Source organism: Xanthomonas sp. LF07-6 (assembly GCF_034105445.1).
GTDB classification, from domain to species: domain Bacteria; phylum Pseudomonadota; class Gammaproteobacteria; order Xanthomonadales; family Xanthomonadaceae; genus Xanthomonas_A; species Xanthomonas_A sontii.
Window position 1 is genome coordinate 229,597 of sequence record NZ_JAXGGI010000004.1, and the last position, 56,295, is coordinate 285,891.

54 protein-coding genes (1 of these 54 only partly in view) are annotated in these 56,295 nt (G+C 69.3%); 21 read left to right on the plus strand and 33 right to left on the minus strand.

Annotated features, from left to right (window positions below; genetic code table 11):
• The 15 genes from SLW56_RS09940 to SLW56_RS10010 all read left to right on the plus strand — a co-directional run.
• Positions 1-425: the end of an efflux RND transporter periplasmic adaptor subunit gene (locus tag SLW56_RS09940; protein ID WP_152240309.1), read on the plus strand. Its footprint begins 844 nt before the window's first position; 425 of the gene's 1,269 nt are visible here — the last part of the coding sequence; its start codon lies off the left edge, out of view; the stop codon is at positions 423-425.
• Between the two features lie 135 nt (positions 426-560).
• A complete protein-coding gene (locus SLW56_RS09945; protein WP_017910317.1) occupies positions 561-1,286 on the plus strand; it encodes an ABC transporter ATP-binding protein in 726 nt (241 codons plus the stop codon).
• A 13-nt stretch (positions 1,287-1,299) separates the two neighbouring features.
• Positions 1,300-2,628 (plus strand): ABC transporter permease, encoded by a 1,329-nt coding sequence (locus tag SLW56_RS09950; protein ID WP_267102679.1) that lies wholly within the window; start codon positions 1,300-1,302, stop codon positions 2,626-2,628.
• A 10-nt stretch (positions 2,629-2,638) separates the two neighbouring features.
• Complete coding sequence (locus SLW56_RS09955) at positions 2,639-3,874, plus strand: FtsX-like permease family protein (protein ID WP_267092926.1); 1,236 nt, start codon at positions 2,639-2,641, stop codon at positions 3,872-3,874.
• Between the two features lie 12 nt (positions 3,875-3,886).
• Positions 3,887-5,209 carry an ABC transporter permease gene (locus tag SLW56_RS09960; RefSeq protein ID WP_320694784.1) on the plus strand — a complete coding sequence of 441 codons (1,323 nt, stop codon included), beginning with the start codon at positions 3,887-3,889 and terminating at the stop codon, positions 5,207-5,209.
• 15 nt (positions 5,210-5,224) lie between these two features.
• The gene (locus SLW56_RS09965) at positions 5,225-6,439 is read left to right on the plus strand and encodes an FtsX-like permease family protein (protein ID WP_320694785.1); all 1,215 of its coding nucleotides are present in this window, start codon (positions 5,225-5,227) and stop codon (positions 6,437-6,439) included.
• A gap of 12 nt (positions 6,440-6,451) precedes the next feature.
• Positions 6,452-7,762 carry an ABC transporter permease gene (locus SLW56_RS09970; protein WP_320694786.1) on the plus strand — a complete coding sequence of 437 codons (1,311 nt, stop codon included), beginning with the start codon at positions 6,452-6,454 and terminating at the stop codon, positions 7,760-7,762.
• Positions 7,759-9,000 carry an FtsX-like permease family protein gene (locus SLW56_RS09975; protein ID WP_320694787.1) on the plus strand — a complete coding sequence of 414 codons (1,242 nt, stop codon included), beginning with the start codon at positions 7,759-7,761 and terminating at the stop codon, positions 8,998-9,000. The genes SLW56_RS09970 and SLW56_RS09975 overlap by 4 nt, the downstream gene beginning before the upstream one ends.
• 13 nt (positions 9,001-9,013) lie before the next feature.
• Positions 9,014-10,309: an ABC transporter permease gene (locus SLW56_RS09980; protein ID WP_320694788.1), complete on the plus strand. Its 1,296-nt coding sequence runs from the start codon at positions 9,014-9,016 to the stop codon at positions 10,307-10,309.
• Positions 10,310-10,355: 46 nt separating this feature from the next.
• Entirely contained in the window at positions 10,356-11,582 is a 1,227-nt protein-coding gene (locus SLW56_RS09985) for an FtsX-like permease family protein (RefSeq protein ID WP_148829598.1), read from the plus strand.
• A 171-nt stretch (positions 11,583-11,753) separates the two neighbouring features.
• A complete protein-coding gene (locus tag SLW56_RS09990) occupies positions 11,754-12,983 on the plus strand; it encodes an FtsX-like permease family protein (RefSeq protein ID WP_152245267.1) in 1,230 nt (409 codons plus the stop codon).
• Positions 12,984-13,031: 48 nt separating this feature from the next.
• Positions 13,032-14,333, plus strand: a complete 1,302-nt coding sequence (locus tag SLW56_RS09995) for an ABC transporter permease (RefSeq protein WP_267121418.1) — start codon at positions 13,032-13,034, stop codon at positions 14,331-14,333.
• Positions 14,334-14,370: 37 nt separating this feature from the next.
• A complete protein-coding gene (locus SLW56_RS10000) occupies positions 14,371-15,591 on the plus strand; it encodes an FtsX-like permease family protein (RefSeq protein ID WP_267121419.1) in 1,221 nt (406 codons plus the stop codon).
• 102 nt (positions 15,592-15,693) lie between these two features.
• The gene (locus SLW56_RS10005; protein ID WP_017910303.1) at positions 15,694-17,031 is read left to right on the plus strand and encodes a sigma-54 dependent transcriptional regulator; all 1,338 of its coding nucleotides are present in this window, start codon (positions 15,694-15,696) and stop codon (positions 17,029-17,031) included.
• Entirely contained in the window at positions 17,028-18,383 is a 1,356-nt protein-coding gene (locus tag SLW56_RS10010) for a HAMP domain-containing sensor histidine kinase (RefSeq protein ID WP_320694789.1), read from the plus strand. The genes SLW56_RS10005 and SLW56_RS10010 overlap by 4 nt, the downstream gene beginning before the upstream one ends.
• Positions 18,384-18,555: 172 nt before the next feature.
• Here the strand turns inward: SLW56_RS10010 and SLW56_RS10015 are convergent, their stop codons facing one another.
• From SLW56_RS10015 to glmU, 3 genes are all read right to left on the minus strand, one after another.
• Complete coding sequence (locus SLW56_RS10015; RefSeq protein WP_153752204.1) at positions 18,556-18,870, minus strand: hypothetical protein; 315 nt, start codon at positions 18,868-18,870, stop codon at positions 18,556-18,558.
• Positions 18,871-18,970: 100 nt separating this feature from the next.
• A complete protein-coding gene (locus SLW56_RS10020; protein WP_267085206.1) occupies positions 18,971-19,492 on the minus strand; it encodes a GNAT family N-acetyltransferase in 522 nt (173 codons plus the stop codon).
• Positions 19,493-19,495: 3 nt separating this feature from the next.
• A complete protein-coding gene (glmU, locus tag SLW56_RS10025; RefSeq protein ID WP_267085207.1) occupies positions 19,496-20,863 on the minus strand; it encodes a bifunctional UDP-N-acetylglucosamine diphosphorylase/glucosamine-1-phosphate N-acetyltransferase GlmU in 1,368 nt (455 codons plus the stop codon).
• Positions 20,864-21,003: 140 nt separating this feature from the next.
• Between glmU and SLW56_RS10030 the strand changes: the two genes are divergently transcribed.
• Positions 21,004-21,387: a GtrA family protein gene (locus SLW56_RS10030; protein WP_026144629.1), complete on the plus strand. Its 384-nt coding sequence runs from the start codon at positions 21,004-21,006 to the stop codon at positions 21,385-21,387.
• 347 nt (positions 21,388-21,734) lie between these two features.
• On the opposite strand, the gene SLW56_RS10035 is transcribed toward SLW56_RS10030, so the two are convergent.
• The 10 genes from SLW56_RS10035 to SLW56_RS10080 form a co-directional block, all read right to left on the minus strand.
• The gene (locus tag SLW56_RS10035; RefSeq protein WP_267085214.1) at positions 21,735-22,280 is read right to left on the minus strand and encodes a chorismate mutase; all 546 of its coding nucleotides are present in this window, start codon (positions 22,278-22,280) and stop codon (positions 21,735-21,737) included.
• Positions 22,281-22,694: 414 nt separating this feature from the next.
• Complete coding sequence (locus SLW56_RS10040; protein WP_017910296.1) at positions 22,695-23,117, minus strand: F0F1 ATP synthase subunit epsilon; 423 nt, start codon at positions 23,115-23,117, stop codon at positions 22,695-22,697.
• 174 nt (positions 23,118-23,291) lie between these two features.
• Complete coding sequence (atpD, locus tag SLW56_RS10045) at positions 23,292-24,698, minus strand: F0F1 ATP synthase subunit beta (protein WP_160969252.1); 1,407 nt, start codon at positions 24,696-24,698, stop codon at positions 23,292-23,294.
• A 122-nt stretch (positions 24,699-24,820) separates the two neighbouring features.
• A complete protein-coding gene (gene atpG, locus SLW56_RS10050) occupies positions 24,821-25,684 on the minus strand; it encodes a F0F1 ATP synthase subunit gamma (protein ID WP_048492349.1) in 864 nt (287 codons plus the stop codon).
• Positions 25,685-25,800: 116 nt separating this feature from the next.
• Positions 25,801-27,348: a F0F1 ATP synthase subunit alpha gene (atpA, locus tag SLW56_RS10055; protein WP_026143773.1), complete on the minus strand. Its 1,548-nt coding sequence runs from the start codon at positions 27,346-27,348 to the stop codon at positions 25,801-25,803.
• Positions 27,349-27,495: 147 nt separating this feature from the next.
• Positions 27,496-28,023: a F0F1 ATP synthase subunit delta gene (locus tag SLW56_RS10060; protein WP_320694790.1), complete on the minus strand. Its 528-nt coding sequence runs from the start codon at positions 28,021-28,023 to the stop codon at positions 27,496-27,498.
• A gap of 1 nt (position 28,024) precedes the next feature.
• The gene (locus SLW56_RS10065; RefSeq protein WP_017910291.1) at positions 28,025-28,495 is read right to left on the minus strand and encodes a F0F1 ATP synthase subunit B; all 471 of its coding nucleotides are present in this window, start codon (positions 28,493-28,495) and stop codon (positions 28,025-28,027) included.
• 114 nt (positions 28,496-28,609) lie between these two features.
• Positions 28,610-28,909 (minus strand): F0F1 ATP synthase subunit C, encoded by a 300-nt coding sequence (gene atpE, locus SLW56_RS10070; RefSeq protein ID WP_010340497.1) that lies wholly within the window; start codon positions 28,907-28,909, stop codon positions 28,610-28,612.
• Between the two features lie 77 nt (positions 28,910-28,986).
• Positions 28,987-29,781 (minus strand): F0F1 ATP synthase subunit A, encoded by a 795-nt coding sequence (gene atpB / locus SLW56_RS10075; RefSeq protein WP_150411110.1) that lies wholly within the window; start codon positions 29,779-29,781, stop codon positions 28,987-28,989.
• A 26-nt stretch (positions 29,782-29,807) separates the two neighbouring features.
• Positions 29,808-30,173, minus strand: a complete 366-nt coding sequence (locus SLW56_RS10080; protein WP_026143249.1) for an ATP synthase subunit I — start codon at positions 30,171-30,173, stop codon at positions 29,808-29,810.
• A 448-nt stretch (positions 30,174-30,621) separates the two neighbouring features.
• Here SLW56_RS10080 and SLW56_RS10085 point away from each other — a divergent pair, with 448 nt between their 5' ends.
• Complete coding sequence (locus tag SLW56_RS10085) at positions 30,622-31,434, plus strand: hypothetical protein (protein WP_017911696.1); 813 nt, start codon at positions 30,622-30,624, stop codon at positions 31,432-31,434.
• A 128-nt stretch (positions 31,435-31,562) separates the two neighbouring features.
• On the opposite strand, the gene SLW56_RS10090 is transcribed toward SLW56_RS10085, so the two are convergent.
• From SLW56_RS10090 to aceF, 3 genes are all read right to left on the minus strand, one after another.
• A complete protein-coding gene (locus SLW56_RS10090) occupies positions 31,563-31,850 on the minus strand; it encodes a hypothetical protein (RefSeq protein ID WP_150411109.1) in 288 nt (95 codons plus the stop codon).
• Between the two features lie 61 nt (positions 31,851-31,911).
• On the minus strand, positions 31,912-33,708 hold the full coding sequence (gene lpdA / locus SLW56_RS10095) for a dihydrolipoyl dehydrogenase (RefSeq protein ID WP_295910648.1): 1,797 nt from the start codon (positions 33,706-33,708) through the stop codon (positions 31,912-31,914).
• Between the two features lie 132 nt (positions 33,709-33,840).
• Positions 33,841-35,607, minus strand: a complete 1,767-nt coding sequence (gene aceF, locus SLW56_RS10100; protein WP_295910646.1) for a dihydrolipoyllysine-residue acetyltransferase — start codon at positions 35,605-35,607, stop codon at positions 33,841-33,843.
• 211 nt (positions 35,608-35,818) lie between these two features.
• Between aceF and SLW56_RS10105 the strand changes: the two genes are divergently transcribed.
• Entirely contained in the window at positions 35,819-36,568 is a 750-nt protein-coding gene (locus SLW56_RS10105) for a hypothetical protein (RefSeq protein ID WP_267085758.1), read from the plus strand.
• Positions 36,569-36,726: 158 nt separating this feature from the next.
• On the opposite strand, the gene SLW56_RS10110 is transcribed toward SLW56_RS10105, so the two are convergent.
• Complete coding sequence (locus tag SLW56_RS10110; protein WP_267092940.1) at positions 36,727-37,266, minus strand: DNA-deoxyinosine glycosylase; 540 nt, start codon at positions 37,264-37,266, stop codon at positions 36,727-36,729.
• Positions 37,267-37,448: 182 nt separating this feature from the next.
• On the opposite strand from SLW56_RS10110, the gene SLW56_RS10115 reads away from it, so the two are divergent.
• A complete protein-coding gene (locus SLW56_RS10115; protein WP_017907486.1) occupies positions 37,449-38,078 on the plus strand; it encodes an OmpW family outer membrane protein in 630 nt (209 codons plus the stop codon).
• Between the two features lie 123 nt (positions 38,079-38,201).
• Here SLW56_RS10115 and SLW56_RS10120 read toward each other — a convergent pair whose 3' ends face one another.
• The 5 genes from SLW56_RS10120 to SLW56_RS10140 form a co-directional block, all read right to left on the minus strand.
• Positions 38,202-38,765, minus strand: coding sequence for a DUF1453 domain-containing protein (locus SLW56_RS10120; protein ID WP_295910645.1), 564 nt, complete (start codon positions 38,763-38,765; stop codon positions 38,202-38,204).
• A gap of 13 nt (positions 38,766-38,778) precedes the next feature.
• Complete coding sequence (locus SLW56_RS10125; RefSeq protein WP_017907484.1) at positions 38,779-39,582, minus strand: MetQ/NlpA family ABC transporter substrate-binding protein; 804 nt, start codon at positions 39,580-39,582, stop codon at positions 38,779-38,781.
• 174 nt (positions 39,583-39,756) lie between these two features.
• The gene (locus SLW56_RS10130; protein WP_152236506.1) at positions 39,757-40,452 is read right to left on the minus strand and encodes a methionine ABC transporter permease; all 696 of its coding nucleotides are present in this window, start codon (positions 40,450-40,452) and stop codon (positions 39,757-39,759) included.
• Positions 40,449-41,456, minus strand: a complete 1,008-nt coding sequence (locus SLW56_RS10135; protein ID WP_267100674.1) for a methionine ABC transporter ATP-binding protein — start codon at positions 41,454-41,456, stop codon at positions 40,449-40,451. The genes SLW56_RS10130 and SLW56_RS10135 overlap by 4 nt, the downstream gene beginning before the upstream one ends.
• A gap of 97 nt (positions 41,457-41,553) precedes the next feature.
• On the minus strand, positions 41,554-42,447 hold the full coding sequence (locus tag SLW56_RS10140) for a DMT family transporter (protein ID WP_152236508.1): 894 nt from the start codon (positions 42,445-42,447) through the stop codon (positions 41,554-41,556).
• Between SLW56_RS10140 and SLW56_RS10145 the strand changes: the two genes are divergently transcribed.
• Both SLW56_RS10145 and SLW56_RS10150 read left to right on the plus strand, forming a co-directional pair.
• A complete protein-coding gene (locus SLW56_RS10145; RefSeq protein WP_295965469.1) occupies positions 42,368-42,550 on the plus strand; it encodes a hypothetical protein in 183 nt (60 codons plus the stop codon). The two genes, SLW56_RS10140 and SLW56_RS10145, sit on opposite strands and share 80 nt — an antisense overlap.
• 290 nt (positions 42,551-42,840) lie before the next feature.
• Positions 42,841-43,323, plus strand: a complete 483-nt coding sequence (locus SLW56_RS10150; protein WP_017913076.1) for a YajQ family cyclic di-GMP-binding protein — start codon at positions 42,841-42,843, stop codon at positions 43,321-43,323.
• A gap of 365 nt (positions 43,324-43,688) precedes the next feature.
• Here the strand turns inward: SLW56_RS10150 and salA are convergent, their stop codons facing one another.
• The 11 genes from salA to catA all read right to left on the minus strand — a co-directional run bounded on the left by salA (position 43,689) and on the right by catA (position 56,234).
• Positions 43,689-44,975: a salicylate 1-monooxygenase gene (salA, locus tag SLW56_RS10155; protein ID WP_152236510.1), complete on the minus strand. Its 1,287-nt coding sequence runs from the start codon at positions 44,973-44,975 to the stop codon at positions 43,689-43,691.
• Between the two features lie 22 nt (positions 44,976-44,997).
• The gene (locus tag SLW56_RS10160; protein WP_017915018.1) at positions 44,998-45,717 is read right to left on the minus strand and encodes an alpha/beta hydrolase; all 720 of its coding nucleotides are present in this window, start codon (positions 45,715-45,717) and stop codon (positions 44,998-45,000) included.
• Positions 45,718-45,736: 19 nt separating this feature from the next.
• Positions 45,737-46,930 (minus strand): outer membrane protein transport protein, encoded by a 1,194-nt coding sequence (locus SLW56_RS10165; RefSeq protein ID WP_017913079.1) that lies wholly within the window; start codon positions 46,928-46,930, stop codon positions 45,737-45,739.
• 895 nt (positions 46,931-47,825) lie between these two features.
• The gene (locus SLW56_RS10170; RefSeq protein WP_017913080.1) at positions 47,826-48,953 is read right to left on the minus strand and encodes an NAD(P)-dependent alcohol dehydrogenase; all 1,128 of its coding nucleotides are present in this window, start codon (positions 48,951-48,953) and stop codon (positions 47,826-47,828) included.
• Between the two features lie 18 nt (positions 48,954-48,971).
• Positions 48,972-50,435, minus strand: coding sequence for a benzaldehyde dehydrogenase (locus SLW56_RS10175; RefSeq protein WP_267121429.1), 1,464 nt, complete (start codon positions 50,433-50,435; stop codon positions 48,972-48,974).
• A 32-nt stretch (positions 50,436-50,467) separates the two neighbouring features.
• A complete protein-coding gene (locus SLW56_RS10180) occupies positions 50,468-51,430 on the minus strand; it encodes an alpha/beta hydrolase (protein WP_152236512.1) in 963 nt (320 codons plus the stop codon).
• Between the two features lie 109 nt (positions 51,431-51,539).
• A complete protein-coding gene (locus SLW56_RS10185) occupies positions 51,540-52,313 on the minus strand; it encodes a 1,6-dihydroxycyclohexa-2,4-diene-1-carboxylate dehydrogenase (protein ID WP_017908781.1) in 774 nt (257 codons plus the stop codon).
• The gene (gene benC, locus SLW56_RS10190; RefSeq protein WP_043093402.1) at positions 52,310-53,341 is read right to left on the minus strand and encodes a benzoate 1,2-dioxygenase electron transfer component BenC; all 1,032 of its coding nucleotides are present in this window, start codon (positions 53,339-53,341) and stop codon (positions 52,310-52,312) included. The genes SLW56_RS10185 and benC overlap by 4 nt, the downstream gene beginning before the upstream one ends.
• 26 nt (positions 53,342-53,367) lie before the next feature.
• Complete coding sequence (gene benB / locus SLW56_RS10195; protein WP_017908779.1) at positions 53,368-53,856, minus strand: benzoate 1,2-dioxygenase small subunit; 489 nt, start codon at positions 53,854-53,856, stop codon at positions 53,368-53,370.
• Positions 53,853-55,208, minus strand: a complete 1,356-nt coding sequence (locus SLW56_RS10200) for a Rieske 2Fe-2S domain-containing protein (RefSeq protein ID WP_152236513.1) — start codon at positions 55,206-55,208, stop codon at positions 53,853-53,855. Before SLW56_RS10200 ends, benB begins: the two co-directional genes overlap by 4 nt.
• Positions 55,209-55,295: 87 nt before the next feature.
• Positions 55,296-56,234 carry a catechol 1,2-dioxygenase gene (gene catA, locus SLW56_RS10205; protein WP_148828004.1) on the minus strand — a complete coding sequence of 313 codons (939 nt, stop codon included), beginning with the start codon at positions 56,232-56,234 and terminating at the stop codon, positions 55,296-55,298.
• Between the last annotated feature and the right edge of the window lie 61 nt (positions 56,235-56,295).

Sequence of the window (56,295 nt, forward strand, 5' to 3'; positions counted from 1 at the left end):
CGGAAAGCTTCGCCCGCGACCTGGCGATCGGCATGCCGGCGCAGTTGACCAGCGGTGCCGGCGAACCCTTCGCCGGCGCGATCTCGGCGGTGTCGCCGGAAGTGGTCAACGGCGAGGTCAACGCGCGCATCCGCTTCACCGACAAGCAGCCGCCTGGCCTGCGCCAGAGCCAGCGCATGAGTGCGCGGGTGCTGCTGGATACCCGCAAGAACGTGCTCAAGCTCGAGCGCGGCCCGTTCGTCGAACAGTCCGGCGGCCGCTACGCCTACGTCATGGACGGCGACTCGGCGGTGCGCCGCCCGGTCGAACTGGGCGTCACCAGCCTGGGCGAAGTCGAAGTGCGCTCGGGCCTGCAGCCGGGAGACCGGGTCGTGGTCTCCGGCAGCGACCTGTTCGGCGATGCGCCGCAGGTGACGGTGCATTGAAGGCTGGGATTGGGGAGTCGGGATTGGGGATTCGCAAGCCTCTCTCGTTTTCCTTTCCTGGCCACTGATTCCGAATCCCGACATCCCTAATCCCTAATCCCCAATCCCCGCTCCACCACCACAGGAACTCACGCCATGCTCGAAATGCGCTCCGTCTCCAAGGTCTTCCGCACCGAACAGGTCGAGACGCATGCGTTGCGCTCGCTGGACCTGCATGTCCGCGAGGGCGAGTTCGTCGCCGTCACCGGGCCGTCGGGGTCGGGCAAGACCACCTTCCTCAACATCGCCGGGTTGCTGGAAACCTTCACCAGCGGCCAGTACCTGCTCGACGGCCAGGATGTCAGCAACCTCAACGACGATGCGCGCTCGCGCATGCGCAACCAGAAGATCGGCTTCATCTTCCAGGGCTTCAACCTGATCCCCGACCTCAACCTGTTCGACAACGTCGACGTGCCGCTGCGCTACCGCGGCATGGGCGCGGCCGAGCGCAAGCAGCGCATCGAGGAGGCGCTGAGCCGGGTCGGGCTGGGCTCGCGCATGAAGCACTATCCGTCCGAACTGTCCGGCGGCCAGCAGCAGCGCGCGGCGATCGCCCGCGCCCTGGCCGGCAGCCCGCGCCTGCTGCTGGCCGACGAACCGACCGGCAACCTCGACTCGCAGATGGCGCGCGGGGTGATGGAACTGCTGGAGGAGATCAATGCGCAGGGCTCGACCATCGTCATGGTCACCCACGACCCGGAACTGGCCGCGCGCGCGCAGCGCAACGTGCACATCGTCGACGGCCAGGCCACCGACCTGCAGCGCGAACCGGTGCTGGTGCAGGGCGGCGCGGCGGCGGCGTCCGCCAACGATCACCGCTGAGACAGGCCCTGCCATGTCGCTGCCGTATGCCGTGGAACTGGGATTGCGTGGAATGCGTCGGCATCCGCGCACGGTGTTGCTCGCCGTGCTCACGCTCGCCCTGGGCCTGGCATCGGTGATGACGATGCTGACCTTGCAGGCGATGCTGTCCGCCGATCCACTGCCCGGCCTCAGCCAGCAGCTGTACCTGGGCTGGGTGGACTCGCGGCAGATCGCCCGCCAGGACGACCCCGACGCTGGCGAGCCGCCTCAGGCGCTGTGGAAGCTGGACGATGCCACGGCATTCATGGCTACGCTGCCGCAGGTGCGGCAGGCGGCGCTGACGCTGAGCACGTTCGACGTGAGCGACCAGGCACGCACGCGCCACCAGCAGGCCTACGCGATCAGCGCGCTGGGACCGATGCCGGCGCTGTTCGGCCTGCCGCTGCGGTCCGGCCGCTACTGGACGGACGCAGAAGAACGCAACCGTGCGCCGGTGGCCATCATCAGCCACGCGCTCAGCCTGAAGCTGCTGGGCAGCGAGAACGGCGTCGGCCGGCAGATCCGACTGGGCAAGCAGCTGTTCCAGGTCGTCGGCATCAGCGACGACTGGAGACCGCGCCCGGCCTTCTACTTCCTCAATGGGCCGGAAGCGGCCTGGCAGCAGTATCCGCTGGAGGTGTTCGTTCCGGCACGGGCGGCCCTGGACGCGGACGCCAAGCCGGGATTCGTCCAGGACTGCGACGACACCGGCCACGCCGGCGTGCGCTTCAACGAACTCGACCTCGGTGCCTGCCGCTGGCTGATGCTCTGGGCGCAGTTGTCCACCCCCGTGCAGGTAAACGCCTACCGCGATGCGCTGTCCGCGTTCGCACAAGCGCGCCATGCCGATGGGGTTTTCCAGCGCGCGCCGCAGGTCGCCTTGTACGGCGTGGCCGAGTGGCTTGCGCGCAACCGCGTGGTCCCGGACAGCGTGCGCCTGAACGTCTGGCTGGCGCTCGCGCTGCTCGGGCTGTGCATCGTCAATGTCGCCGGCCTGCTGGCCGCACGTTTCCTGCGCCGCTCCGCCGAAATCGGCGTGCACCGGGTCCTGGGCGCCCCGCGCGCGGCGGTGTTCGTCCGCTGCCTGACCGAAGCCGGCGCGATCGGCCTGTTGGGCGGCGTGCTGGCATTGCCGGCCACGCTGTTCGCCCTGTGGATCGTGCGCATGCAGGCGGAGGCCTACAGCGACCTGGCACGCTTCCAGCCCAGCCTGTTCCTGGCGATGGTGGCGCTGGCGATCGGCACCGGCCTGCTGGTCGGCCTGCTCCCGGCGTGGCGTGCAGCGTTGCTGCAACCGGCGCTGCAAGTGAAAAGCCTCTGAGGGCCCGTCGATGCCACTGCGCCCCTATCTCTCACCCCTGTTGCGGCATCCGCTGATGCCGCTGCTGGTGATCGTGCAGACCGTCCTGGCCTGCGCGATCCTGACCAACGTGCTGTTCCTGCTGTGGCAGAAGCTGGCGCCGATGCTGGTCCCGGACGGCATCGCCCGCGATGAGGTCATTTTGGTCGACCAGGTGATCAATGGCCAAGGCGGCTGGAAAGCGCCGCAGATCCGCGCCGGCACCGACACGCTGCGCCGCATCCCCGGAGTCACCGCGGTCTCGCCGACGATCGGCCTGCCAATGAGTTCCTCCATGGTCATGGTCGGCCGCGTCGCCGGCCCTGCGGCGACCGAGCGCGTGAGCCTGCTGGTCGGCGACGACCTGATCGATGCGTTGGGCCTGGACCTGGTGGCCGGACGCAACTTCAGCGCCGACGAAATGCGGGTCGGCGACCTGCCCGCCGCGACCGCGTCCGACCGCACCACCGCGGTCATCCTCACCCAGGCGCTGGCGCAGCGGCTGTTCGGCTCGCGCCCGGCGCTGGGCGGCGTGCTCACCAACGGACAGGCGAACGCGACCAAGCGTTTCGTCGTGGTCGGCATCGTCCGCCACCTGCTGCGCTACCAGCTCGACGCGCTGGACGACGGCAAGGCCGAGTACACGATGCTGACGGCGGGCACAGTCACCGGGACGCCGATCCTGACCTACGCGGTGAGGACCGCGCCGGAGCGGCGCGCGGCCGTGATGGCCGAGATCCCGCAACGTCTGCAGCAGTTGTTCGGCGACGCGCTGCTGCGCGGGATCACGATCCGTGCGAACGACTACGAATCCCAGCGCAACGAACGGCTCCAGCCGCGCCGCGCCGCAGTGTGGCTGTTCGGCACCGCCAGTGCGGTGGTCACCCTCATCACCCTGATCGGCATCGCCAGTCTCAGCGGTTTCTGGATCCAGCAGCGGACCCGGCAGATCGGCATCCGCCGCGCCCTGGGCGCCAGCCGCGGCCAGATCCTGCGGCATTTCCTGCTGGAAAACCTGGTGGTCATCGGCAGCGGCGTGGTCCTGGGCATGCCATTGGCCTACATCGCCAATCTCTGGTTGATGCAGCACTACGAGCTGCCGCGGCTGCCCGCCGCCTGCCTGCCGATCGGCTTGCTCGCCGTGTTGCTGCTAGGCCAATGCGCGGTGTTGTCGCCGGCGCGGCGCGCCGCCGCGATCCCGCCCGCCACCGCCACCCGCAGCGCCTGAGCCAAGGACCCCATGTTCCGTTACTACATCCAACTGGCAGTACGCAGCCTGCGCCGCAGCCCGGTGCTCACCGCGCTGATGGTGCTGTCCATCGCGGTGGGCATCGGCGCGGCGATGACCACGCTGACGGTGATGCGGTTGCTGTCCGGCGATCCCTTGCCCGGGCGCAGCCAGCAGATCTTCTTCGCGCAACTCGATCCGCGCCCCAGCAACGGCGCCAACCAGAAGCCGTACGACAAGCTCGACTACCCCTCGGCCATGGACCTGTGGACGCGCGGGCGCGCCGATCGCCAGGCCATGGTCGCCGAGAGCGAGATCAAGGTGCACGCGGCAGACGGCGCCACCCCGCCGTTCATGACCCAGTTGTTGATGACCCAGGCCGATTTCTTCCCGATGTTCCAGGTGCCGTTCGCCTACGGCAGCGGCTGGCGCGCGCGCGACGACCAGGACCGGGCGCGGGTGGCGGTGATCTCGTCCGACCTCAACGCCAAGCTGTTCCAGGGCCGCAACAGCGTCGGCCGCAGCCTGCTGGTGCGCGGCACGGCGGTGCGCATCGTCGGCGTGCTGGCGCCGTGGCGGCCGTCGCCGCTGTTCTACACGCTGGCCGGCGGCAGCTTCGCCCATGGCGATACCGCCAGCTTCTACGGACGGCCGCAGGACGTGTTCATGCCGCTGTCCAGCAGCCTGGAGGTCAACGACGGCCACATCCAGCCGTGGACCTGTTTCAGCAAGCCCGAGGCCAACCTGGACCTGCGCAGCGCGCCGTGCGTGTGGCTGCAGTTGTGGGTGCAGCTGGACACGCCAGCGAAGGTCGCCGACTACCGCCGGCTGCTGGCCGACTACGCCGCGCAGCAGCACGCCGCCGGGCGCATCGGCCGCGCCGACACCGCGCGCCTGCTGTCGCTGCCGCAATGGCTGGACCATAACCGCGTGGTGCCGGGCGACGTGCGCCTGCAGAGTTGGCTGGCGCTGGCGTTTCTGGGCCTGTGCCTGTTCAACAGCGTCGGCCTGCTGCTGGCCAAGTTCCTGCGCCGCGGCGGCGAGATCGGCGTGCGTCGCGCGCTGGGGGCCTCGCGTCGCGCGATCTTCGCGCAGTGCCTGACCGAGGCCAGCGTGATCGGCCTGCTCGGCGGCGCCGGCGGCTGGCTGCTGACCCTGCTGGGCCTGTGGAGCGTGCGCCAGCAGCCCACCGCCTACGCCGACCTGGCGCATCTGGATCCGACGACGTTCGCCGGCACCTTCGCACTGGCGCTCGCCTGCAGCCTCGCCGCCGGCCTGTTCCCCGCCCTGCGCGCCAGCCGTATCGCGCCGGCCATGCAACTCAAGAGTCTGTAACCGGGGCGCACGACGATGCACATCACTCCCATCCTCAGCGCGCTGTCGCGCCATCGCATCGCCGCCGCGCTGATCGCGCTGGAAGTGGCGCTGGCCTGCGCCGTGCTGTGCAACGCCTTCTTCCTGATCGGCAATCGTCTGGAGCTGGTGCACCTGCGCAGCGGCATCGACGAGACCGCGCTGGGCCTGGTGTCGCTGTCCGGCTGCGACGGCTGCAACGCCGCCGACGTCAACGCCCGCGCGCTGGATGCGGTGCGCCGCACGCCCGGCGTGCGCGCGGCCGGTGCCATCAACACTGTCCCGTTCGCGCCGCCGGTGTTCAACAACGGGCTGTGCCTGGACCAGGACTGCACCCGGGTCGGCGGCGTGCCGCACTTCTACATGGTCAGCCCGGGGGCCGTCGCGGCACTGGCGCTGCAGCCGGACAGCGGCCGCGCGTTCGCCGACGCGGACTACCAGCCGCTCGACAACGGCATCCCGACCGCGGCCGGCGTGTGGATCACGCGGGCGCTGGCCGCGCACCTGTGGCCGGGCCAGGATCCGCTGGGCAAGGAATTCTGGTCCGGCGGCCATTTCCGCGTGATCGGCACGCTGGAGCACCTGGCGCGCCCCGATCCGGGCCGCAGCGAGGATGGCGTGATCGGCAGCGACTGGTCGGTGGTGATCCCGGTGCGCGAGGCCGCGCAGTCCGGCACCTATGTGCTGCGTGCCGATCCGCGCGAGTTGCCGCGGGTGTTGGCGCAGGCGCGCGCCGCGGTGGCACGGGCGGTGCCCGAGGCGGTGCTGGACAACGCCAACAGCAAGCCGCTGGACGACCTGCGCCAGACGTATTTCCGGAGCGACCGGGCGATGACCGGGCTGCTGGTGGCGATCATCGTCGCGATGCTGCTGGTGACCGCGCTGGGCATCGTCGGCCTGGCCAGTTTCTGGGTGCAGCAGCGCACCAAGCAGATCGGCATCCGCCGCGCGCTCGGCGCCACCCGCCGCGACATCCTGCGTTATTTCCAGACCGAGAATCTGCTGCTGGTCGGCGCCGGCGTGGCCCTGGGCATGTTGCTGGCCTACGGCGGCAACGTGCTGCTGATGCGGGTCTTCGAACTGGAACGGTTGCCAGCCAGCTACCTGCCGGTCGGCGCGCTGCTGCTGTGCGCGCTGGGCCAGCTCGCCGTGCTCGGCCCGGCGCTGCGCGCCGCCGCCGTCGCCCCCGCCATCGCCACCCGCAGCGCCTGACCCGGAGCCCGCATGTTCGCCTACTACCTCCGCCTGGCCCTGCACAGCTTCGGTCGCAACCGCATCCTCACCGGGCTGATGGTGCTGGCCGTGGCGCTCGGCATCGGCGCGTCGATGACCATGCTGACGGTGCTGCACACGCTCTCCGGCGACCCACTGCCCGGGCGCAGCGCCACGCTGTTCCATCCGCAGCTGGATCCGCGTCCGCGCAACCTGCCCAGCGCCGACCCCGAGCCGCCGGACGAACTGACCTGGCAGGACGCGACCGCGCTGTACCGGGCACAGGCGGCGCCAGCGCAGACCATGACCAGCGCGAACTGGCTGCCGGTGCGCCAGACCGTGCCCAACAGCCCCCTGCGCATGCTCACCACGCGCGCCGCCACGGCCGACCTGTTCGGCATGTTCGGCATGCGCTTTCTGTACGGCAGCGGCTGGAGCCATCGCGACGATACCCAGCGCGCGCCGGTGGTGGTGCTGAGCCGCAAGCTCAACGATGCGTTGTTCGGCGGCGCCGACAGCGTCGGCAAGACCCTCACCATCGCCACCCGCCCGTTCCGGGTGATCGGGGTGATCGACGCGTGGGATGCGCAACCGCGCTTCTACGACCTCAACTCCGGTGCGTACACGCCGCCGGAAGCGCTGTACATGCCGTTCGAGACCTGGCTGGACCTGCCGCAGGACTATGGCTACGGGCCGATGCAGTGCTGGGGCAAGGACGGCGAGGCCGGCCTGCACGATCCCAAGGCCGCGCAGTGCACCTGGGTGCAGTACTGGGCACGGCTGGACACGCCGGAGCAGGCGCGGCGCTATCGCGCGGCGCTGGACGCCTACAGCGCGCAGCAGCGCCAGCTCGGCCGCTTCGAACGCGCCCCCAACACCCGCCTGCGCAGCCTGGTCGACTGGCTGGACTACAAGCGGGTGGTGCCGGCCACGGTGCGCATGCAGACCTGGATCGCCTTCGGCGTGCTGCTGGTGTGCCTGCTCAATGCAGTGGGCCTGCTGGTCGCCAAGTTCATGCGCAAGGCCGGCGAGATCGGCGTGCGCCGCGCGCTCGGCGCCAGTCGCCGCGCGGTGTTCGCGCAGTGCCTGGCCGAATCGGCGCTGATCGGCTGCCTGGGCGGCCTGCTCGGCATCCCGCTGACCTGGATCGGCCTGTGGCTGGTGCGCCAGCAACCGGTGGCGTACGCGCAGCAGGCGCATGCCGATCCCGCGATCCTCGGCATCGCCCTGGCCGTGGCCACGCTCTCGGCGCTGGCCGCCGGCCTGTGGCCAGCCTGGCGCGCCTCGCGCATCGCCCCCGCCCTGCAGGTGAAATCGCTATGACCCCGCTGCCTCCCGTGCGTCCCATCCTGTCCGCATTGGGCAGCCATCGCGCCGCGGTGGTGCTGATGGCGCTGCAGATCGCCCTGACCCTGGCGGTGCTGTGCAACCTGGTGTTCATCATCGCCCGCACCTACCAGCGCGTGCAGACCCCGACCGGGGTGATGGAACAGGACATCGGCCTGATCCAGAGCATCAGCGTGGTCGGCGAGCCGGGCAGCGTCAGCAGCGTCGGCCGCAGTCTGGACATCCTGCAGGCGGTGCCCGGCGTCGAAGCGGCGGCGTTCGGCACGCCGCCGCTGTGGGGCCCGACGCAGGCGCAACTGTTCCTGCAGCCGCAGGCCACGCAAGCGGTCGCCCGTGCCCGCCTGTTCCTCGGCAGCCAGGGCCTGAACCGCACGCTGGGCATCCGCATCGTCGCCGGTCGCGACCTGCGCGACGCGGAACTGACCGGCGCCTCGGACCTGTTCGGTGCGCCACCGGAGATCGAGCGGCGCCTGCCGGCGCTGATCACGCCGTCGCTGGCGGCCAAACTGTTCCCCGGCACGTCGCCGCTGGGGCGCACCCTCTACACCAGCACCTTCAACCAGCCGGTGCGCCTGGACATCGTCGGGGTGATGGCGCCGGTGCGCGGCGACATCACCGGCCACGACGACGATGCCGATGCACTGCTCACCGAGATCCGCATCGGCAGCGAAGGCTGGGGCGGCGGCTACCTGATCCGCAGCACGCCCGGGCAACTGGCGCAGGTGCTGCCGCGCGCGGCCGCGGCGATGCAACGCGCCAACCCCACCTACGTGCAGCAGCGCGTGGCCACCATGCAGGAACTGCGGACCGAGTACTTCAAGAGCGACAGCGCGGTGGCGCGGATGCTGCTGGCGATCATCCTGATCCTGCTCACCGTCACCGCGCTGGGTATCGGCGGGCTGGCCAGCTTCTGGGTGCAGCAGCGCACCCGGCAGATCGGCATCCGCCGCGCGCTCGGCGCCACCCGCGGCGACATCCTGCGCTACTTCCAGCTGGAAAACCTGCTGATCGTCGGCGGCGGCGCGCTGCTCGGCGCCGTGCTCGCCTACGTCATGAACCAGTGGCTGATGCAGCGCTTCGAACTGGAGCGGCTGTCTTCGCCGACCGTGCTCACCGGCATCGTCGCGGTGTGGCTGCTCGGCCAGCTCGCCGTCCTCGGCCCGGCCCTGCGCGCCGCCGCCGTCCCGCCCGCCACCGCTACCCGCAGCGCCTGACCCCGGAGCTCCCATGTTCGGCTACTACGTCCGCCTCGCCTTGCGCAGCTTCCGCCGCAACACCGTCCTCACCGCACTGATGGTGCTGGCCATCGCCCTGGGGATCGGCGCCAGCATGACCACGCTGACCGTGTTCTACGTGCTCTCCGGCGACCCGATCCCGCAGAAGAGCGACCGCCTGTTCTACGTGCAGGTGGATGCGCAGCCCAAGTCCGGCTACCAGCCGGGCGAGGAACCGGATTCGCAGAACACCCGTTTCGATGCCGAGGCCCTGCTGCGCGAGAAGCGCGCCAAGCGCCAGGCGCTGATGACCGGTGGCAGCGTCGCGATCGAACCGACCAAGAGCGGCCTGAAACCGTTCAAGTCGGAAGTGCGCTTCACCTCTGCAGACTTCTTCCCGATGTTCGACACGCCGTTCCTGTACGGCCACGGCTGGACCGGCACCGAAGACGAGCGCCACGACCGCGTGGTGGTCATCAGCCGGAAGCTCAACGAGAAGCTGTTCGACGGCGCCGACAGCGTCGGCCGCGAACTGCGCATGGACCAGAACACCTTCCGCATCGTCGGCGTGCTCGACACCTGGGAGGTCAAGCCGCGCTTCTACGACGTCACCAACACCTACGGGTCGGACGAACAGGCCTATCTGCCGTTCTCGGTGGCGATGGACCTGAAGATGGACCGCAACGGCAGCATGAACTGCTTCGGCGACAGCAACGGCGAGCAGACCGCGCTCAATGCGCCCTGCACCTGGGTGCAGTACTGGGTGGAACTGGAAAGCCCGGCGCAGGCCGCCGACTACAAGGCCTACCTGGAGAACTATTCGGCCCAGCAGCGCGCCGCCGGCCGCTTCCAACGCCCCAACAACGTGCGCCTGCGCAACGTCATGCAGTGGCTGGACCACAACGAAGTGGTGCCCGGCGACGTGCGCCTGCAGCTGTGGCTGGCGATGGGCTTCCTGCTGGTGTGCCTGCTCAACACCGTCGGCCTGCTGCTGGCCAAGTTCCTGCGCCGCAGCGGCGAGATCGGCGTGCGTCGCGCGCTCGGCGCCTCGCGCGGGGCGATCTTCGCGCAATGCCTGGTGGAGGCAGGCGCCATCGGCCTGGCCGGCGGCGTGGCCGGCCTGGGACTGGCCACGCTCGGGCTGTGGGCCGTGCGCCAGCAGCCGGCCAGCTACGCCAAGCTGGCGCATCTGGATCCGAGCATGCTGGCGCTGACCTTCGCCATGGCGGTGGGCGCCAGCCTGCTCGCCGGCCTGCTGCCGTCGTGGCGCGCCATCCAGGTGGCCCCCGCTCTGCAGCTCAAGTCCTGATCCTGCGCGCCCTGCGCCTTCCACGCATTCTCACAAGGTCATCGCCATGGATATCCGCCCCATCCTGTCCACCCTGCGCCGGCACAAGACCGCCGCCGCGCTGATCGTGCTGGAGATCGCCCTGGCCTGCGCGATCGTGTGCAACGCGCTGTTCCTGATCGGCAACCGCATCGAGACCCTGCACCGGCCCAGCGGCATCGCCGAGTCGGAACTGGTGACGATCTCGCTGGGCGGCATCGGCCAGCAGGTCAACGCCGCTGCGCGCACCCGCGAGGACCTGGCCGCGTTGCGCGCGGTGCCCGGGGTGCGCAACGCCACCGTGCTCAACCAGGTGCCGTTCGTGCACTACTCCTGGAACACCAGCCTGTCGCTGACCCCGGACCAGGAACGGCCCACGCTGAACGCGGCGCAGTACATGGCCGAGGAGGGCACGCTGAAGACCCTGGGCCTGAAGCTGGTGGCCGGTCGCGATTTCGCGCCCGACGAGTACATGGATCTGGAAGCGGCGCAGACCGACAAGCGGATCCAGGAGAAAGGCACCGCGATCATCCTCAACCGCGCCACCGCGGAAAAGATGTTCCCGGGGCAGAACGCGCTGGGCAAGACCGTGTACACCGGGCCGGTGGGCGCCCGCGTGGTCGGCATCGTCGAGACCCTGGCGCGGCCCACCGCCGCCAGCGGCCTGGCCGAGATCGACTACGCGATGCTGCTGCCGTTTCGCCTGAGCTACACCGACGGCCTGTACGTGCTGCGCGTCACCGACCCGGCGCGGCGCCAGGAAGTGCTGAACGCGGCGACCGCGGCCTTGATGAAGGTCGACAGCAGCCGGCTGGTGCTCAAGCAGCAGACCTACAGCGAGATCCGCGACGCCTACTTCCAGGGCGACCGCGCGATGGTGTGGCTGCTCGGCGCGGTGTGCGTGGCGCTGCTGGTGGTCACCGCGCTGGGCATCGTCGGCCTGGCCAGCTTCTGGGTGCAGCAGCGCACCAAGCAGATCGGCATCCGCCGCGCGCTCGGCGCCACCCGCGGGCAGATCCTGCGCTACTTCCAGACCGAGAACTTCCTGCTGGCCAGCACCGGCATCGTGCTCGGCATGCTGCTGGCCTACGCCATCAACCAGTGGCTGATGGGCAAGTACGAACTGCCGCGGCTGCCGCTGTCCTACCTGCCGATCGGCGCGGTGGCGCTGTGGCTGCTCGGCCAGCTGGCGGTGTTCGCGCCGGCGCGCCGCGCCGCCGACGTGCCGCCGGCCGTCGCCACCCGCAGCACCTGATCCATCCCCTTGGCCGGCTCCGGCCGGCCCTTTTTCCATCGAGCGCGCCATGCCCCGCAACCATCGCCCACTGCCGTCCTCCGGTCTCCTGCGCCACGCGCCTGCGTGGCCGCAGCCGTGCCCGATCGGCCCGGCGGCGCCGGTGCGGCGCGGCCGTTGAACGTCGCCGCCATGGCACTGGGTCCGATGCTCTCGACGCTGTCCCGGCACCGCACCGCGGCGACGCTGATCGTGCTGGAGATCGCGCTGGCCTGCGCGATCGTCTGCAACGCGCTGTTCCTGATCGGCAACCGCATCGCGACCCTGCGCAGCGCCAGCGGCGTCGCCGAAGCGGAACTGGTGACGATCGCCCTCGGCGGCATCGGCCGGCAGGTCGACGCGGCGGCACGCACCCGCGAAGACCTGGCTGCGTTGCGCGCGCTGCCCGGCGTGCGCAACGCCACCGTCGTCAACCAGATGCCGTTCGGGGACGCCGCCTGGAACGTCGGCCTGAATCTGACCCCCGACCAGGAATGGCCCACGCTCAATGCCGCGCAGTACAAGGCCGAGGACGCCACGCTGCGCACGCTGGGCCTGCGCCTGATCGCCGGGCGCGATTTCCGCGCCGACGAATACCTGGACCTGGACGCACTGCGCAACGACGAGCGCCTGCGCAACGCCGGCGGCGCGGTCATCCTCAACCGGGCGGCGGCGGAGAAGATGTTCCCCGGACAGAACGCGCTGGGCAGGACCGTCTACCGCGGCACCGTGCCGGCGCAGGTGGTCGGCATCGTCGACGCCCTGGCCCGCCCCAACCCGGACCTGGTCGGCCCGGCGCAGGCGCCCTACGCATTGCTGATTCCGCTGCGCATGCCCTACACCGACGGGCTGTACGTGCTGCGCGTGCGCGACCCGGCGCAACGCCAGGCCGTGCTCGCCGCGGCGACCGCGGCGCTGATGCAGGTGGACAGCAGCCGGCTGGTGCTCGATCAGCAGACCTACAGCGAGATCCGCGACGCCTATTTCCAGGGCGACCGCATCATGGTGTGGCTGCTCGGCGCGGTGTGCGTGTTGTTGCTGGTGGTCACCGCGCTGGGCATCGTCGGCCTGGCCAGTTTCTGGGTGCAGCAGCGCACCCGGCAGATCGGCATCCGCCGTGCCCTCGGCGCCACCCGCAGCCAGATCCTGCGCGACTTCCAGGCCGAGAATTTCCTGCTGACCAGCGCCGGCATCGCGCTGGGCATGCTGCTGGCGTACGCGATCAACCAGTGGCTGATGGGCCGGTACGAACTGCCGCGGCTGCCGCTGTCCTACCTGCCGCTCGGCGCGGCGACGCTGTGGCTGCTCGGCCAGTGCGCGGTGCTCGCGCCGGCGCGGCGCGCGGCGGCGGTGCCGCCGGCCGTGGCCACCCGCAGCCTCTGATCCCGTCCTTCCATCGCCCGCCACCGCCCCCTTCTCCAGGACACCACGATGTTCGGCTACTACTGCAAACTGGCGCTGCACAGCTTCGGTCGCAACCGCCTGCTGACCGCCCTGATGGTGCTGGCGATCGCGGTCGGCATCGGCGCGTCGATGACCACGCTGACCGTGTTCCACGTGCTGGCGGCCGATCCCATTCCCGGCAAAAGTGCGCAGCTGTTCAATGTCGAACTCAATCTTCAGCCGGACGACCACTACGATCCGAACGACACCGATCCGCAGCAACTGAGCCGGCACGATGCCGAGACGTTGCTGCGCGACCGGCGCGGCGACCGCCAGGCGATGATGTCGGCCGGCGGCGTGACCGTGATCCCTGCGCAAGCGGCGCAGACCCCGTTCGGCGCCGAAGCGCGCTACACCAGCGCCGATTTCTTCCCCATGTTCGCGGTGCCGATGCGCTACGGCCACGCCTGGACCGCGGACGACGATGCCCGGCGCGCGCGCGTGGTGGTCATCTCGCAACGCCTCAACGCGCAACTGTTCGGCGACGTGGACAGCGTCGGCCGCGAACTGCAGCTCGGCGATAGCGTGCTGCGGGTGGTCGGGGTGATGGGCGACTGGAACATGAATCCGCGCTTCTACGACCTGACCAATACCGAGTACGGCAACAGCGAGGACGTTTTCGTGCCGTTCTCCACCGCACGCGACCTGGACCTGGACGTCAGCGGCTCGATGTCCTGCTGGGGCGACACGGCCGATGGCAAGACCAGCGAAAACGCCCCCTGTGCCTGGATCCAGTACTGGGTGGAACTGGACAGCCCCGGCAAACGCGTCGCCTACCTGGACGCCCTGCAAGCGTATGCGCAACAGCAGCGCGACGCCGGCCGCTTCAGCCATCCGCCGGACATCCGCCTCAGCGACGTGATGACCTGGTTGGACCGCAACCACGCGGTGCCCTCCGACGTGCGTCTGCAGGTGGGGCTGGCGCTGGCGTTCCTGGGCATCTGCCTGCTCAACACCGCCGGGCTGATGCTGGCCAAGTTTCTGCGCCACAGCGGCGAGATCGGCGTGCGCCGCGCGCTCGGCGCCTCGCGCCGGGCGATCTTCGCCCAGCACCTGGTCGAGGTGGCGGCGATCGGCGTGGCCGGCGGCAGCGCCGGCCTGCTGCTGGCCTGGATCGGCACCTGGCTGGTGCGGCAGCAGCCGGCCGACTACGCGTCGCTGGCGCACCTGGATGGCCGCATGCTGCTGCTCGCGCTGGGCCTGAGCTTGGGCAGCAGCCTGCTGGCCGGCCTGCTGCCGGCCTGGCAGGCGATGCGCGTGCCCACCGCCCTTCAACTCAAGTCGCAATGACGCGCCGCGTGCGCCCCTCTCAGCCAGGACTCCCACCGTGTCCCTTCATCCCATTCTCTCCAGCCTGCGCAAGCACCGCGTCGCGGCCAGCCTGATCGTGCTGGAAATCGCCTTCAGCTGCGCCGTGGTCTGCAATGCGCTGTTCCTGATCGATCAGCGGCTCGAGCGCATGCACCGGCCCAGCGGCGTCGCCGAGCAGGAGCTGGTGCAGCTGCGCACCCGCAGCGTGGTCAAGGACGGCAACAGCGCCGCATTGACCCAGTCCGATCTGGATGCGCTGCGGCGCATTCCCGGCGTACGCGATGCCAGCAGCATCAACATGGCGCTGTTCGGCGATTCGATTGGCTACAGCGGCGTGTCGCTGCAGCCGGACCAGGAGCGCAGCACCCTGCATGCCGTGCACTACTTCGGCGATGCGCATCTGCTCGACACCTTGGGGCTGCGCCTGATCGCCGGACGCGGTTTCCGCGCCGACGAGTTCGTGGACGAAGCGCAGTTGACCAGCACCGTCGACAAGCGCGCGCCGCCAGCGGTGATTCTCAGCCAGGCGCTGGCGGAGCGCCTGTTCCCCGGCCGGGACGCGGTCGGCCGCAGCCTCTATGTGTTCGGCGAACATCGCGTGGTCGGCGTGGTCGAGCGCCTGGTGCAGCCGCGCGACATGGGCGCCGAGTCCCAGTACGACTTCGCCATGCTGTTCCCGGTGAACGTGGCCTCCTCCAGGAGTACCTACCTGCTGCGCGTGCGCGACCCGGCGCAACGCGAAGCGGTGCTGCGGCAGGCCAAGGCGGTGCTGCAGCACCAGGGTCCACGGCGCATGATCAGGAGCGCCAAGACCCTGGAGCAGGCGCGCGCGGACTACTACCGCAGCGACCAGGCGATGGCCTGGCTGCTGGTCGGCGTGAGCGCGGCGCTGCTGCTGGTCACCGCGCTGGGCATCGTCGGCCTGACCAGTTTCTGGGTGCAGCAGCGCACCAAGCAGATCGGCATCCGCCGTGCGCTCGGCGCCACCTGCGGGCAGATCCTGCGGCATTTCCAGTTGGAGAACTTCCTGCTCGCCAGCACCGGCATCGTGCTCGGCATGTTGCTGGCCTACGCCGCCAACCTGTACCTGATGAGCGCCTACGAGCTGCCGCGGCTGCCGCTGTGGTACCTGCCGGTCGGTGCGCTGGTGCTGTGGCTGCTCGGCCAGCTCGCCGTACTGCCGCCCGCACGCCGCGCCGCCGCGGTGCCACCGGCGGTGGCCACGCGCAGTGTCTGAGATGCCGATGCGGACAGGCACGACAAGCCGCGCGCGGGCTGCGATGATGCCGCCTGGTCCGTTTTTCTCCGCCGGCGTGTCCCGCCGCGCCCAAGGTGCACGATGCCCTGCCTGCTGATCATCGACGACAACCCCGCGGTCGCCACCGCGCTGGAAGTGCTGTTCTCCCTGCACGACATCGACACCGTCCATGCCGACAGCCCGCAGGCGGGCCTGCAGCGCCTGGGCGAGGGCGACATCGACCTGGTCCTGCAGGACATGAACTTCACCGCCGACACCACCTCCGGCGAGGAAGGCGTGGCCCTGTTCGAGGCGATCCGCACGCGCCATCCGGACCTGCCGGTGATCCTGCTGACCGCCTGGACCCAGCTCAGCAGTGCGGTGGAGCTGGTCAAGGCCGGCGCCGCCGACTACCTGGCCAAGCCCTGGGACGACCGCAAGCTGCTGACCACCGTCAACAACCTGCTGGAGCTGTCGGAGACACGACGCGAACTGGAACGCCGCCGCGACGGCGAGCGCCGCCATCGCCAGCAATTGGCGCAGCGCTACGACCTGTGCGGCGCAGTGTTCGCCGATCCCGCCAGCGAGCGCGCGATCGCCCTGGCCTGCCAAGTGGCGCGCTCGGAACTGCCGGTGCTGATCACCGGCCCCAACGGCAGCGGCAAGGAGAAGATCGCGCAGATCATCCAGGCCAACTCCTCGGTGCGGCGCGGCCCGTTCGTGGCGCTGAACTGCGGCGCGATCCCGGCCGAACTGATCGAGGCCGAACTGTTCGGCGCCGAGGCCGGCGCCTACACCGGCGCCAACAAGGTGCGCGAGGGCAAGTTCGAGGCCGCCGACGGCGGCACCCTGTTCCTGGACGAGATTGGCAACCTGTCGCTGGCCGGGCAGATGAAGCTGCTGCGGGTGCTGGAGACCGGCCGATTCGAACGGCTCGGCTCCAACCGCGAGCGGCAGGTCAAGGTGCGGGTGATCAGCGCCACCAATGCCGACCTGACCGCGATGATCCGCGACGGCAGCTTCCGCGAGGACCTGTACTACCGGCTCAACGCGGTGGAACTGTCGCTGCCGGCGCTGGCCGAGCGCCCTGGCGACATCGTGCCGCTGGCCGAACACTTCCTCTCCGGCGACAAGCCGCTGTCGGCCGGCGCCTGCCAGGCGCTGCAGCGCCACGCCTGGCCCGGCAACGTGCGCGAACTGCGCAACGTGGTGCAGCGCGCCGAACTGCTGGCCGGCGGTGCGCAGATCGAGTCCGCCGACCTCAACCTGCCCAAGCCCGCCGCGCCGCGCACGGCCGCCGCTGCCGAACCCGACCGCGAGCGCATCGTGGCCGAGCTGAGCCGTGCGCACGGCGTCATCGCCCAGGCCGCCGCGGAACTGGGCATGAGCCGGCAGGCGCTGTACCGGCGCATGGACCGCTACGGCATCCCGCGCGAATGAAACTGCGCCGCTCCTTCACCGTCATGCTGTTCCTGCGCCTGTTGCCGGTGCTGGCGCTGGCCGCCGCCCTGCCGTGGCTGCTGGCCTACTGGATGGACCGCGGCTGGGAAGTGGTCACGGCCTCGGCGCTGGCCCTGCTGCTGTTGATGTGGTGGACGCTGCGCCGCGCCACCGCGCCGATGCGCTCGCTGTTCCGCGCCCTGGCCGGCACCGTCAGCAGCTACCGCGACGGCGAATACAACTTCGGCGTGCACTGGCGCGGCGACGACGAGCTCGGCGAGATGGTCGCCGCGCACGCGCAACTGGGCGAGATCCTGCGCGAACAGCGCCAGGGCCTGGCGCAGCGCGAGCTGATGCTCGACACCATGGTGCAGAACACCCCGGTGGCGATGCTGCTCACCTCCAAGGGCGGCGACGGCCTGCGCCGCGTGGTGTTCTCCAATCTGGCCGCGCGCAAGCTGCTGCACAGCGGCTGGAAGCTGGAAGGACAGCGCCTGGACGACCTGCTGCTCGGCGTGCCGGCGCCGCTGCGCGAGGCGATCTCGCGCGGTGGCGACAGCCTGTTCGCCATCGAAGGCAGCGACGAGGATCCGGAGGAGGAGCAGATCTACCACCTGTCGCAGCGCCGCTTCCATCTCAACGGCCGCCCGCACGAACTGCTGTTGATCCGCCTGCTCACCGCCGAACTGCGCCGCCAGGAAGTGCACACCTGGAAGAAGGTGATCCGGGTGATCAGCCACGAGCTCAACAACTCGCTGGCGCCGATCGCCTCGCTGGCGCACTCCGGCGCCGAGCTGGTGCGGCGGCAGAAGGTGGAGCGGCTGGAAGAGGTGTTCGGCACCATCGAGGAACGCGCGCGGCACCTGGAAGGCTTCATCCGCGGCTACGCGCGCTTCGCCAAGCTGCCGCAGCCGCAACTGCAGACGGTGCACTGGGCGCAATTCCTGGCCGGGCTGCAGCAGCAGATTCCGTTCGCGCTGGACCTGGAGTCGCCGGACCTGCACAGCCGGGTCGATTCGGCGCAACTGCAGCAGGCCCTGCTCAACCTGGTCAAGAACGCCCACGAATCCCTGCCCGAGGGGCAGACGCCGGCCGATGGCGTGCGCGTGCGCGTGTCCACCCGCCCGGACTGGCTGCGCCTGGAAGTGCTGGACCGCGGCAGCGGCATGAACGAGGCGGTGCTGCACAACGCGTTGATGCCGTTCTACTCGACCAAGCGCAACGGCACCGGCCTGGGCCTGGCCCTGACCCGCGAGATCGTCGAAGCCCACGGCGGCCGCCTGTCGCTGCACAACCGCGACGAAGGCGGGCTGTGCGTGACGGTGCAGTTGCCGCAGGGGGAGCGGGGCTGATTTTTTTCGGGATTGGGGATTGGGGATTGAGCGCCGGGACCCGGGACCCGGGACCCGGGACCCGAAGAGCATGAGCGCACCTAGCCAAGCCGTGACCGTCGCGCTACGTTCCGCTCAAGCAAAAGCGCTGCGGTTCAGCGGCGCGCACACAGGACACGTCGGGCGCAGTGGCTCAGTAGATCGCCATGTGGTCGATCACGGCGCGATCGACGTCGGCGCAGCCCTTGACCACGATCTCGACATTGGCCTTGCTGGTGAACGCAGCCAGGGCGAGCGAATACAGTTCCTTGAAGTGGGGCGTCGCTTCGTCGCGGTAGACCTCATAGAACACACCGCCGCATTGCTGCGGAATGTCGCTATCGGCGACGACGAGGGTGAATCGATTGGATTCCGAATATAACTTGCTGACCTTTGCATGCACGCGCTCAAACGCCGGCGCCTGAAAACTCAGCAGCGTCAGCACTGACGCCACGACAAGTCGCTTCATGATCTCCCCTGGATTGGACCGTCGCGGCATCATTGCCGCGCTTCCATCTGTATACAGTATCAGCGCTACCCCGGCAGCATCGACGACCCGGCCGCGAGGCTCAGCGCGACGGCAGCGGACAACGCATCGCCACCCGCAGGTGCATCGGGAAACCGAGTGCGGCTTCCTGTCGCCAGGTCGCGCGCAACTGTGGTCCCCACTGCGCAGGCGGCAGCGCGACGAAGCCCTCGCTGGCGTAGAACGGGGCATTCCACGGCACGTCGCGCAAGGTGGTCAGCAGCATGCATTGAAAACCAGCAGCTGCCGCGGCGGCGCGCGCATGCCGCAGCAGCGCACGACCGTGGCCGCGGCGCCCGTAGCACGGATCCACGTCCATCTGTTGCACGTGGAAGCCGTCGTCCAGGCACCCGCCGAGCAGATAGCCGACGCAACGTTCGTCCTCGTCCAGCGTCACCCATAACTGCTCGCGTGCCAATCCGGCACGTAGGGCGTGCGTCTCCAACGCGTGCGCCGCGAACACGGCCTGCGCCGGATGCCCTTGCAGCAGGGCGCCGGCACGCTGCTCGATCTCCTGCAACCGCGCCAACTCCTGCGCGCGCGCCAGACGAATGCGGCCGGCCATGCCTCAGTCGCGCTTGTCTGGGCGTTTCCAGCCTTCGACGGTTTCCTGCCGCACCCGTGCCACGCTCAGCTTGCCGGCCGGCGCGCTGCGGGTGATCACCGAGCCGGCGCCGATGGTGGCGCCGTCGCCGATCTCCAGCGGCGCCACCAGCGCGCTGTTGGAGCCGACGAACACGCCATCGCCGATCACCGTCTGCGACTTGTTGACGCCGTCGTAGTTGCAGGTGATCACCCCGGCACCGACGTTGACGCCGCTGCCGATGGTCGCGTCGCCGAGGTAGGTCAGGTGATTGGCTTTGCTGCCGACGCCGAGCACCGCCTTCTTGGTCTCGACGAAGTTGCCGATGTGCACGCCGTCGGCCAGCACCGTGCCCGGGCGCAGCCGCGCGAACGGGCCGATCTGCACCGCACCCTCGGCGACCACGCCTTCCAGGTCGCAATGCGCACGCACCTCGGTACCCGGCCCCAGCACCACGTCCTTCAAGCGCACGAACGGGCCGATGCTGACGCCGTCGCCCAGTTCCACCTCGCCTTCCAGGATCACGTTGGCGTCGATGCGCACATCGTGGCCGGCGCGCACGCGGCCGCGCTGGTCCAGGCGGTTCGGGTCGATCAGTTGCACGCCCTGCTCGCACAGCGCACGCGCCGCGCGCAGTTGCCAGGCGCGTTCCAGTTGCGCCAACTGCCACGGATCGTTGGCGCCCTCGGCCTCGATCGGGTCGGCCACCAGCACCATCTCGGCCGGGGTGAACTCGGCGGCAGCGGCGGCGAACACGTCGGTCAGGTAGTACTCGCCCTGCGCGTTGTCGTTGCGCAACTGCGCCAGCCAGCGCTTCAGCGCGGTGGACTCGGCGGTGACGATGCCGGTGTTGATGGTGCGGATGCGCCGCTGCTCGTCGTCGGCATCCTTCTGCTCGACGATCGCCGCGACCTTGCCGGCGGCATCGCGCACGATGCGGCCGTAGCCCGTGGGATCCTCCGGCTCGGCCACCAGCACCGCGACGCGACCGGGCGCATGCAGCAGGCGGGTCAGAGTCTCGGCGCGGATCAGCGGCACGTCGCCGTACAGCACCAGCACCGTGGCCGCGTCGGGCACGGCCGCCATCGCCTGCTGCACCGCGTGGCCGGTGCCCAGCTGTTGCGCCTGCTCGGCCCACAGCAGGTCCGGCTGGTCGGCGAACGCCGCCAGCACCGCCTCGCCGCCGTGGCCATGGACGATGTGAATCGCGTCCGGCTGCAGTTGGCGCGCGGTCTCGATCACATGCGCCAGCATCGGCCGGCCGGCGATCGGCTGCAGCACCTTGGGCTTGGCCGACTTCATCCGCTTGCCCGCGCCGGCGGCGAGGATCACGACGTGCAGGGGCAGACTCATGGGGCGGTTCCGTTGCGGGTGGACGACGAATTCTAGAGGCTGCCGGCCACGCCTGCCGTCACGACCGCGCCACACGCGGCGGGCTGCACATCGGCGCCGCAGGCGCTAGCATGCGCGATCGTCTTCTCCTGCGGATGTTCATGGGTCTCCTGCGCCAGGGCAGCCAGTTCCTGCTGATCGGCCTGCTGCAATTGCTGGTCGACTGGAGCGTGTTCGTCGCCGCCACCGCGGCCGGCATGCCCACCGTGCCGGGCAACGTGCTGGGCCGCGTCTGCGGCGCCCTGCTCGGGTTCTGGCTCAACGGCCGCATCACCTTCGCCAGCGACGACGCCGCACGCCTGGGCTGGCGCCGCTTCGGCCGCTTCATGGCCATGTGGCTGGTGCTCACCGCACTCAGCACCTGGCTGGTGGCGCTGTGCGCCCACGCCCTGGGCCTGCGCCTGGCCTGGCTGGCCAAGCCGCTGGTCGAAGGCATGCTGGCGGTAGTGTCGTTCTTCCTGGGCCGGCAGTTGGTGTATCGCTAGCGCTGGCACGCGTGGCGGCAATCGGGCATGACCGATCTACGCGATCGGCGTCCATCGCGACGGCGGCTGAAGCGGCTCCCACACGGGTCCGGCGGATGCTGGGGGGTCGGCTGTCATGCGGCGGCGGCGCGCGAAGTGGCTTGCTCTTGATGGCGCAATGCGTCGGGACTGAAGTCCCTCCCACAGTGCATCCGGCGCGTTCGCCGCACGTTCTTGTGGGAGCGACTCTTGTCCTCTTTTGTGGGATGAGTTGCGACGAGCGCAGCCGAGACGGCCAGCATGATCGGGCCTGCAGAGCGCCAGAACGGCTCCAGTGCCGCTTCGGGCGAGCCAGCACACCGCTCGACTCAGTGGCAGAAATCGCCCAGGCTGCGCACCAGCGCGGTGCGGTGCAGTTGGTCGAGCTGCCAGCGCAGCGCATAGGCCTCGGCCGCGCGCGCGGTCGTGGCCGGGCAGTCCGGGGCCTGGCGCACCGCCGCGCTGGCCTGCAACGCGTCCAGCATCTCGCCCTGCAGCTGGTCCAGGCGCGTGCGCAGTCCGGTCAGGTCCGGGCGCGGGCTGTTGGGCGCGCGGCCGCGCAGGTGCCAGCGCGACAGCAATTCGTACTGCACCAGTTTGTTGGATTCGATCTGCATGCCGAAGAAACGCGCCGCATCGTCCGGATCCACGCCGTGGGCCTGCGCCTGATCGCGCACGCTCGCCAGCACCGCGGCCTCGCGCGTGGCATCCAGCACCGGCTTGCCGCTGTCCCACTTGCTCAGCGCCACCTGGTCGCCGATCGCGTTGCGCTCGGCGATGCGATCCAGCAGCGGCTCCAGTGGGGTGGCACTGCGTGCGGGCAATGCGCATCCCATCAACAGGGCGCCGGCCAGCACGGCGGTCAGCGCGTGCATGCAGGGACGAGGAACGGCAGCGGACAGGCTCATCTCGGTTCTCCGGTAACCGTCTGCGGGTGGGGGATGAACCGCAGATCGGGCGGCCATCTTGCCGCAGTCCACCGACCGCACGATGACCGCACCCGCGTCTTGTCGCATGCCAGCGCGGCCGAGTCAGCGACCAGCAAGCCAGCGCCGTGCGCTGCGTCGCAGTCCAGCTCGATCTCGGGCTGCGCCGCAGGAATGCGATCTTCGCGGCGATCCAATGCGCCTGCGCGTCACAGAGTGCGGCAAGCCGGATCCGCGAGGTGATCCCCCACATGCACGCGGAGGCGGCGTGCGAAGGAGACCCCCATCTCCCAGACACGACAACGCCGGCAAACGCCGGCGTCGTCGTCGCGCATGCGGCCATCAGGCCGCGGGGCGGTGAACTCAGTGCTTGAGGTTCTTGCGCAGGCGCTCCAGCGCCTGCAGCTGCGCGGTGACCTCGGCCAGCTTGGCCTGCGCCTCGGCCACGTCCATGCCTTCGCCGCGGTTGGCGAGCAGGCGCTCGGCTTCTTCCTTGGCCTTGCGCACCGACGCCTCGTCGATGTCCTGCGCGCGGATCGCGGTGTCGGCCAGGATCGTCACCACCTGCGGCTGCACCTCGAGGATGCCGCCGGAAATGGCGAAATCCAGCTGCTCGCCGCTCGCGGTGGTCACCACCACCTTGCCGGGCTTGAGCCGGGTGATCAACGGCGCGTGCTTGGGCGCGATGCCCAGCTCGCCCAGCTCGCCGGTCGCGACCACCAGGGTGGCGTCGCCGTGGTAGATCTCATGCTCGGCGCTGACGATGTCGCAACGGATGGTGCTCATGGTGCCTCACTGGGTGAGGCGGGAATCGGGAATCGGGAATCGGGAATGGGGAGAAGCAGTCTGCCTTCTCTCAACCAGTACGCGATGCATCAGATTCCAGTTGTCCCGCCTTGACGATTCTCTATTCCCGATTCCCCATTCCCGGATGCCGGCCGCCTGCGGCCGGCGTCCAGATCAGGCCTTCTCGGCCATCTTCTTGGCCTTCTCGACCGCTTCCTCGATGCCGCCGACCATGTAGAAGGCCTGCTCCGGCAGGTGGTCGTACTCGCCGTCGACGATGGCCTTGAAGCCGCGGATGGTGTCCTTCAGCGACACGTACTTGCCCGGCGAGCCGGTGAACACTTCGGCCACGTGGAACGGCTGGCTGAAGAAGCGCTCGATCTTGCGCGCGCGCGACACGGCCTGCTTGTCCTCTTCGGACAGTTCGTCCATGCCCAGGATCGCGATGATGTCCTTCAGTTCCTTGTACTTCTGCAAGGTGGACTGCACGCGGCGGGCGGTGTCGTAGTGCTCGTGGCCGATCACGTTCGGGTCCAGCTGGCGGCTGGTCGAATCGAGCGGATCCACCGCCGGGTAGATACCCAGCGAAGCGATGTTACGCGACAGCACGACGGTGGCGTCGAGGTGGGCGAAGGTGGTCGCCGGCGACGGGTCGGTCAGGTCGTCCGCGGGCACGTACACGGCCTGGATCGAGGTGATCGAGCCGGACTTGGTCGAGGTGATGCGCTCCTGCAGCACGCCCATTTCCTCGGCCAGGGTCGGCTGGTAGCCCACCGCCGACGGCATGCGGCCCAGCAGCGCCGACACTTCGGTACCGGCCAGGGTGTAGCGGTAGATGTTGTCGACGAACAGCAGCACGTCCTTGCCCTTGCCCGAGGCGTCCTTCTCGTCGCGGAAGTACTCGGCCATGGTCAGGCCGGTCAGCGCGACGCGCAGGCGGTTGCCCGGCGGCTCGTTCATCTGGCCGTACACCATCGCCACCTTGTCCAGGACGTTGGAGTCCTTCATCTCGTGGTAGAAGTCGTTGCCCTCGCGGGTACGCTCGCCCACGCCGGCGAACACGGACAGACCCGAGTGCGCCTTGGCGATGTTGTTGATCAGTTCCATCATGTTGACGGTCTTGCCGACGCCGGCGCCGCCGAACAGGCCGACCTTGCCGCCCTTGGCGAACGGGCACATCAGGTCGATGACCTTGATGCCGGTTTCCAGCAGCTCGGTGGCCGAGGACTGGTCTTCGTAGGTCGGCGCCGCGCGGTGGATTTCCCAGTGATCGCTGGCCTGCACGTCGCCGGCTTCGTCGATCGGACGGCCCAGCACGTCCATGATGCGGCCCAGCGTGCCGGCACCGACCGGCACCGAGATCGCGCGGCCGGTGTTGGTGGCGATCAGGTTGCGCTTGAGGCCGTCGGTGGAACCGAGGGCGATGGTGCGCACGATGCCGTCGCCCAGCTGCTGCTGCACTTCCAGCGTGATGGCGGTGCCTTCGACCTTCAGTGCGTCGTAAATCTTCGGCACATCGGCCCGCGCGAATTCGACGTCGACGACCGCGCCGATGATCTGAACGATCTTGCCCTGACTCATTTGGATAGCTCCACTAATGTCTATGCGAATCTGGTGTCGGGAATGGGGAAAGGGGAATCGGGAGTGGGAAGATCAAGCGCTGCTGCTTCGACCAGTCCCGTTTCTCCACTCCCCATTCCCGGCTACACAGCGGCTGCGCCGCCGACGATTTCGGAAATTTCCTGGGTGATCGCGGCCTGACGCGCCTTGTTGTAGACCAACTGCAAGGTGCTGATCAGCTTGCTGGCGTTGTCGCTGGCCGCCTTCATCGCGACCATGCGCGCCGCATGCTCGGACGCCACGTTCTCCAGCACCGCTTGGTACACCAGCGACTCGATGTAGCGCGTCATCACGTGTTCGAGCACGGTCGCGGCATCGGGTTCGTACAGGTAGTCCCAGTCGTGGTGCGCGACCTGGCTCTCGGCCGCCGGCAGCGGCAGCAGCTGGTCGAAGCTGGCCTTCTGCGTCATCGTGTTGACGAAGCGGTTGTAGACCAGATACACGCGGTCCAGCTTGCCTTCGGTGAACGCATCCAGCATCACCTTGATCACGCCGATCAGCTGCTCCACGCGCGGCAGGTCGCCGAGGTGGCTGACGCTGCCGACCATGTCCACCTTGAGCCGGCGGAAGAACACCGAGGCCTTCTGGCCGATGGTGACCACGTCCACACCCGCGCCCTGGTCCTGCCACTGGCGCACTTCGCCCAGCATCTTGCGGAACAGGTTGTTGTTCAGGCCGCCGGCCAGGCCGCGATCGGAGGAGATCACGATGTAGCCGACGCGCTTGACCGACTCGCGCTGCACCAGGAACGGATGCGTGTAATCGGTGCTGGCCTGCGCCAGATGCCCGATCACCTGCTTCATCGCCTGCGCGTACGGACGCGAGGTCTTCATCCGATCCTGCGCCTTGCGGATCTTGGAGGCCGAGACCATCTCGAGCGCGCGCGTCACCTTGCGGGTGTTCTGCACGCTCTTGATCTTGGATTTGATTTCGCGTCCGCCTGCCATGCTCTCGCTCGCTTTGCTCGCTTCGTGGGAATGGGGAATGGAGAATCGGGAATGGGCAAGCCCGGATCCCGCTCCTACGATTCCCTATTCTCTATTCCCGATTCCCGGCAACTGATTTACCAGCTGCCCGTGGTCTTGAACTCGCCGATGCCCTTCTTGAACGCGGCCTCGATGTCGCCGTTCCAGTCGCCGGTGTCGTTGACCTTGGCGATCAGCTCGCCCTGGGTGTTGGCGAAGTGGGCGTGCAGGCCCTCTTCGAACGCCAGCAGCTTGTTGACCGGCACGTCGTCGAGGTAGCCCTCGTTGACCGCGTAGATCGACAGCGCCTGGTTGGCGATGGACATCGGCATGTACTGCTTCTGCTTCATCAGCTCGGTGACGCGCTGGCCGCGCTCGAGCTGCTTGCGGGTGGCTTCGTCCAGGTCCGAGGCGAACTGCGCGAACGCCGCCAGCTCGCGGTACTGCGCCAGCGAGATGCGGATGCCGCCGGAGAGCTTCTTGATGATCTTGGTCTGCGCGGCGCCGCCGACGCGCGACACCGAGATACCGGCGTTCACCGCCGGGCGGATGCCGGCGTTGAACAGGTCGGTTTCCAGGAAGATCTGGCCGTCGGTGATCGAGATCACGTTGGTCGGCACGAACGCGGACACGTCGCCGGCCTGGGTCTCGATGATCGGCAGCGCGGTCAGCGAACCGGTCTTGCCCTTGACCTCGCCCTTGGTGAACTGCTCCACGTACTCCTCGGACACGCGCGCGGCGCGCTCCAGCAGGCGGCTGTGCAGGTAGAACACGTCGCCCGGGTAGGCTTCGCGGCCCGGCGGGCGCTTCAGCAGCAGCGAGATCTGGCGGTAGGCCACGGCCTGCTTGGACAGATCGTCGTACACGATCAGCGCGTCTTCGCCGCGGTCCATGAAGTACTCGCCCATGGTGCAGCCGGCGTAGGCGCTGATGTACTGCATCGCCGCCGACTCGGAGGCGGTCGCGGCGACCACGATGGTGTGCGCCAGCGCGCCGTTCTCTTCCAGCTTGCGCACGATGTTGGCGACGGTCGAGGCCTTCTGCCCGATCGCCACGTACACGCACTTGATGCCGGTGTTCTTCTGGTTGATCACCGCGTCGATGGCCAGCGCGGTCTTGCCGGTCTGGCGGTCGCCGATGACCAGCTCGCGCTGGCCGCGGCCGATCGGGATCATCGCGTCGACCGACTTGTAGCCGGTCTGCACCGGCTGGTCGACCGACTTGCGCCAGATCACGCCCGGCGCCACGCGCTCCACCGGCGCGGTCTGGCTGGTGCCCAGCGGGCCCTTGCCGTCGATCGGCTCGCCCAGCGCGTTGACCACGCGGCCCAGCAATTCCTTGCCGACCGGCACTTCCAGGATGCGGCCGGTGGTCTTGGCCACGTCGCCTTCGCGCAGGTTCTCGTAGTCGCCGAGCACCACGGCGCCGACCGAGTCGCGCTCCAGGTTCAGCGCCAGGGCGTAGGTGTCGTTCGGCAGTTCGATCATTTCGCCCTGCATCACGTCGGCCAGGCCGAAGATGCGCACGATGCCGTCGGACACGCTGGTGACCGTGCCTTCGTTGCGCGACTCCGCGGCCAGCTTGACCTGCTCGATGCGGTTCTTGATCAGTTCGCTGATTTCGGAGGGGTTGAGCGTGGTTGCCATCTTGGTTTCCTTCGGATCGTCCATCGCGCAGCGGCGGATGGCGACGTGTGGTTAGCTTCTTTGAGAATCGGGAATGGGGAATCGGGAATCGCGGGTGGCGTCGCCGCCGGGCCGGGTTCTCTCCTCTCTATTCGCCATTCCCGTTTCTTAGTGGGCCAGTGCGGATTGCAGACGCGACAGCTTGCCTTTCAACGAACCGTCGATGACCACGTCGCCGGCATCGATCACCGCGCCGCCGATCAGCGAAGCGTCCACCGCCGTGGTGATCTCGACCTCGCGGCCGAAGCGCTGCTTGAGCGCCACCTTCAGCGAGGCCACCTCGGCATCGCTCAGCGCCGTCGCGGAGGTCACGTTGGCCTGCACCACGCGCTCGGCCTCGGCCCGCAGCTGGTCGTACAGCCCGGCGATCTCCGGCAGCAGCGGCAGCCGCTGGCCTTCGGCCAGCAGGCTCAGGAAGCGCTGGTACTGCTCGTCGGCCGCTTCCGGCGCCAGCAGCAACACCGCCTGCTCCCGCTGCAGCAGCGGGTTGTGCAGCAGCGCGGCCACGCGCGGGTCGGCGGCGACCTGGGCGGAGAACGCCAGCGCCTGCGACCAGGGCGCGAGCTTGCCGGCGTCGCTGGCCGCGGCGAACGCGGCGCGAGCGTAGGGACGCGCCAGTGTGAGGGCCTGGCTCATCTCAGATCTCCGCCGCCAGCTCGTCGAGCAGCGCCTTGTGGGCGTTGGCGTCGATTTCGCGCTTGAGCAGCTTCTCGGCGCCGCTCACCGCCAGCAGCGACACCTGGCGACGCAGGTCTTCGCGCGCGCGGTTGGCCGCGGCGTCGATCTCGGCCTGGGCCAGTTCCTTCTGCCGGTTGGCTTCGACGATCGCCTCGTGCTTGGCCGCCTCGACGATCTGGTTGGCGCGCGCATGGGCCTGATCGATGATCTCGTTGGCCTTGATGCGGGCATCCTTCAACGCTTCGTTGACCTTTTCCTGCGCCTGCGCCAGATCCTTCTGACTGCGATCGGCGGCGGCCAGGCCTTCGGCGATCTTCTGTTGGCGCTCTTCGATGGCCTGCATCAGCGGCGGCCAGATCTTGGTCGCGACGATCCAGATCAGACCGGCGAACGCCAGCGCCTGGGCAAAGAGGGTGAGACCGATATTCATGGGGTACGCTCAGCCAATGGTGACGGGGTGGACGCGCCGCCAGCACGGCGACGCGTCCGAACCTTCATCCGTAGCGGCGGCCGCCGATGGCGACCGCACGCCGGTACGACGGGATCAACCGCCCTGCGGCAGACGCGCGACGAACTCGCCGATCATCGGGTTGGCGAACGCGAACAGCAGGCCGACCGCGACGCTGATGATGAACGCGGCGTCGATCAGGCCGGCGGTGATGAACATGCGGACCTGCAGCACCGGGATCAGTTCCGGCTGGCGCGCGGCCGATTCCAGGAACTTGCCGGCCATGATGGCCAGACCGAGGCCGGCGCCCAGCGCGGCCAGGCCGATCATGATGCCGACGGCGAGGACGGTGGAGCTCTGGACTTGGGCGAGGTTGGTCAGGACGGCGAAGTACATGGTTTTCTCCAGGAACAAAGTTGCTTGAGGATGGTGAATCGAACGAAGGGTTGCTTAGAACGCGTGAAACAGAAACGTCAGTGGCTGTCTTCCGCCAGGCTCAGGTACACGATGGACAGCATCATGAAAATGAACGCCTGCAGCGGAATCACCAGCAGGTGGAACAGCATCCAGCCGAAGCCGAACGCGCCGCCGGCCAGCGCACCGAGGATGCCGGCACCGCCCAGCACCCAGATCAGCAGGAACACGATCTCGCCGCCGAACATGTTGCCGAACAGTCGCATCGCCAGCGACACCGGCTTGCTCAGCCATTCGACGATATTGAGGATCAGGTTGAACGGCAGCATCCACTTGCCGAACGGCGCGGTGAGGAATTCCTTGGTCATCCCGCCCACGCCCTTGGAGCGCAGCGAGAAGAACAGCATCAGGAAGAACACGCTGATCGACATGCCCAGGGTGGCATTGACGTCGGCGGTGGGCACCGGCTTCCACGCATGCACACCAAGCAGTTCCAGCGGCTTGGCGATGAAGTCCGCCGGGATCATCTTGATGAGGTTCATCATCAGGATCCAGAAGAACAGGGTGATCGCGATCGGGGTCACCAGCTTGCTGGTGCCGTGGTAGGTGTCCTTGGCCTGGCGGTCGACGAACTCCAGCAGGATCTCCACGAACGCCTGCCACTTGCCGGGCACGCCGGCGGTGGCCTTGCGCGTGGCCAGCCAGAAGCCGAACACCATCAGCAGGCCCATCAGCAGCGACATCACCAGGGTGTCGACGTGCAACTGCCAGAACCCGCCTTCCTGCACCTGGAAAGTGAGGTTCTTGAGGTGGTGCTGGATGTAGGAGGTAGGGGTTAGTGCCTCGCCCGCCATGAGTCCTGAGCCTTTTCTTGATTCGATCAACGCCTGGCCAGAGCCAGAACCTGGAACATCAGCCCGACGGCGATACCCGCCAACAGGGCCAGAGGAGGCAACCGCCACCAGGCAAAGCCCAGCGCCAGCACCGCGAACACCAACACCCACTTCAGCACCATGGCCACGATCAACCGCGCCAGCGCCGAACCCGCCGCCTGCACGCCGCCATTGAGCGCGGTGCGTGCGGCCAGCCATCCCCCTGCCACGGTCGCCAGCCCGGTTGCGGCGGCGCCCATCGCGTATTTCGGTCCCAGCAGCAGGAACAGCAGGGACACCACGGCCACCGCCACCAGCGGGTAAATCGCTGCGCGCAGCATCAGCCGCCGACCCGCATCAACGGAGTTCAGCACAGAAAATCCTGCAATTGGTGGTGGATTGAGGACGTCTTCGCGTCCGTCGAGCCGCGGAATTATAGCAATGGGACAATTTGCGAGACAACCGCCAGGGGTCCTGGCCGCGTCCGAATGCCCATCCGCCCGTAGACGATAACACGGCCACCGCCCGCCGCCGGCGCCGAATGCGGCGTTGCAGCACGCCTTTGCGGAGGAACTTTCTGTCCACTGCGCTGTCTGATCGGACAGGGACTGCGCCCATCCTCGTCGGCCCACAGCGCAGACCCACCGAGCCCCGGTCCTCCCGGGGCTCTTTTCGTTGCGCGTTCTGGGACGGGCGTGGCGGCCCGGGCCACCATACTTTCACGAATGGTGGACGCAAATTTAAGGATAGTGACGGCACGCGGTGGCCCTGCCATCGACGCCCCATCCAAAAAAATCCCAAGACGACGGAGCTTGCCCCCCCATGAAACACTTGCTTGCCCTGGCACTGCCGTGCGCGCTCGCCGCCGCTTATGCGCTGCCCGCCCACGCCGAAGACGGCGACGACCGCTTCACCCTGCGCCTGGGCGCGATGAACGTCGACAACAACAACACCCTGCGCGGCAACACCGTCATCAACGGCAATGCCATCTCCGGGTCGCAGGACTTCAAGCTGGGCGGCAAGGAGTGGGAGCCGCGCGTGGACGGCGTGTTCCGCATCAGCACCCGCCAGCGCCTGATCTTCGACTACTTCAAGTACGACAAGGACCGCCGCGAGGAGCTGGGCCAGGACGTCAGCTATGGCGGCGTCACCGTGCCGTCGGGCAGCTTCGTCAAGGGCCAACTGAAATATCAGGTCGCCAGCCTGGTGTACGACTACTCGGTGATCGATACGCCGCAGTTCAGCATGGGCCTGCAGCTCGGTGCCGAGTGGGCCAAGGTCAACGGCAAGGCCTATGCCGACCTGGGCCCACTGTACACCGGCACCTTTGTCGACGAGAGCGACGACGGCGCCGCGCCGGTGGTCGGCCTGCGCTTCACCGCGCACCCGAACGAACACTGGCTGTTCAATGTGCAGGGGCAGTACGTCAACACCAAGTGGGGCGATTTCAAGAAATACGACGGCGACCTGAGCCGCGCCAACGCCATCGCCGAGTATCGCTTCACCCGCAACTTCGGCATCTTTGCCGGCTACGACTGGTTCAAGCTCGACGTGGACCGCAAAGGCGGCAACGCCGCGATCGGCCTGAAGCAGGAGTTCAAGGGTCCGGTCGCGGGCGTGACCTTCGCGTTCTGATCTTTCGGGACCCGGGACCCGCGAGCAGTTCCATGCAGAACCCCGCAGCGATGCGGGGTTTTGTCGTTTAACGGGGTGCGCGGCAGATCGCAGACGCGGTGGCAGCGACTGCGGCAGCCGACACAGGCTCACGGCGGCTTGGTCGCTCCCGCCACCAGCAGATGCTGGTGCGTCGAGCAGTAGCACTCGTCGTGCCAGCCGTAGTGCGGATCGGTGCAGATCGCATGCTGCACCGTCGCCGGCAGCGCCGCCACGTCGCTGCGCAGGTCGCGCTTCAGCGACACGAAGACCGAGCCCGGATGCGGCCAGTCGGTCCGGCGCGGCGGCTCGGCGATGCGGTTGCCGCTGGCCAGTTCGCGCTGCAGCAGCGCCTGCAGTTCGGGACATAGGGTGCCCTGCCCCACGGCGACCTCCATGCGTGGATTCACCACGGCCGCGACCGCACCGCACGCAGCGGCACGGTCGCGCCAGGCGGCGTCACTTCTTCTTCGGGATGTACAGGTCGGTGATGGTGCCGTCGTAGACCTCGGCGCTCATGCCGACGGATTCGCTCAGGGTCGGATGCGCGTGGATGGTGTGGCCGATGTCCTCGGCCTCCGCGCCCATCTCGATCGCCAGGCCGATCTCGGCCAGCAGGTCGCCGGCGTGCACGCCGACGATCGCGCCGCCGATGATGCGGTGCGTCTCCTCGTCGAAGATCAGCTTGGTGAAGCCCTCGGTGCGGCCGATGCCGATCGCGCGGCCGCTGGCCGCCCACGGGAACTTGGCCACGCCGACCTTCAGCCCCTTGGCCTTGGCCTCGGTCTCGGTGACGCCGACCCAGGCGATTTCCGGGTTGGTGTAGGCCACCGACGGGATCACCCGCGCCACCCACTCCTTCTTCTCGCCGGCGGCCACTTCCGCGGCCAGCTTGCCCTCGTGGGTGGCCTTGTGCGCCAGCATCGGGTTACCGACGATGTCGCCGATGGCGAAGATATGCGGCACGTTGGTGCGCATCTGCCGGTCGACCGGGATGAAACCGCGCTCGGTGACATTGATGCCGGCCTTGTCGGCGCCGATCTTCTTGCCGTTGGGCGCGCGACCTACCGCGACCAGCACGCGGTCGTAGGTGGTGGCGGCCAGCGCCGGCGTCTCGCCCGCGGTGGCGGCTTCGAAGGTCACGGTGATGCCCTTCTTGTCGGCCTTGACCTCGGTCGCCTTGGTCTTGAGATGGACCTCCACGCCCTGCTTCTTCAAGCGGTCGGCCAGCGGCTTGACCAGGTCCTTGTCGGCGCCCGGCATCAGCTGGTCCATGAACTCGACCACGGTGACCTTGCTGCCCAGCGCGCTGTACACGGTGGCCATTTCCAGGCCGATGATGCCGCCGCCGACCACCAGCAGGGTCTTGGGGATCTCCTGCAGTTCCAGCGCGTCGGTGGAGTCCATCACCCGCTTGTCGTCCCACGGGAAATTCGGCAGCTTCACCGCCTGCGAGCCGGCGGCGACGATGCAGTGCTCGAAGCGCAGCAACTGGGTCTTGCCGTCGGCGCCGACGATCTCCAGCTCGTTCGGCGACACGAACGACGCCACGCCGGTGACGGTGCGCACCTTGCGCTGCTTGGCCATGCTGGCGAGGCCGCCGGTGAGCTTGCCGACCACCTTTTCCTTGTACTCGCGCAGCTTGTCCAGGGTGATCTTGGGCTTGCCGAAGTCCACGCCGAAGTCGCCGGCATGTGCGACCTCATCGATCACCGCGGCCGCATGCAGCAGCGCCTTGGAGGGGATGCAGCCGACGTTGAGGCAGACGCCGCCGAGGCTGGCGTAGCGCTCGATCAGCACCGTGTCCAGGCCCAGATCGGCGGCGCGGAACGCGGCGGTGTAGCCGCCGGGGCCGGCGCCGAGCACCACCATCTTGCATTCGATGTCGGCGGGCTTGCCGCTGGCCAGCGCCGGCTTGGGCGCCGGCGGCTCGGCCGGTGCGCGGTGCGACGGCGCCACCGGCGGCTTGCTGGCCGGCACCTCGGCCGGGGCCGCGGCGGGCGCCGCAGCGGCGCCGTCGGCGGTCTCCAGCAGCGCGATCACCGCGCCCTCGGACAGGGTGTCGCCGAGCTTGACCTTCAGTTCCTTGATCACGCCGGCAGCCGCGGACGGCACTTCCAGCGTGGCCTTGTCCGACTCCAGCGTCACCAGGCCCTGGTCCTTCTTCACCGTGTCGCCGACGGCGACCAGCACCTCGATGACCGGAACGTCGCTGTAGTCGCCGATATCCGGGACCTTGACCTCAATGACCGCCATGCAGCTTCTCCTGTGGCCCTTCGCCGCGGCGAGGGGCGTTTGCAGTTCGTCGGCGCGACCGCGCAAACAGGCGGCGCGCGCAGGTGGGGGAAAACCGGCGCCGCGACGGACGCGGCGCCGTGACGACAGGGCTTACAGCAGCACGCGGCGCATGTCCGCCAGCACCTGGCTCAGGTAGGTGGTGAAGCGCGCGGCGGCGGCGCCGTCGATGACCCGGTGGTCGTAGCTCAGCGACAGCGGCAGCATCAGCTTGGGCGCGAATTCCTTGCCGTTCCAGACCGGCTGGATCGACGACTTGGACACGCCCAGGATCGCCACTTCCGGCGCATTGACGATCGGGGTGAAGGCGGTACCGCCGATGCCGCCGAGCGAGCTGATCGAGAAGCAGCCGCCGCTCATGTCGGCCGGGCCGAGCTTGCCGTCGCGCGCCTTCTTGGCCAGCTCGCCGCTCTCGCGCGCCAGCTCGACCACGCCCTTCTTGTCCACGTCGCGGATCACCGGCACCACCAGCCCGTTCGGGGTGTCGGCGGCGAAGCCGATGTGGAAGTACTTCTTCAGAGTCAGGTTCTCGCCGCTGGCATCGAGCGAGGCGTTGAACTCGGGGAACTGCTTCAGCGCCGCGGCGCTGGCCTTGAGCAGGAAGGCGAGCATGGTCAGCTTGATGCCGGCCTTCTCGTTCTCCTTGTTCAACGCCACACGCAGGGCTTCCAGGTCGGTGATGTCGGCCTGCTCGAACTGGGTGACGTGCGGGATCATCGCCCAGTTGCGCGCCAGGTTGGCGCCGGAAATCTTCTTGATCCGCGACAGCGGCTTGACCTCGACCTCGCCGAACTTGGCGAAGTCCACCTTCGGCCACGGCAGCAGGTTCAGGCCATTGCCGCCCGCGGCGGGCGCGGCACCGGCGGCGGCCGGCGCGGCGCCGGACAGCGCCGCCTTGACGTAGCGCTGCACGTCGTCCTTGGTGATGCGGCCACCCTGCTCCGAGCCGGCGACCTGGAACAGGTCCACGCCGAGTTCGCGGGCGAATACGCGCACCGCCGGGCTCGCGTAGGGCACCTTCTGCGGCAGCACGCTGTCGGCGTCGAACGCCACCGGCGGGCTGCTCTGGGTGGCGGACGGCGCGGCGGCCTTGGCCGGCGCCGTGGCCTGGACCTGGGCGATCTCGCGCTGGGCCAGCTTGTCCGGCGCGGACGAGGCCGGCACCGGCTCCACGCCGCCGCCGGTCTCGGCGCTGGGCTGCACCGCGGACGCGGCCGGCGCGTCGGCATCGCTGCCGGCCACTTCGATCAGCGCCACCAGCTTGCCCTCGGACAGGCTGTCGCCGACCTTGACCTTGAGTTCCTTGACCACGCCGGCCACCGACGAGGGCACTTCCATCGTCGCCTTGTCCGACTCCAGGGTGACCAGGCCCTGGTCCTTCTTGACCGTGTCGCCGACCGCGACCAGCACCTCGATCACCGGCACGTCGCTGTAGTCGCCGATGTCCGGCACCCGCGCCTCGACCACGCCGGTCGCCGCGGCCGCGGCCGGGGCCGGGGCCGGGGCCGGCTTGACCGCGTTCTGCGCGGGCGCGGCTGCCGGAGCGGCAGCCTGCTGGGCCGGCGCGGGCGTGGCCTTGGCGGCCGCAGGCGCGGCGGCTGCGGCGCTGGCGCCGCCCTCGGCCACTTCGATCAGCGCCACCACCTTGCCCTCGGACAGGCTGTCGCCGACCTTGACCTTGATCTCCTTGACCACGCCGGCGAACGGCGACGGCACTTCCATCGTCGCCTTGTCCGATTCCAGGGTGACCAGGCTCTGGTCCTTCTTCACCGTGTCGCCGACGGCCACCAGCACTTCGATTACCGGGACGTCGCTGTAGTCACCGATATCGGGGACAAGTGCTTCCTTGATTTCGGCCATGCGGGGAACTCCGGCAACTAATGAGGGGGAAACCCCTATTGTGGCGGCCCGCAGCCGCAGCGCCAACCTTTGGCGGGCAAAAAAGCCCGATCGCCTGCAGGGGGCGCCACTGCCGGCGGACAGTACGCCGGCGCATGTTGCGCAGCCATCGCCGGTGCACCGCCTTCACGGCGCCACGGCTAGGCTCGCCGCAGATTTCCGGAGGGCAGGCATGCGGATCCTGGTGCTGTTGATGGCGTTGGCGATGCCGTTGGTCGCCTGGTTCTCGCAACGTGGCGCGTTCGGCCCGACCAACGGCGCCATCTCCGACCGCTACCCGACCCTGATCGTCGCCGCCGGCTACGCCTTCGCAATCTGGGGTGTGATCTTCCTGCTCGACCTGGCCTTCGGCCTGTGGCAATCCAGCGCGCGGCGCCGTCGCGTCAGCGCGCTGGCGCAGGTGCGGGCGCCGGCGGCGCTGGGCTTCGCGCTGACGGCGGCGTGGATGCCGGTGTTCTCGCAGCAGCACTTCCTGTTGGCGCTGGCGGTGATCTGGACCGCGCTGGCGGCGATGCTGCTGGCCGCCCTGCGGCTGTCGCGCGATCCCGCCCCCGAATCCGGCCAGACCCTGTGGGCCTGGCTGCCGCTGTCGCTGCACGCCGGCTGGCTGTCGCTGGCGGCATTCCTGAACACCGCGCAGGTGATCGTGGCCTACCGCTGGCTCTCGACCGAACGGATGCTGCCGTGGAGCCTGGTGCTGTTCGCGCTGGCGGCGGCGCTGCTGCTGGGCATGAACCGGGCCATGCGCGGCAACCTCGCCTATGCGGCGGCGGCGCTGTGGGCGCTGGCCGCGGTCTATGCCAAACAGGCCGCCAGCACGCTGGCCGGTGCGCAGAGCGCGGCGTGGGTGGCCTTGCTGCTGGCCGCGGTGCTGGCGCTGCAGACGCTGTGGCTGTGGCTGCGCCTGCGCGCGCGGCGCTGATCCATGGACGCAACGCCAGCGCGCCGCCAATCACCTGTTTTTGCCACATCGCGCTGTCTCGTAGGAGTGGCTTCGGCCGCGCCAGCGCTGTCGGGATAGCCGCGTCGCGGCTGAAGCCGCCCCTGCGCGTGTGCCTCGCGCGTGATTGGAGGCACCCGTCAATCGCCAGCCATCGGCACCCGCAGCCATTGCTGCAGCGGCGACCACGCCTGCAGCAGCCGCGGCCAGGCGAAGGCGGCATTGGCCGGGCTGCTGGACGGCAGCGCCAGCAGCACCAGCGGCGGATCGCGCAGCGGCAGGTGCGGCTGCACGAAGCGCGCGAACGCCTGCGCCGCCGCCGCGCCATTGCAGGCGATGGCGCGCAGCTGTTGCAACTGCGCGATGCGATCGGGCAAGGCATTGGGAATTTCGCTGCCGCGCACGATCGCCGCGTCCAGGCTGCCGCGGCGTCGGCACTGGCCGATCACATCCCACAGGCCCACGCCGGCCGCGTGCAGCGCCTGCATCCGCGCTTCGGCGTCCAGTGCCGCATCGAAGCCGCACAGCGCCGCCATCAGCGGCCAGAACCGGTTGCGCGGATGCGCGTAGTAACGCGCCTGCTGCAACGACGCCGCACCGGGCATGGAGCCGAGCACAAGCACGCGGCAATCGTCGCGAATCCGCGCGGGCAGGCCCTGCAACAGCGGCTGCGTCGTCACGTCGCGCGCACCTGGATGAACAGCCAAAAGCCTTAAAACCTCGTTATTTCAAGCATCGGGCGCAAGTGCCTGAACGTCGCCTGCATTCGTCCGACGAGGGTCGGCGCCGATTCATCTTCTCATCGATAGGGTGTGCGCGCCCACTCCCGTGGCCCCACAAGAAAAAGATGAGGAGATACCCCATGCGGTCCATTCAGATCCTGAGCCTGGCTGTCGTGTCCGCCCTTGCGTTTGCGCCCGCCGCATTCGCACAGGATGCCGATACCGCTTCCGGCAAGCACTTCTCCGTCGTCGGCAGCGCGACCCTGCTCGACCCGCATTCCAAGCCGGCGGCCGGCCTCGACGTCGATGGCGGCCCGGCGCCGACCATCAGCGCCAGCTGGCTGATCGACGACAACTGGGCGGTCGAACTGTGGGGCGCTGCCGACAAGTTCAACCACCGCGTCAAGGCCGACGGCATCGGCAAGGTCGGTACCGTCGAGCAGCAGCCGATCGCGCTGAGCGGTCAGTACCACTTCGGCCAGGCGGACAACGTGTTCCGTCCGTTCGTCGGCGTCGGTTACTACGAGTCCAACTTCAGCAACGAGAAGCTCGCTGGCCTGAACCCGGACCAGCACATCAGCCTGGACACCGCCAAGGGCGCCATCGGCACCGTCGGCGTGGACATGAACATCAACTCCACCTGGTTCGCCCGTGCCGATGCGCGCTACATGCACTCGCGTCCGGAGCTGAAGGTGGCCGGCGAAGGCACCGGCGAAGACCTGAAGCTGGATCCGTGGCTGTTCAGCTTCGGCGTCGGCGCGCGCTTCTAAGCGTTCCGTCTCCAGCGTTTGCGCAAACGGGCCCGCAAGGGCCCGTTTGTTTTTGTGCGTGCGCTGGATCGAGCGCGCGACCAGCGAAAACCGCAGTGCGCGTGCACGCGGGCGCGGCCGCCTTCAGCGCGGCGAGCGATCGAAACCGCGGTAGCGGTCGAACCGGCGCAGGCGCCCCCGCAGCAGCCAGGCGTAGGCGCAGGCATAGCCGAGCAGCAAGGCCGCGGCGGCCAGCAGACTGGCATGGCTCATCCAGCCCTCGGTCGGCCACGCCGCACCATCGGCCAGACTGCGCCAGCCCTGCCACAGTCCGGCACCGATGCGTACCGCCACCAGCGCGGTCAGACCCAAGACCAACCACAGGTTCGGCGTGTAGTGCAGCCCGTGCGGCAAGGGCTCGAAGCGGGTGGCGACGCTGCCGAGCGCGCCCAGCGGTACGCCGATGCCCCAGCCGGCCAGCGCATGCGTCGCCGCACCGGGCCACCAGTGCGCGGCGATCAGGGCGAAGACCAGCAACACCACGCTGGACAGCAGCGCCGACCACAGTTGCACCGCGACCAGCCAACCGCGCGCCTGACGCCGCGCCGTGCCCACGCGGAACCGCTGCAGCAGCGACAGCGGCAAGAGCACCGCGGTCACCGCCAGCGCGATCACGATCGCCAGCGGAATGGCCAGCAGCAGCGGCATGCGCGTGGCCCGATCAGAACGCCGGCAGCACCGCGCCCTGGTACTTGCGCTGGATGAAGGCCTTCACTTCCGGGCTGGTCAGCGCCTTGGCCAGCTTCTGCACGCGCGGATCGTCCTTGTTGTCGCGACGCGCGACCAGGAAGTTCACGTACGGCGAATCCTTGCTTTCGATCGCCAGCGCGTCGCGGGTCGGGTTGAGGCCGGCGTCGAGCGCGTAGTTGGTGTTGATCAGCGCCAGGTCGACCTGGTCCAGCACCCGCGGCAGCATCGCCGAATCCAGCTCGCGGAACTTCAGCTGCTTGGGATTGGCGACGATGTCGCGCTGGGTGGACAGCGCATTGCTCGGGTCCTTGAGCTTGATGACCCCGGCCTTGTCCAGCAGGATCAGCGCGCGGCTGTTGTTGCTGGGATCGTTGGGGATCACCACGTCGGCGCCCTGCGGCAGCGCGTCCAGCGACTTGTAGCGGCGCGAGTAGGCGCCGAACGGCTCGATGTGCACGCCGACCACGGTCACCAGGTCGCTCTTGCGGTCGCGGTTGTAGGCCTGCAGGTAGGGCTCGGTCTGGAAGTAGTTCACGTCGATCTGCTTCTGCACCACCTGGTCGTTGGGCTGCACGTAGTCGTTGAACACGCGCACGTCCAGGGTCAGGCCCTGCTGCTCCAGCATCGGCTTGACCACCTCCAGGATCTCGGCGTGCGGCACGGCGGTGGCGGCGACGCTGAGGTGGTCGCCGGCGGCGCCGGCATCGGGCTTGCCGCAGCCGCCGAGCACGAGCACGGCGCTGGCGAGCAGGAGGCGGAACGGGAATCGGGTCATGGCAGGTATCCGGAGAAACGGGGGGGAGTGGAGGAGCGCGACCCGCGGCCGCGCTGCGTGCACGCTAGCAGACGGCCGTGCAGGCGGGGCGATCCATGCGCGCAGGAGCGGCTTCAGCCGCGACCCCTCACCGATCGGAGGCGCGGCTGAAGCCCTACCGCGGCACGCAGGACATCAGCGCCGGCTGTAGTGCGCGACCAGGCGGTCGCCGAGCATCTGCAACGCCTGCACCAGCAGCAGCAGGATCACCACGGTCACCAGGGCCACGTCGGCATGCGAGCGCTGGTAGCCGTCGCGGTAGGCCAGGTCGCCGAGGCCGCCCGACCCGATCGCGCCGCCCATGGCGGTGAAGCCGATCAGGGCGATGGTGGTCACCGTGGCGCCGGCGATCAGGCCCGGCCGCGCTTCCGGCAGCAGCACCCGCGTCACCAGTTGCCAGGTGGTCGCACCCATCGCCAGGCTGGCCTCGACCACGCCGCGGTCCACTTCGCGCAGCGCGGTCTCCACCAGCCGCGCGTAGAACGGCGCCGCGCCGACCACCAGCGGCAGGATCGCGCCGCGCACGCCCAGCGAGGTGCCCATCGCCCACAGCGTCAGCGGGATCATCGCGATCATCAAAATGATGAAGGGCACCGAGCGCAGCACGTTGATGACCAGCGCCAGGCCGCCGTACAGCAGCGGCTTCTGGTGGGTCTGGCGCGGGCCGGTGAGGAACAGCAGCACGCCCAGCGGCAGGCCGATCAGCAGGGTCAGCGGCAGCGAGCCGCCGAGCATCAGCAGCGTATCGACGGTGGCGCGACCGATCTCGCTCCACTTGCCGGCATCGAGATTGCGGAAGAAGCCGGTGGCGGCGGTGGCGATCGGACTCATCGGCGCAGCTCCTGCACATGCACGCCGGCCGCGACGAAGGCGGCCTGCGCCGCATCCATGTCGCCGCCGACCAGGGCCACGGTCAGCTGGCCGTAGGGGGTGTCCTTGATCCGGTCGATGCGCCCGGACAGGATGTTGTAGTCCACCGCGGTGGCGCGGGCGATGCGCCCGAGCAGCGGCGCGTAGGTGTCGGCGCCGAGGAAGGTCAGCCGCAGGATGCGCCCGTCCACGGCGGTGAAATCGCGGTACAGCTCGGCCTCGTCGACGTGCTCGGCCTCGGACACGAAGCGCTTGGTGGTCGGATGCTGCGGGTGCAGGAACACCTCGGTGACCGGCCCGCTCTCGACCAGATGCCCGGCATCGAGCACCGCCACGCGATCGCACACGCGGCGGATCACTTCCATCTCATGGGTGATCAGCACGATGGTCAGGCCCAGCTCGCGGTTGATCTGCGCCAGCAGCGCCAGCACCGAGGCGGTGGTCTGCGGGTCCAGCGCGCTGGTGGCCTCGTCGCACAGCAGGATCCGCGGGCGAGTGGCCAGGGCGCGGGCGATGCCGACGCGCTGCTTCTGCCCGCCAGACAGCTGCGCCGGGTACTTGCCGGCATGCGCGGCCAGCCCGACCCGCTCCAGCAGCTCGGCCACCCGCGCGTCGATCTCCGCGCGCGGCGTGCCGGCCAGTTCCAGCGGGAACGCGACGTTGCCTGCGACCGTGCGCGAGGACAGCAGGTTGAAGTGCTGGAAGATCATGCCCACGCGCTGGCGCAGCGTGCGCAGCCCGGCGCGGTCCAGCGCGGTGACGTCCTCGCCGTCGATGATCAGGCGACCGCCGCTGGGTTCCTCGAGCCGGTTGATCAGCCGGATCAGGGTCGACTTGCCGGCGCCGGAATGGCCGATGATGCCGAACACCTCGCCGGCCTCGATGCGCAGGTCGAGCGGATGCAGCGCCACGACCGGCTGGCCGGCGACGGAATAGGACTTGTGCAGGCGCTCGAACTGGATCAACGCGCGGGACCGGCAGCGACGGGGGGCGCAAAGCCTAGCAGGCCAGGATGGCGTGCGTTATTCCATTCGATTCTAACGTAGGCGCGCATCGCGGGGCCTAGGGGCGTGCCTGCGGCGGCGGATGCGCCACCGCGCGGATCCGCTCGCGGTGCAGCAGGTACAGGCCGCTGGCGACGATGATCGCCCCGCCCACCCAGGTCCAGGCGTCGGGCAGCTTGCGCCACAGCAGCCAGTCCCAGGGAATCACCCACAACAGGCCGCTGTACTCCAGCGGCGCGACCAGCGAGGCGTCGCCGCGGCGAAACGCCTGGGTCAGCGCCACCTGCCCCAGCGCCCCGGCCAGGCCCATGCCGGCGATCCAGCCGGTGTCGGCCGGGCGCAGCGGGGTCCACTCCGGTAACGCCAACGCGCCGGCGCCCAGCGCCATGATCAGCAGGAACCACACCACCAGCGACTGCGACGTGTCGGTGCGCGCCAGCAGGCTGACCAGCACCGAGGCCACCGCATACGCGATGGCCGCCAGCAGCACCATCAGCCCCGGCAGCGAGACGAACCCGTCCATGCCCGGGCGCAGCACCACCAGCACGCCGACCAGGCCGACGCCGATCGCCGCCCAGCGCCGCGGACCCACGTATTCGCCGAGCAGCGGCACCGACAGCGCCGCCACCAGCAGCGGCGCGACGAAGTAGATGGTGTAGGCGGTGGACAGCGGCAGGCTGCGCAAGGCCCAGGCGAAACAGCCGATCATGGCGATGCCGAGCACGCCGCGCAGCAGGTGCAAGCCCCAGCGCACCGGCCAGATCGCGCGCGGCCCGGCGCTGGCCAGCACCCACACCAGCACGAACGGCAGCGAAGCCCCACCGCGCAATGCCGCGACCTGCAGCGCCGGATAATGCGTGCTGAGCTGCTTCATGGACGCATCCATCAGCGAGAAGAACGCGACCGCAGCGATCATCCACGCGGCGGCGGCATTGGAACGGGAGTTGGGCATCGGCGCATTATCGCCGCGATCGGCGATGTGCGTGGTGCCGGGGCTCATCGCGTCGGGACTGAAGTCCCTCCCACATGGCTCCAGCCCCGGCTGCATCGGCTGACACAGCCTTCTGTGAGAGCGACTTCAAGACATCTCCTGATCGTCGGGACTGAAGTCCCTCCCACATGGCTCCAGCCGGCGCACCGGCCGATGCCGCTTCTTGTGGGAGCGACTTCAGTCGCGACGCGCGGCGCCCACCAACGCACGACATTGCGCAACGCGCCGGAACCGACATCCATCCCACCCTGCACGTGCCAGCCCCTGCGACACCTGCGCTGCCACTTCCCACCTGCCGCGTCCCACTCCTCGCCCGCACGTCTTACGATAGGCATCTTTGCCGAGGACTTGCCCATGCCTTCCTTCGATATCGTGTCCGAAGTCGACAAGCACGAACTGACCAATGCCGTCGACCAGGCCAACCGCGAGCTGTCGACGCGCTTCGACTTCAAGGGCGTCGACGCCAAGTTCGCGCTCGACGACCAGGTCATCACGCAATCGGCGCCCAGCGATTTCCAGGTCAAGCAGATGACCGACATCCTGCGCGCGCGCCTGCTGGCCCGCGGCATCGACGTACGTTGCCTGGAATTCGGCGACGTGGAGACCAACCTCGCCGGCGCGCGGCAGAAGATCACCGTCAAGCAGGGCATCGAGCAGAAGCTGGGCAAGAAGATCGTGGCCACGCTCAAGGAAGCCAAGCTCAAGGTGGAAGCCCAGATCAACGGCGACAAGCTGCGGGTCAGCGGCAAGAAGCGCGACGACCTGCAGGACGCGATCGCGCTGCTGAAGAAGAGCGATTTCGAGCTGCCGCTGCAGTTCGACAATTTCCGCGACTGAAGCCGCCGCGCAAACGCCTCGCGCGTCATCGCCATGCCGGTGCAAGGGTGCAGGACGACCACCGCGTGGCGATGGTCGTTCTGCAGTCGACCGCGCGATATCGTCGCCACGCTGCGTGAGTGCACACGGCTGCGCATCGCCTCGCCTTGCAGGGCGGCACGGCAGACAGGCGATACGCCCATGTCGCGACCTGCGCATGCCGTCCGGCCTGCGCAAGCAGGCATGCCGGCATGACCACGCGAGCGCATCCCGGCCATTGCAGCCCATGCGAAAGCGACGCACTCCGCATCGGAACGAGACGACACCACGCAACGGCACTCCCGCCTCCGCGCCGGGACGCGGACGCCTAGCGCCGCAATTTCTTGCTAGGCACCCGCGGTGACGCCCGCGGCCAGCATTCTCCGCCCCTGCGCCACTTCGGCTTCCAGGTCGTGCGTCCAGATCCAGTCGAAGCGCTGCGCCAGCGTCTGCGCCAGCCGCGTATCGTCGGCGCCGGCCTGCGGATCGCGCAGTTCGTACAGCTCGCCGGCCTCGCGCGAGGTGCGCTGCACGCGGCAGGCGCGCGGCAGGCGCAGGCGCTCGTAGACCTGCAGCAGGGCCGGCAGATCGCCGCGCGTCAGGCCAGGCGTGGCCAGCAGTTGCGCCAGCAGATAGGCATCCTCCAGGCCCTGCCCGGCGCCGGCGCCCTGGTGCGGCAACATCGCGTGCGCGGCATCGCCGATCAGCGCCAGCCGCCCATGCACATAGCCGGGCAGCTCGGCCAGATCGTGCAGCGCCCAGTGCGTGGGCGTGTCGATGCACTCCAGCAGCGTACGCGCCGCCTCGCCCCAGTGCGCGAACGCCTCCAGCATCTCGCGGCGGCTGGCCTCGCGTACCCAGGCCTGGCCAGCGCGCCATTGCGGCGCCGGCTCGCTGCGGTCGGAGACGAAGGCAACCACGTTGATCAGCCTTCCCTGCTTCACCGGGAAGGTCAGGATGTGCGCGTCCAGGCCCAGCAACATCTGCGGCACGTCGACCAGGTGCGCGTCCACGCCGCGGGCGGCGAAAGCGGCACGCAGCCGCGCGGCGTCGATCAGGCCGCGATAGGCGCAGGTGCCGGTGAAACGCGGTTCGGCCGGTGCATGGCCGAGCGCACGCAGCACTTCGCCGCGCATGGCGGACTTGATGCCGTCGGCGGCGATCAGCACGTCGCCTTCGTACTGGCTGCCGTCGGCGAAGCGCACGCGCGCCACGTCGGCGTCCTGGTCCACGGCGACTGCGCGTTTGCCGAACCTGGCCAGCCCGAACGGCAGGCGGGTGGCCAACGCATCGAGGAAGTCGGCGCGGTGCACCGACGACTGGCCGACGCCGGGCGCCAGGGTCTGGCCCAGCAGCCGCGCGTCCTCGCCGCGGCGCCATTCGAACCAGACGTCCTGCCATGGGGCGGGGGTGCGGTCGGCGAGTTCGGCATAGGGCTCGCCCATGCCCAGGCCGGCCAGCGCGCGTACCGCATTGGGGCCGAACGAGACGCCGGCGCCGATTTCGCCGAAGGCCGGCGCCGATTCGAACAGTTGCACGTCGAGATGGCGGTGCCGGCACAGGCCCAGGGCCAGACCGACGCCGGCGATGCCGCCGCCGACGATGCCGATGCGCAGGGGGGATGCAGGATTCATCTGGAGTCTCCGGTGGGGAATGTCAGTCGCGGCCAGCCAGCAGGATTTTCTCGGCCAGCAGCGCAGGCGCGCTGAAACACACTTCGTGGCTGCCCGGCAGGCTGACCAGACGGTAACCGCCCAGGCGCGCGCTCAGCCGCGGATGCCAGCCGTACTCGCCCGGCGGCAGTGCCACATCGTCGGTGGCATAGAGCCAGCTGCGCGGGATCTGCAGCTCGTGGAAACGCTTGAGCGGTACCGCGTCGAAATGGCTGCGCGCGGGGGTCGGACTCAACTGCGCGTACGCCTGCTGCGCCTGCGCCAGGTCGGCGTCGCCGATGAAGCCGTCGCGCCAGATCGGAAACGGCAGCATGATGCCGCCGTCGGCATCGACCGCGTTCTTCCACAGCGCCTGATAGTGCGGCGGCAACAGATCGAACAGCGCCTCGCCGTCGCGCAGCACGAAGGCGTTGTGGAAGATCAGCCGCTTGCAGCGCTCCGGCTCCTCCTCGGCCAGGCGTTGCACGATGCTGCCGCCCCAGCTGTGGCCGAGCACGACCAGGTCGCGTAGGTCGTGGCGGCGCACGTAGTCCACCACCGAGGCCACGCAGTCGGCGTGCGAGACGCGCTTGTCGGCGCCCACGCCATGCCCGGCGATGGTCGGTGCGTGCACCTGCACGCCGTGCGCGCGCAGATGGGCGGCGACGCCGTCCCAGGCGTGGCCGTCGTGCCAGGAACCGTGCAGCAACAGATAGGTTTGCATGGGGTCGTCTCCGTGTGGCTCAGCGGAAGGTCCAGCCGAGGCCGAAAGTGAGATAGGTGAGGTCGCGGGTCCCGGCCTGCACGCCGCCGCTGGCGACCGAACCGCCCGGTGCGTGGGTGACGCTGCCGGTCAGCGACAGCTGCGGCGACAGCCGCCAGGTCGCGCCCAGCGCGTAGTGGCTGTACTGCGCCAGCGGCGCCAGCACGGCCAACTGCGCCTGGCTGTCGGGGATCAGGCGGCTGCCGCGGGAATAGCCGGCCCGCAGCGACCAGGCATCGTTGAGGCGGTAGTCGGCCCCCAGGCGGAACACGCGCTGGCTACGCCAGCCGAAGCCCGGACCGTTCGGATCGCCGAACGCGCCGCCCTCATCGACGCGATTGCCGTAGGAGCGCTCGCCGGCCCAGTCGATCCACAGCCAGTCGGCCGCCACGGTCAGCGCATCGCTGGCCTGCCAGGCCAGACCGACACCGGCCTGCTGCGGCATGTTCAGACGGCCTTCCGGCAGCAGCGCACGGTAGCGCTGCATCTGGCCGAAGCGGATGCGGCTGGACCAGGTGACGCCGGCGCTCAGGCGCGGCGCGAGCTGGCCGTACCAGCCCACGGCGACACCGTACCCGTAGGCCGCATCGGCCCCGGCCGACTGGAAGCCGACCCCCTCCAGGCCGGCGACGTGCAAGCGCTGGTAGGCCAGCCGCGGCGAGATGCCCAGGTACTGGTGCTCGCCCACGCGCCAGGCCAGGGTCGGCGCGAACACCACCTGCTGCAGCTTGGACAGGGTGTTGTGGCTGCCATACACCGGAGCGCCGTAGTCCAGCGCGACGCCGTGGCCGAACACCGACACCCCCAGGCTCAGGTCGTCGTTGAGTTGATGGTTGTAGCCGGCGGTGGGCACCGGAACCAGCGCATCGTCGCCGTAGCGGTTGGGGCCGACCTGCGCGCGCACCGGCGCCGCGATCAAGGTGAGGTCGGCGTCCATGCGGTCGCCGACCGCGCCCATGCCGGCCGGGTTGTTGGCGGACGCCGCCGCGTCCAGCGGCAACGCGATCGAGGTGCCGGCCAGGCCCTGGGTCTGCGCGCCGTAGCCGGGCAAGGCGACGCCGTTGTTGGCGGCGGCACCACCCGAAACCGCCGCCACGGTCCACAGCAGCGTGGTCCAGCGTGGCGTGCCCTGTCGTTGCGCCCTGCGGCGCATTGGATGTGCGAACTGCTGCATGATCGAGCCCTCCCTCCGAGCCGATGCGTGGGTGCGGCCGCCGACCGGCGGCACGCGGGGTCCGCACTGCCGTCGTGACGACCGGCAGCGCGGGATGTTGGAAACAGCACTCATCCTTTGTGCACGCGTCGGCCGACACGGCGACGCGGTACGACGCGAACGCAAGACCGTGCGCGCGACCGGTACGGACGCTCGCGACGATCAAAGCAGGAGACGACTGACCTCGGCGATGCATCCATGCGTCCGACACTGCCCCGCATCACACCAGGCGTCCAAGACCATGTCAGTCTCGTTTCATACCCTGCTGGTATGTTCATCGCGCGATGCGCGCTAGCACTGGATCTTCCGCGATGCAACATGCGCGTTCGATGGCGTGCATGCCGACGCAGCGGCAGCGTCGTCGCAGGCGCACGCCCGCATCGCTTGCGCAAACGCCAACGCCTGGACGCGCACGCACACGCGCTCTGCGCCGCCTCGGCAAGCTTGCGCATGCCAGTGTCTGCATGCCACTGGACACCCCGCGCGCCGCAGCGCGCAGACAGCCACGCACGCGCAGCGCAGCGGCGCGCGGCGCGCGGCGCTACACGGCACGGGCTTCATCGGGCGGCGGCGCGCCGCCATCGCACGCGCGCTGCGGCGGTGCGGTCCGGCAACGCAAGGTGGGCAACGCAGACACCGCTCAGGCGCTGCACTGCGGCGCAGCCTGGCACGCGCGCCGGCCTCCCGCGTCTCGGCCGAGGCAGGCAGGATGCCGGCGAACGCGCACGGCGAGGGCCCGATCAAAAAAACGGCACCGGCATCGCCCACGGCAGCGTGTGGCGACGTCGGTGCCGAGGCAGGCGCGACGCCTGCTGCGGGGACACGCGCGACGGCAGCGCCGTCGCCAGCGCAAGGCTCAGCTGGCCATGCGCAGGATCGGCTTGAGGGTGATGCCGCTGCTGCTGTCGGCGGCGGCCTGGTTGATGTCGCTCAACGGATAGAACTTCACCAGCTTGTCGAACGGGAAGCGGCCCTGCTGGTACAGCGTCACCAGTTGCGGAATGAACACCTGCGGCACGCTGTCGCCCTCGACGATGCCGCGGATGCTGCGTCCGCCCAGCAGCAGGTTGTTGACGTCGAAACCGGCCATGGTGCCGAGCTTGGGTGCGCCGACCACGCCGATCGTGCCCAGGCTGGCCAACGCTTCGATGCCCGCCTCCAGCAACTGCGGACGCCCGGTGGATTCGAGCGCGAAGTCGGCGCCGCCGCCGGTGATCGCGCGCACCGCTTCCACCAGATCGCCTTCGCGGTTGTCGATCACGTGCGTGGCGCCCAGTTCCTTGGCCAGCGCCAGCCGCGACGGCACCACGTCCACGGCGATGATGCAGGCGGCGCCGGCCACGTGCGCGGCCATCACCGCGCTGAGTCCGACCGCACCGGCGCCGATCGCCACGAAGCTGCTGCCAGGACGCACCTTCAGCGCATTGATCACCGCGCCGGCTCCGGTCTGGATGCCGCAGCCCAGCGGGCCGAGCAGTTCCAGCGGCGCCTCGCGCGACACCCTGATCGCATTGTTCTCGCGCGCCAGCGCATAGGTGGCGAACGAGGACTGGGCGAAGAAGTGGTCGTGCAGCGGCTGCCCGTGCAGATCCTCGATGGCGGTATGGCCATGCGCGTCGGCACCGCCGAAGTTGCGCGGGAAGAACTCCTGGCAATACGCGGCATGCCCGCCATCGCAGGGATTGCAGTGGCCGCAGGCGCCATAGGTGAGCACCACGTGGTCGCCGACCTGCAGGCTCTTGACGTTGGGACCCAGCGCTTCGACCACGCCGGCGCCCTCATGGCCGAGCACCGCCGGCAGCGGCACCGGATAGTACTGATCGCGCACGATCAGGTCGGTGTGGCACAGGCCGGTGGCCACCACCCGCACCAGCACCTCGTCGTCCTGCGGCGCGCGGATGCGCGCCTGCTCGATGGTGAAGGGCTGTTGCGGCGCGTGCGCGACCGCCACGGTGATCTCGCGCTTATCGGTTGCTGCGTTCATCGCACTGTCTCCTGGGGTTCAAAGCGGATAGGCGGGCGCTGCGCCCTTGACGGTCAACCACTGCCACTGGGTGAACTCTTCCAGGTTCGCCGGGCCGCCGATGCTGCTGCCGTTGCCGGAGGCGCCGACGCCGCCGAACGGATTGACCACCTCGTCGTTGACGGTCTGGTCGTTGATGTGCAGCAGGCCGGTGCGCAACTGCTCGCCCAGCGCCATTGCGCGGCCGACGTCGGCCGACAGCACCGCCATCGACAGCCCGTACTCGGTGTCGTTGGCCAGGGCGGCGGCCTCGGCATCGGTGTCGAATGGCACCACCACCGCCACCGGAGCGAAGATCTCCTCGCGGAAGGCCGGGTTGTCGGGGGTGACGTCGCTGAGCACGGTGGGCTCGAAGAACAGGTCGCGGTAGCCGCCGCCGGCGGCGACGGTGGCACCGGCCTCGCGCGCGGCCGCGACCAGGCGCGCGGCGTGATCGCGCTGGGTCGCATCGATCAACGGGCCGAGCGCGACCTCGCCGCTGGCCGGGTCGCCGACGCTCAGGCTCCTGGCCTTGGCCGCCAGCCGCTCGACGAACTGCGGGTAGAGTGCGCGCTGCACCAGCACGCGGCCGGCGGACATGCAGATCTGGCCCTGGTGCAGATACGCGCCCCAGGCGGTGTTGGCGATCGCCAGATCCAGGTCGGCATCGTCGAGCACGATCAGCGAGTTCTTGCCGCCCAGCTCCAGCGACACCTTCTTCAGATGACGGCTGGCCGCCTCGCCGACCTTGCGCCCGGCCGCGGTGGAACCGGTGAACTGGATCATCGCCACGTGCGGATCGGCGGTCAGTGCGGCGCCGGCGCCGCCATCGCCGGGCAGCACGTGCAGCACGCCGGCCGGCAGGCCGGCCAGTTCGAACAGCCGCGCGATGACCGCGCCGCCGCAGATCGCGGTGCGCGGATCGGGCTTGAGCACCACCGCGTTGCCCAGCGCCAGCGCCGGCGCCACCGCGCGCATGGCCAGGTACAGCGGGAAATTGAACGGCGCGATGACGCCAACCACGCCCAGCGGACGGCGCCGCGCCAGACTCAGGCGCCCCGCCGCGGAGGGCAGCACCTCGCCGGCGCTGCGCGACGGCAGCGCCGCCGCTTCGTGCAGGGCGGTGGCGCACAGGGCCGCTTCGAAGCCGGCCTTGCCTTGGGTGGAACCGCTCTCGCGCACCAGCCAATCGGCGATCTCCTGCTGGAACCGCTCGGCCAGTTGCGCGGCCTGGCGCAGTACCTGCGCGCGTTGCGCATACGGCGCCGCGGCCCAGCCGCGTTGCGCCTGCGCAGCGGCGGCGGCCGAGACCGCGACCTGCGCCGGGCCAGCCAGGCCGACGCGGCCGAGCTGCTCTCCGCTGGCCGGCGCGATCGCCTCCGCGCTCTCGGTGGCGGCCTGCCACTGACCGGTGAAAAGCGCTCCGTGCCAGAAATCGTGCTGCAGCAAAAGCGTATCGTTCATGCGGGTGTTCTCCTGGGAATCGGGGTTGCCGGTCATGCCAGTCGCGCGCTCAGGAAGGCGGCGGCATGTTCGATGGCGCGCACGGCGGCCGGCAGCACGCCGGCCATTTCGACGAAGCCGTGCACCATGCCCGGCAGTTCGACGTACTCCACCGCCACCCCGGCCGTGCGCAGGGCATCGGCGTAGTGGCGGCCGTCGTCGCGCAGCACGTCGCAGGCGGCGGTGTAGATCAAGGCCGGTGGCAGTCCGCGCAGATCGGCCGCGCGCAGCGGCGACAGCCGGCTGTCGCTGGGGTCGTACTCGGCCACGAACGGCGCCGACATCGCCTGCATCACCGCCAGCGTCAGCGGCGGCACATGCGCGTTCTCGTGGCGCGCCGCAAAGTCCTGCGATGCCGGCGACAGATCCGTACTCGGATAGAACAGCGCCTGCGCGCGCAGCGCCACCGCACTGCCGCGCAACTGCTGACAGGCCACCGCCGCCAGACTGCCGCCGGCGCTGTCGCCGGCCACGGCCAGGCGGCCGGCATCCAGGCCCAGCTCGCCGGCGTGCGCCGCCAGCCAGGCGATCGCCGCGACCACGTCCTGCGGGCCGGCCGGGGCCGGATGTTCCGGCGCCAGCCGGTAGTCCACCGCCACCACCGCGCACGCGGCCGCCTGCGCCAGGCGCCGGCAGACCGGATCGTGGGTGTCCAGATCGCCGGCACTCCAGCCGCCGCCGTGCAGATAGACGATGGCCGCGGTGGCCTGCGGCGCGCTGACCGGCCGATACAGGCGCAGCGGGATCGGACCGGCCGGCCCCGTGGCGATCAGCGCACGGACCTCGGCCACCGGCAACGGCGTGCCGCCGAGCAGCGCGCCGATCTGACCGTAGGCCTGGCGCAGCTGCGGGATCGGCAGGGTCTCCAGCGGGGGCGCGCCGCTGGCGGCCATGCCTTGCAACACCGCCAGCACGTCCGGCGCCAGCCGCGAAGGGTCGAAGAGAGGGGACTGCATGGCGTTCGCTCCAGGAAAGGACAGAGGTGAGGACACGGGGGTCAGTGGGCGCCGCCGGTGCGTGGCGACAGGCCGCGGCGACGCGCGCACGGCGGGCCGGGCGTGTGGATCATCCCTGGTCGCCGCCGCCCACCGGCAGCACCGTCCCGGTGATGTAGGAAGCCTCGTCCGAGGCCAGGAACAGGATCGCCGCGGCCTGCTCGTCGAGCGTGCCGTAGCGTTTCATCAGGCTCGATTCCACGGTCTGCGCGACGATCTGCTGATACCAGGCCTGCGCCTGCGCGCTCTGCGCATCGGCATTGCGCGGCACCCGCCGCGGCGGCGCCTCGGTACCGCCCGGGGCGACCGCGTTGACGCGGATGCCATGCGCGGCGTGCTCGAACGCCAGGCACGCGGTCAGCGCGTTGACCCCGCCTTTGGCCGCGCCGTACGGCACGCGATGGATGCTGCGGGTGGCGATGGAGGAGACGTTGACGATCGCCCCACCGCCCTGCGCGATCATGTACGGCAGCGCCGCGCGGCATCCCCACAGCGCCGGGAACAACGAGCGCCGCACCTCGGCCTCGATCTGCGCCGGGGTGTATTCCTGGTACGGCTGCGCCCAGATGGTGCCGCCGACGTTGTTCACCAGCACGTCGATGCGGCCCATCTGCGCCTGCGCGAACTGCATCGCCCGCGCGTTCTCCTCGTAGTGTTCCAGGTCGGCCACCAGCGTGGCGACTTCGGCCGGCGCCAGTGCCTGGGACAGTTCGGCGACATGGGCGGCGCGGTCCACCAGCACCAGCCGTGCGCCCTCGGCGGCGGCACGCTCGGCCACGCGCAGGCCGATGCCCTGCGCCGCGCCGGTGACCACCACCACCTTGCCGGCGAAACGCGCGCTCATGCGGCCCGTTCCTGCACCGGCGCCACGGCGCTGGGGGTGAACTTCTCGTAGTGGAAGGCGGCCGGAACCAGCCCGATGCCGGAAAAATGCGTGCGCACCGCTTCGACCATCGGCGGCGGTCCGCACAGGTACACGTCCACGTCGCCGCCGTGCAGGGCGTGCGCAGGCAGGTGCTCGGTGACGTAGCCGGTGCGCGGATGCGCCGCCGCCGGATCGACCACGCAGGTATCGAACGTGAACCAGTCGGCCTGCTCGGCCAGCGCCTGCAGGCGCTCCAGCAGCACCAGGTCGGCGCCGCGGGTCACGCCGTACATCAGATGCACCGGATGCGCGCAGCCGCTGGCCTGCAATTGCGCCAGCATCGACAGGAACGGCGCCAGGCCGGTGCCGCCGGCCAGCAACAGCAGCGGCCGGGTGATCTCGCGCAGGTAGAAGCTGCCCAGCGGGCCGTTGAGGTCCAGGACCTGTCCCGGCGTGGCCGCGTCCAGGTAGGCGCTCATCAGGCCGCCGGGGACGCGCCGGATCAGGAAGGTCAGCGTGGACGCACCCGGCGCGGAACTGAAGGAATACGCGCGCAACTGGCCGCTGCCGGGCACGGCGATGTTGACGTACTGGCCGGGCAGGAAGGCCGGCGCCGGGCCGATCGTCTCCAGGGTCAGTTCCAGCGCGGCGTCGGCATGCGCGACCACCGCCGCCACCGTGGCCTGGAAGTGCACGCTCCCGGTCTTGCAGGCGAGCGAGGTCGCCGGCACCGCCACGGCGCAGTCCGACTGCGGCCGCATCTGGCAGGTCAGGACCATGCCGGCGGCGGCTTCATCGGCGCTGAGCGCGTCCTCGATGTAGTCCTCGCCCAGATCGTAGCGCCCACGTTCGGCGCGGCACTTGCAGGTGCCGCACACGCCGTCGGCGCAATCCATCGGCAGGTTGATGCGCTGGCGGAAGGCGGCGTCGAGCACCGTCTCGCCGTCGTTGCAGTCGATGAAGCGGGTGATGCCGTCTTCGAAATTCAGCGCGATGCGATAGGACATGGCGGTTGCTCGCAGGTGCGTGCCGATCAGACGTGGTAGACGTCGACGACCTGGCGGATGTAATCGTTCTTCAGCACGATGGTCTTGCGCGCGATGCGCAGCGCGTCGTCCTGCCGGCGCAGGGTCAGCGTCACCGTGCCGAAGAATTGGTCGGTGACCTTGTAGCGATGGCTGAGCGTGTGGAAATTGTGCCGCACCTCGATGTCCTGCCCGTGCTCGGACAGCACCTCGATGTTGCTCAGGTTGTGGCTGGTGCGCGGCTCCGGCGTGGAGGCGCCGGAGCGCTCGGTCTTGATCCGGAACACGCGGTCTTCCAGCCCGGAGCGATCGGCGTAGTAGATCAGCGAGATCTGCGACTGCGGATCGTCGGTGAGGCGGTCGTCGTCGTCCCAGGCCGGCATCCAGTACACCGCGTCCTCGGCGTACAGGGTCAGCCACTCGTCCCACTGGCGGTCGTCGAGCAGGCGCGCCTCGCGGTACAGGAAGGCGCAGATGGTCTGGTAGTCGGTGCTCATGCCGTACCCTCGCGTTCGCGTGCGATCGCCTCGCGCATCGCCTCCGCCCAGTACGCGTGCTGGCGCACGAACAGGCCTTCGTCCTCGCTGCGCTCGCCCGACAGCAGCGGCGCCAGTCCCATCCGCCGCGCATTCTCGTCGGGGCCGTCGATCCACAACGGCGCGCCGCGGCTGAGATCGTTCCACGGCGCCGCGCCGGCGGCGTAGCCGGCCTGGCACGCGCGGAACTCCTCCAGGTCGTCGGCGGTGCCCATCCCCGAGACGTTGAAGAAATCCTCGTACTGGCGGATGCGCAGCGCACGGTCGCGCGCGCTTTCGCCCTTGGGCGCGAAGCAGAAGATGCTGACCTCGGTCTTGTCCACGTCCAGCGGCCTGACCACGCGGATCTGCGTGGAGAACTGGTCCATCAGGAACAGGTTCGGATACAGACACAGGTTGCGCGTCTGCTCGACGATGAACGCGGCGCGGTCGGCGCCCAGGCGCTGCGCCAGTTCCTCGCGCTGCGCGTACACCGGGCGCACTTCCGGGTTCATGGTCTTGGTCCACAGCAGGATGTGGCCGTTCTCGAAGCCGTACACGCCGGCGACGCTCTTGCTCCAGCTGCCGGCATCGACCGCCGGGGTGCCTTCCTGCTTGCGCCGGCTCATGGTGGCGGCGTAATTCCAGTGCACGGTGCTGACGTGGTAGCCGTCGCAGCCGTTCTCCATCTGCAGCTTCCAGTTGCCGTCGTAGACATAGGACGAGTTGCCGCGCAGCACTTCCAGCCCCTGCGGCGCCTGATCGACGATCTGGTCGATGATGATCCGGGTCTGCCCCAGGAACTCGTGCAGTGGCGCCACGTCCTCGCGCAGGCTGCCGAACAGGAAGCCGCGGTAGCTCTCGAAGCGCGGCACGCGCTTGAGATCGTGGCTGCCGTCCTGGCCGAACTGCGGCGGGTACTGGGTGGTCTTCTCGTCCTTGACCTTGAGCAGCTTGCCGGTATTGGAGAAGGTCCAGCCATGGAACGGACAGGTGAAGCTGCCCTTGTTGCCGTGCTTGCGCCGGCACAGCATCGCGCCGCGATGCGCGCAGGCGTTGATGACCGCGTGCAGTTCGCCGTGCTTGTCGCGGGTGATCACCACCGGCTGACGGCCGATGTAGGTGCTGTAGTAGTCGTTCGGCGCGGGGATCTGGCTCTCGTGCGCCAGATAGATCCAGTTGCCCTCGAAGATGTGCTTCATCTCCAGCTCGAACAGGTCGGCGTTGGTGAAGATGTCGCGGCGGCAGCGGAACCTGCCTTCGGCATGGTCGTCCTGCACGGCGCTGGCGAGCAGGTCGTCGAGCGCGGTCGCTTTGTCGATGACGGCGGACATGTGGCGTTGTCTCCTGGGGGAAGGCGGCGGCCGTGCGCGGCGGCAGGCCGCCGCGACGACGACGGACGCGGTTGGCGCAGCAGACGCCTAGGCGGCGGCGCGCCGGCGCAGCGGGTTGGCCTGGTTGTCGACGCCGTCGACAAGCGCGGTGAGGCGGAAGTCGAAATGGATCTCGGCGAACGGACCGTCCACGCCATTGGCGGCGATGCTGGCCGCGTCGCTGTGCTCGACGATCGCCGGCACCAGGCCGTCACGGGTGGCGTAGGCGAAGTCGTCGTTGACCAGCGGGTCGCCGGCGATGTTGATCTGCGTGGTCAGCTTGCGGTGGCCGTCGGCGCCGACGAAGAAGTGGATGTGCGCCGGACGCTGGCCATGGCGGCCGAGCGCGAACAGCAGGCGTTCGGTCGGGCTGCCCGGCGGCACGCCGTAGCCCTTGGGCACGATGCTCTGGAAACGGTACTGGCCGTTGTCGTCGGCGACGATGGTGCGGCGCATGTTGAACGGCGCCTGCTTGCCGGTGGGATCGAAGTGCGAATAGAAACCGCGCGTGTCGCAGTGCCACACCTCCACCGTGGCGCCGGGCAGCGGGCGGCCGTCGGCGGCGTACACGGTGCCGTGCATGATCAGGGTATGGCCGTTTTCGTCGCTGCCGTCGTCGAGCCGGGCGAAGCCGTGCGCCACCGGCGCACCGGCCACGTACAGCGGCCCTTCGATGGTGCGCGGGGTCGGATTGTCGATGCCCAGTTCGGCGTCGATGGCGTCCAGGCGCAGGTCCAGGAAGTGGTCAACGCCCAGCCCGGGCGAGATCAGCCCGGCCTGACCGGCCGCACCCAGGTCGTTGAGCCAGGCGACGGCGGTCCAGTATTCGTCGGGGGTGACGTTCAGGTCGTCGATGGCCTTGAACAGGTCCGACAACAACCGGTGCATGATCTGCTTCGCCCGTGCGTCGCCGCCGGCCTGGTCCAAACCGCAGACCGACCGCAGAAATGCCTGCACGTTCGCAGTCTCGAAAATCTTGACGCTCATCGTATGGTCCCTTCTTTGCTCATGGTGGCGTTGGCTGCCTTGAGACGTTCCCCTCCCCAGG

Coding starts and splice junctions, on each gene's coding strand:
- SLW56_RS09980 (WP_320694788.1), top strand. CDS start 9,014: ATGTTCGGCTACTACGTCCGCCTCGCCTTGCGCAGCTTCCGCCGCAAC.
- lpdA (WP_295910648.1), bottom strand. CDS start 33,708: ATGGCGGTCATTGAGGTCAAGGTCCCGGATATCGGCGACTACAGCGAC.
- SLW56_RS09960 (WP_320694784.1), top strand. CDS start 3,887: ATGTTCCGTTACTACATCCAACTGGCAGTACGCAGCCTGCGCCGCAGC.
- SLW56_RS10015 (WP_153752204.1), bottom strand. CDS start 18,870: ATGAAGCGACTTGTCGTGGCGTCAGTGCTGACGCTGCTGAGTTTTCAG.
- SLW56_RS10140 (WP_152236508.1), bottom strand. CDS start 42,447: ATGCCCAACTCCCGTTCCAATGCCGCCGCCGCGTGGATGATCGCTGCG.
- atpD (WP_160969252.1), bottom strand. CDS start 24,698: ATGAGTCAGGGCAAGATCGTTCAGATCATCGGCGCGGTCGTCGACGTC.
- SLW56_RS10115 (WP_017907486.1), top strand. CDS start 37,449: ATGCGGTCCATTCAGATCCTGAGCCTGGCTGTCGTGTCCGCCCTTGCG.
- SLW56_RS10005 (WP_017910303.1), top strand. CDS start 15,694: ATGCCCTGCCTGCTGATCATCGACGACAACCCCGCGGTCGCCACCGCG.
- SLW56_RS10165 (WP_017913079.1), bottom strand. CDS start 46,930: ATGCAGCAGTTCGCACATCCAATGCGCCGCAGGGCGCAACGACAGGGC.
- SLW56_RS10085 (WP_017911696.1), top strand. CDS start 30,622: ATGAAACACTTGCTTGCCCTGGCACTGCCGTGCGCGCTCGCCGCCGCT.
- atpB (WP_150411110.1), bottom strand. CDS start 29,781: ATGGCGGGCGAGGCACTAACCCCTACCTCCTACATCCAGCACCACCTC.
- SLW56_RS09975 (WP_320694787.1), top strand. CDS start 7,759: ATGACCCCGCTGCCTCCCGTGCGTCCCATCCTGTCCGCATTGGGCAGC.
- SLW56_RS09945 (WP_017910317.1), top strand. CDS start 561: ATGCTCGAAATGCGCTCCGTCTCCAAGGTCTTCCGCACCGAACAGGTC.
- catA (WP_148828004.1), bottom strand. CDS start 56,234: ATGAGCGTCAAGATTTTCGAGACTGCGAACGTGCAGGCATTTCTGCGG.
- SLW56_RS10170 (WP_017913080.1), bottom strand. CDS start 48,953: ATGAACGCAGCAACCGATAAGCGCGAGATCACCGTGGCGGTCGCGCAC.
- glmU (WP_267085207.1), bottom strand. CDS start 20,863: ATGAGTCTGCCCCTGCACGTCGTGATCCTCGCCGCCGGCGCGGGCAAG.
- atpE (WP_010340497.1), bottom strand. CDS start 28,909: ATGTACTTCGCCGTCCTGACCAACCTCGCCCAAGTCCAGAGCTCCACC.
- SLW56_RS09995 (WP_267121418.1), top strand. CDS start 13,032: ATGTTCGGCTACTACTGCAAACTGGCGCTGCACAGCTTCGGTCGCAAC.
- SLW56_RS10065 (WP_017910291.1), bottom strand. CDS start 28,495: ATGAATATCGGTCTCACCCTCTTTGCCCAGGCGCTGGCGTTCGCCGGT.
- SLW56_RS10180 (WP_152236512.1), bottom strand. CDS start 51,430: ATGCAGTCCCCTCTCTTCGACCCTTCGCGGCTGGCGCCGGACGTGCTG.
- benB (WP_017908779.1), bottom strand. CDS start 53,856: ATGAGCACCGACTACCAGACCATCTGCGCCTTCCTGTACCGCGAGGCG.
- SLW56_RS10105 (WP_267085758.1), top strand. CDS start 35,819: ATGCGGATCCTGGTGCTGTTGATGGCGTTGGCGATGCCGTTGGTCGCC.
- SLW56_RS10160 (WP_017915018.1), bottom strand. CDS start 45,717: ATGCAAACCTATCTGTTGCTGCACGGTTCCTGGCACGACGGCCACGCC.
- SLW56_RS09965 (WP_320694785.1), top strand. CDS start 5,225: ATGCACATCACTCCCATCCTCAGCGCGCTGTCGCGCCATCGCATCGCC.
- SLW56_RS10150 (WP_017913076.1), top strand. CDS start 42,841: ATGCCTTCCTTCGATATCGTGTCCGAAGTCGACAAGCACGAACTGACC.
- SLW56_RS10040 (WP_017910296.1), bottom strand. CDS start 23,117: ATGAGCACCATCCGTTGCGACATCGTCAGCGCCGAGCATGAGATCTAC.
- SLW56_RS10020 (WP_267085206.1), bottom strand. CDS start 19,492: ATGGCCGGCCGCATTCGTCTGGCGCGCGCGCAGGAGTTGGCGCGGTTG.
- SLW56_RS10120 (WP_295910645.1), bottom strand. CDS start 38,765: ATGCCGCTGCTGCTGGCCATTCCGCTGGCGATCGTGATCGCGCTGGCG.
- SLW56_RS09985 (WP_148829598.1), top strand. CDS start 10,356: ATGGATATCCGCCCCATCCTGTCCACCCTGCGCCGGCACAAGACCGCC.
- SLW56_RS09950 (WP_267102679.1), top strand. CDS start 1,300: ATGTCGCTGCCGTATGCCGTGGAACTGGGATTGCGTGGAATGCGTCGG.
- SLW56_RS10030 (WP_026144629.1), top strand. CDS start 21,004: ATGGGTCTCCTGCGCCAGGGCAGCCAGTTCCTGCTGATCGGCCTGCTG.
- SLW56_RS09955 (WP_267092926.1), top strand. CDS start 2,639: ATGCCACTGCGCCCCTATCTCTCACCCCTGTTGCGGCATCCGCTGATG.
- atpG (WP_048492349.1), bottom strand. CDS start 25,684: ATGGCAGGCGGACGCGAAATCAAATCCAAGATCAAGAGCGTGCAGAAC.
- atpA (WP_026143773.1), bottom strand. CDS start 27,348: ATGGCAACCACGCTCAACCCCTCCGAAATCAGCGAACTGATCAAGAAC.
- SLW56_RS10125 (WP_017907484.1), bottom strand. CDS start 39,582: ATGACCCGATTCCCGTTCCGCCTCCTGCTCGCCAGCGCCGTGCTCGTG.
- SLW56_RS10130 (WP_152236506.1), bottom strand. CDS start 40,452: ATGAGTCCGATCGCCACCGCCGCCACCGGCTTCTTCCGCAATCTCGAT.
- SLW56_RS10035 (WP_267085214.1), bottom strand. CDS start 22,280: ATGCACGCGCTGACCGCCGTGCTGGCCGGCGCCCTGTTGATGGGATGC.
- SLW56_RS10145 (WP_295965469.1), top strand. CDS start 42,368: ATGGACGCATCCATCAGCGAGAAGAACGCGACCGCAGCGATCATCCAC.
- SLW56_RS09990 (WP_152245267.1), top strand. CDS start 11,754: ATGGCACTGGGTCCGATGCTCTCGACGCTGTCCCGGCACCGCACCGCG.
- SLW56_RS10200 (WP_152236513.1), bottom strand. CDS start 55,208: ATGTCCGCCGTCATCGACAAAGCGACCGCGCTCGACGACCTGCTCGCC.
- SLW56_RS10060 (WP_320694790.1), bottom strand. CDS start 28,023: ATGAGCCAGGCCCTCACACTGGCGCGTCCCTACGCTCGCGCCGCGTTC.
- SLW56_RS10090 (WP_150411109.1), bottom strand. CDS start 31,850: ATGGAGGTCGCCGTGGGGCAGGGCACCCTATGTCCCGAACTGCAGGCG.
- SLW56_RS10175 (WP_267121429.1), bottom strand. CDS start 50,435: ATGAACGATACGCTTTTGCTGCAGCACGATTTCTGGCACGGAGCGCTT.
- SLW56_RS09970 (WP_320694786.1), top strand. CDS start 6,452: ATGTTCGCCTACTACCTCCGCCTGGCCCTGCACAGCTTCGGTCGCAAC.
- SLW56_RS10185 (WP_017908781.1), bottom strand. CDS start 52,313: ATGAGCGCGCGTTTCGCCGGCAAGGTGGTGGTGGTCACCGGCGCGGCG.
- benC (WP_043093402.1), bottom strand. CDS start 53,341: ATGTCCTATCGCATCGCGCTGAATTTCGAAGACGGCATCACCCGCTTC.
- aceF (WP_295910646.1), bottom strand. CDS start 35,607: ATGGCCGAAATCAAGGAAGCACTTGTCCCCGATATCGGTGACTACAGC.
- salA (WP_152236510.1), bottom strand. CDS start 44,975: ATGAATCCTGCATCCCCCCTGCGCATCGGCATCGTCGGCGGCGGCATC.
- SLW56_RS10010 (WP_320694789.1), top strand. CDS start 17,028: ATGAAACTGCGCCGCTCCTTCACCGTCATGCTGTTCCTGCGCCTGTTG.